Below are 53,098 nucleotides of genomic sequence, written 5' to 3' on the forward strand. Positions count from 1 at the left end.
TACCGCTGCGCGGTTGAGCCGGGAGCTGTCATCGTGATCGCCGCCCGCCCGTCAATACCTCCGGAGCCATTGATCCGATGAGCAAACCGGCCATCTCGGCAACGCCGCTGACCAGGGAAGAGCGCAGCTGGGTGCTCTATGACGTGGCGAACTCCGCCTTCGTGCTGGTCATGATCACCGCGATCATGCCGATCTACTTCAAAGATATTGCCGCCCGGGGCATGCCCGCCGCAGAGTCCACCGCCTACTGGGGATTTGCCAACGCCGCCGCCTCGCTGATCCTGGCCCTGCTCGCCCCGGTCCTCGGCGCCCTGGCTGACAGCCGCGGCCGAAAAAAGGCCTTCTTCTCCTCATTTCTCGGGGCCGGTCTGCTGTTGACAGTCGCCCTGGCCTTTGTCGGCTCCGGCCACTGGCTGCTCTGCCTGACGCTCTTTGTCCTGGCCCGCGTCGGCTGGGCGGGGGCCAACATTTTCTACGATTCCTTCCTCGTCGACGTCACCACGTTGCACCGCATGGATGCCGTCTCTTCCCGCGGCTATGCCTACGGTTACATCGGCAGCGTCATCCCGTTTCTGATCGTCATCGGTCTGATCCTATCGGCCGGCGCTGCCGGCGACACGCTGCCGGCGCCGCAGGCCCGGGTCGGCTTTATCGTCGTCGCCCTGTGGTGGCTGATCTTCTCCTTGCCGGCCCTGCGCGACCTTCGTCAGCGCCACTACGAGCCTATCGCCGACCCGGTGGTCAGCTCCAGTTTCCGCCGGCTGCTGACCACCCTGCGTGACATCCGCAAACACCGGCAGGCCTTTGTCTTTCTGATCGCCTATTTTTTCTTTATCGACGGGGTCGGTACCATTATCAGCATGTCAACCGCCTACGGCCGCGATCTCGGCTTCGGCGTGACCCTGCTGATCGCGGTGCTGCTCGTCATTCAGGTGGTCGCCTTTCCCTTCGCGTTGCTCTTCGGCAGACTGGCCGCACGCTTCGGCACGAAAAACACGCTGCTGGCCGGTATCACCGTCTATTGCCTGATCACCCTGCTCGCCTTTCTGCTGCCTTTTATTGCCGACCCCGCCGGCAAGATCGCCCTGTTCTGGTTGATCGCCCTGCTGGTCGCATCGTCGATGGGCGGTATTCAGGCATTGAGCCGAAGCTATTTCGGCAGGCTCATACCACCGGCAAAGAGCGCCGAATTTTTCGGTTTCTACAACATCTTCGGTAAGTTTGCGGCCATTTCCGGACCGCTGCTGATGGGTCTGATCACTCGGGTGACCGGCGACAGCCGGTGGGGCGTGCTGAGCATCCTGCTGCTGTTTGCTGTCGGCGGCTGGATCCTGAGCAGAATCAAGGAAGATTGATGGTGGGCGATTATGCAGAACTGCGAGCGTCGAGGCAGATCCGTCCGAGGAACCATGCGATCAGGAAATAACCGGCCAGCGCCAGTGCGGCAATCCGCGGATAGACCTGGCCCGGCTGTTCCGAATAAATCAACAGATAGGTGACCAGCACCGGTACCTTGTCCAGATGGGCGACGGAAAAAACGACCAGGACCAGTCGTCTCATCAGGTCCGGTTTCTCCGGGCTCGTCCCCTTGCTCGCCCGATAGAGCAGCAGCAGGGCCACAGCCGTTCCTGCCAGAAACACACAGACACCGGTCAAAACCATCAACTCAATGGTCCCGGCCTGCAGTGTGCGGCGCATCTCGTCGGAAGGAAACCAGAACAGGACTGGCAGGAAGATACTGCAGAGGTAGATGAGCAAACCGAACCCGAACTGCTGCCAATGTTTCACCTCGAGCGGCTCCTCGGTGGCCGGCCGGCCCCGCTTCACCAGCAGCCAGACGATAACCGGCACAAGGCCGACACCAATCAGGAAAAACGGCCAGGACTCACCGGGGCCGGCGACGGAGAAGGTCACCGTCGGGTCATTGGGCGGCAGCAGGAAGAGAATGCCGAAAAAGAAGGCGGCAAGCATCCCGAAGCCGACCAGCAGGCCGCTCATCACCCGCAGCAATCCGGCGCCGTAGCACACTCCCGCCACCAGCGAGGTAAATGCCGCCAGCAATATCCTGACTACCATCTCCGTCCCCCGAACGTTGTTCCGTCTTTCCGACGGCTGCCTCCGACGCTCACCGCATTCCCTCCGGCAGCATAGCCGACCTGCGGCAGACTCGTTTGCATATTGACATTATTGCTCAAGCATCTAATATGTCCAGGTCATGTTAACCATTGTATACCATTTCAACAAGATATGATTCTCAGTCTGCTGCTCGCCATCGCCGGCGCCATCGTCACCGCTATTCAGGTGGTCTTGCTCCATCTGCAGGGCTCCGGCATCTGTCTCGACGAAGGATGCCGGATCGTCGACAGCATGACCACCGTGGAACCGCTCTATTTCAACCTGGCCGGTCTGGGGTTTTTCCTGATCGTCGCCTTCGGACTGGTCCAGGCCCGGCGCGGATCGGACACCTGGCGGGGTTTCGTCAGCCTGCTGCTGCTGGCCGCCCTGGCCGCCGAGGCGGTGCTGTTATCGTTTCAGATGGATATAGCCCAGATCTACTGTTCCTATTGTCTGGCCATCCTCTCTCTGATCGCCCTGTGCAACCTCTTTCTCGGCCTGAAACAGCTGGCCAAAGGGATCATCATCTTCTCCTCGGTCATGCTGGCTTTTGCCAGTCTGGACTTCGGCGCCGCAGGCGACCGTTCGATTTCTCTCGACAACGGGACCATGGCGCGTTTTGAACCGGGAGCAGACAGTGAGCACCAGTATGTCCTGTTCTTTTCCTCCACCTGCAATCATTGCGAGACGATCATCGAAGAGATGGAGACGAGTTCGCGCTGTGCCATTGCCTTCAACCCGGTGGATACCATTACCACCTTCACCTTTCCCGGCGTGCACTTCACCAGCGGTTACCGCCCGCAGATCAACCGTGATTTCCTGAAAAAACTCGACATCACCGAGGTACCAGTGCTGCTCAGCAGGGAAGCGGAACGGATCACCATCGTCAGAGGGGAAAACGCCATCAGGGATTTTCTGCGAAAACAGTGCGCCGCTGCTGAACCGCTGCAGCCTCCGCCGACCCGGATCGGTCAATCGACGCTGTCCGACCTACCGTTGCCTCCTCAGGACGACGGCTGCTCCATCCTGTCCGATTGCGAGCCGCAGCAAAGCGCTCCGCTCACCCCGGATCAATCGCCGGCCGGTCAGTGAACGAGGAACTGACCCGCTGCAACTGGTGCGGCGACGACCCGCTCTACCGTGCCTACCACGATTTCGAGTGGGGCGTTCCCCGGCATGATGACCGCATCCTTTTTGAAATGCTCGTCCTGGAAGGTGCCCAGGCTGGTTTGAACTGGTTGACTATCTTGAAAAAACGGGACCATTACCGGCGGGCCTTCCACGGTTTTGCTATCGAAGCCGTCAGCCGCTTCGGCCAGGTGGAAATTGAAGCGTTGTTGCGCGACGAGGGGATCGTGCGCAACCGGCGAAAAATCGAGTCCGCAGTAAAAAATGGCCGCGCCGTACTGGCAATACAAGAGGAATTCGGCAGCCTGGATAGTTTTCTCTGGCAATTCGTCGATTACCGTCCGCAACAGAATCGATACCACACTATCGACGAGATCCCGAACCAGACCGAAACTTCTCGAAAGCTGTCCCTGGCGTTGCAGAAACGGGGCTGCAGCTTCGTCGGTCCGACAATCTGCTATGCCTTCATGCAGGCCGTCGGTATGGTCAACGACCACACACTGAACTGTTTCCGTTACGAGCAGGTCCGACAACTCGCCGATTGAAGGACCAGGCCGGAAAAAGCTGTCGCCTCTTCCGGCCTGACTTCCATACCGGTTACTCGTAGGTTATACACTCGGCCGGACAGGACGCGACCGCTTCATCGACGCAATCGTCCCCAGTTTCTTGCCCTTCAATGACGTACGCCTTGCCGGCATCGTCATCAAACGCGAAGACACTCGGGCAGGTCTCGACACAAGCCTCGCAGCCAATGCATTCTTCCTGATCGATAACTACTGTTTTTGCCATGGTACTTCCTCCTCGAAGATGAATATGATGAGAGTCCTGCAACGGGCACCACGTCCACCGCAGGACCGTCTGTCAGCCTACCGATCAGATCGGCGGGGCAATGGTCACAACAATCCGCATCCTCTCCACGGCGCGCACACCGTGCGGTTCCCGGATTTGAGATACAAGAATATCACCTTGTTTCGCCGGCAGTTCGACGCCGTTGTCCCCCAGGAAAAAGCCGCTGCCGTCAATCACCTGGATCGACAGCTCACCATCGAGGTCGTGGGAGTGAATGGGAAAGGTCACTCCGGCGTCCAGGTTGAAATTGATAATCTTGAAATGCGGCGAGTCCTCGACCAGAAAAAACCGTTTCATGGCTCCAGGCGTAAACTCGTTCGTCTCGTCGAGTTGTATTACTTTCATGCACACCTCCTCTCGTGGTTCCGGCAAACCACCTGCCGTCCGCTGTCCGGGCCATTGCAAGCGCTTCGCCTCTTTGATTGTGTTGAGGATACCATGAACAGGTTCGGGAATCCTTGACTTTGGTCAAAATTGACGAGACCGGCAACACACCAGCAAAATAATAACCATTTCCATGAAGTTTGCCGCTGCAAAATGTGCATGCGCACAAAAAACGCCTCTCCGCGTCGCCAGGATTGACCGTTTACCGGCCGCAATGGCGCCTTCCGCCTGACGGTAACGCTTGCCCGCGGTTCATGCAGGGGCGAGGCACGCTGCCCCGGAGCGCAGCGCCTCGTCTTGAGAAAAACGGTCGGCAGGTGGTACCCTCATCGGCTCCCTGCCCGCACCGGTTCATCCTGCTTCACTGCTGAAAGCGCTCGGCAAACGGTGCATAGCCCTCATCTTCGAGACGTGCCGCCGGAATAAACCGCAGCGCCGCCGAATTGATGCAATAGCGCAGCCCGGTCGGCGGCGGACCGTCGTCAAAAACGTGGCCAAGATGCGAATCGCCATTTTTGCTGCGCACCTCGGTGCGCACGGTAAACAACTGGCGATCTTTCTTTTCAAGGATATTTTCGGCAACCAGCGGTCGGGTAAAACTGGGCCAACCGGTGCCCGAATCATACTTGTCCTGGGAACTGAACAGTGGTTCGCCGGAAACGATATCGACATAGATCCCGGCCTGTTTGTTGTCCCAATAGTCATTCTTGAAAGGCGGCTCGGTCCCGTCCTGCTGGGTGACCCGATACTGTAGCGGGGACAGCCGCTCTTTCAGCGCCTTGTCTTTCATGTCCTGCTTCCCTTTCTGTTCTCCCCAGACCCGATCGAGAAAATCATCACGGCCGGAACGCGACCGGTAAAATTTGTAACGAAGGGGGTTTTCCTTGTAATAGTCCTGGTGATACTGTTCGGCGGCGTAAAACGGTTTCGCCGGCATGATCGGGGTCACGATCGGCTTGTCGAAAATGCCCCTTGAACCAAGCGCCCGCCGGGACTCTTCGGCCAGCCGGCGCTGCCGCTCGTCATGGTAAAAAATCGCCGTGGTATAGCCATGTCCCCGGTCAACGAACTGCCCACCGGCATCCGTTGGGTCTACCTGCCGCCAATAAACATCAAGCAATTCTTCATAGCCGATCTTTTGCGGATCGTAGCTGACCTCGACAACCTCAAGATGACCGCCCCGCGCGTAATTCTCGTAGGTGGGGTTTTCAGTGTGGCCACCGCTGTAACCGGACGTCACCGAGACCACCCCGTCGAGTCGTTCGAAGGGGCCCTCCATGCACCAGAAACAGCCGCCGGCAAAGGTCGCCGTGGCCAGATCCCGGTTTTGCCCGACGGCTGGCTGCTGGCCGGGTTGCTGGACTGCCATCGTGTTCACTGCCACGATGCCGACGACGCTGAGCACGACACAAAAGATAAATAAACCAAAAAGTTTCATTGCTGACCTCCTCTTGTTTACCGGGGCCCCGATGTCGCCACCGGGGCCCCGGTTTACCGATGTCAGTGCATCATTTTTTTGTCGCCCTGTGCCCCACTTTCTATCTCCTTGTTCATGTCGTCCGCAGCCCCTTGACGCATCTCTTCGGAATCCATCTTTTTTTCCATCTCACCGGGCATCGGCTCAGGCATCCCGGAGGCCATCTCTTCTTTCATCATCTCCGTGTTTTTCTCAACCATGGCTTCCGGCATGGCGCCCTCACTCGGCATCATCGTTCCACCGGCTTCCTTCATACCGGTATCAGCCGTCAGGCCGTTGCCCGGCCCTGCCAGCAGCATGCCCATAACAAAAACCACAATCAGGGTGAACATCTGTGTCTGTTTCATCGTCCTGCCTCCTTATAACTGGTTTCGCGTATCAGCAAGAGGGCCAATCCCTCTTGTTGATACGCTAGCCAGCGGCCTTAAAGGACGATTAATGAAGAGGTAAAGATTGAATAAAGGTCCCCTAAAGAAGTAAAGACCGGGATTCAGCAGGGCATGACCAGCCAGATGTGGGTTTCGCCGGGAGCGCTTTCGGCACCGACTCGACCGCCGTGCGCTTCGATCAACTCCCGGGTAATGGCCAGGCCGATACCGGCACCACCGCGACCTCTCGACCGCGAACGATCGGCGCGAAAAAATCGCTCGAAGATATAAGGGAGATCCTCGGCAGCAATGCCCGGACCACTGTTGGCGAAGTCCACTTTGAATCCTTCGTGAACCCGGTCGATGGTGATCGTCACCCGGCCATCGGCTGGTGTATAGTTCCAGCAGTTCTCGGTGAGATTGAGCAGGGCCTGGGACAGCTTGTCACGATCGGCCATGACCGAACGTTCTTCAGGACTGAACCCCGTCTCGACCCTGATGTTTTTTTCCCGAAAATTGAGCTGATGCAGAGCGAGCACCTGCTCGACCAGCGCAGTCAGATTGACCTGTTCCTTCTTCAAATAGGCCCGTGCGGCATCGGCCCTGGCGAGCCGCTGCAGGTCGTCCACCAGATGCACCAGCCGCAGATTCTCCTGCTGCAGCATCCGAAACGTTGCCGCCGTCGGTGGGATAACCCCGTCGTTAAGGCCCTCCAGATAACCGCGCAGATTGGTGAGCGGTGTCCGCAGTTCATGAGCCACATCGGCGACCATGGTCTTGCGCAACCGTTCGATCCCCTCGAGGCTGTCGGCCATCCGATTGAAGGCAAGACCGAGCTGGCCGACCTCATCGGTGGTGGTTACCTCGGCCCGCGCCGAATAGTCGCCGGCAGCGACCTCCCGGGTCACCGCAGTCATCTGGGACAGGGGCCGGAGTACCCGGGAGGTCAATAGATAGCTGAGCACAAAGGCCAGCGCCAGCGCCGCTAATCCGGCCCATATCAGGTAAAAATGGATCGACGAGAGAAACATCCGGTGGATTTCGTCCGGGGAGACATCATAGACTTCCATCAACGCCATAAAATACTTGGCTGCAAGTTTATCGATCGCCAACCAGACAATCAGAAAGCTGACTCCGATGACCGGAAAAATATTGGTCAACAGGAGTTTCCACAGCAACCGGTTCTTCATCCGCTCATTCCTCGTCCCGGTCGGCAAAGCGATATCCGAAACCACGTACAGTCTCGATCAACTGCGGTTTCGCGGGATCGGTTTCAATCTTCTGCCGCAGGTTGCCGATGTGAACATCAATGACTCGTTCAATCACGCTTTCGCCGTGTTCGTAAAAACGGTCGAGCAGGGTAGCACGGGAAAACACCCGCCCGGGAGCCGACATCAGGGTAAACAACAACTTATACTCCGAGGCGGTCAGGTTGACCGGCTGGCCGTTCCGGGTTACCCGACATTTGTCCGGATCCAGGACCACTCCACCCTGGGACAAAATTCTGTTTTGCCGGGCGTTTGACGGCGCGGTCCGGCGCAAAATGGCCTTGACCCGCGCTACCAGTTCCCGGGGACTAAACGGTTTGACCAGATAATCGTCGGCACCGAGTGACAGCCCGAGCACCCGATCAAGCTCCTCCTCTCTGGCGGTCAACATCAAGATCGGCACGTTGGACGTTTTGCGCAACTCGCGGCAAACTTCCCACCCATCGATTTTGGGCAGCATCACGTCAAGGATAATGAAACCGGGGGAGCGTCGACGGGCCACCGCCAGCGCCTGCTCACCGTCATAAGCGGCCAGCGTTACAAAACCCTCTCTTTCAAGATAGGTGGCAACCAGTGCCGAGGTGTTGGGATCGTCCTCGACGATGAGGATCGGCTCGCTCATATCGACCATGACCGGTTCTTCCTCCGGCAGTTGTTCGAGTTAACGGTTCCGGGCCGGCGAGAGCTCCGCATCGGCGCTGACCGACGACCTGCCGGCCGGGTCGAGTCGGCCGACTGCGGCGAGTCGGTACGATGTCGAAAACCCGATCACACCTCTTGTCTCAGGAAAACCGCAGATTTTAGGACGGTTGGGCAGGGTCGGCCGGGAACCACGGATAAAAGATTGAAATCAGCAGGCGTCCATTGGATACTTTCCGGTAACCTGTCCGGAGGATTCCTGCTTTTTCTCCGGTATACTATGACAACGATCACGTACCGAGACAAATGTTCTTTTGTCCACCACCACCCCGCAGTTTTCTTCCGGAGGCGTCATGATCGATCTCACTGAACGTATTATCGTCGTTACCGGCGGCGCCCAGGGCATCGGCCGGGGTATTGTCGAAACCCTGCTGGCAGCCGGCGCCTCGGTGGTCATCGCCGATCACGACCAGGAGGCGGGTGAGGAACTGCTTGAGGTACTGGCACAGCCGGATCGTCTGCTGCTGGTGCCGACGGACGTGCGCCTGGAACCGCAGATTGAACGGTGCCTGGCCGAGGCCATCAAGCGGTTCGGCGCCATCGACGGCCTGGTTAACAACGCCGGTATTGCTTCCCCGGGACGCACCCCGGTTACCGAATTGAGCTTGAACCAGTGGGAGCTGATGATCACTACCAACCTGACGAGCAGTTTCCTGACCGCCAAGCATGCCGCCCCCCATCTCAGCCAACGGCAGGGCGCCATAGTCAATATTTCCTCGACCCGGGCACTGCAGTCGGAGGCCAACACCGAGGCCTATTCCGCCGCCAAAGGCGGCCTCGTGTCACTGACCCATGCTCTGGCGATCAGCCTCGGCAGCCGGATTCGCGTCAACGCCATTCTCCCCGGCTGGATCGATGTCGGTCCCTACCGGAAAAAAGCAGTACGGTGCGAACCGGTCACCGATCCGGAGGAACACCGGCAACACCCGGCAGGCAGAATCGGCACACCTCGCGATGTAGGCGCACTGACCGCTTTCCTCCTGTCCGCCGACGCCGGTTTCATCACCGGCCAGGCCTTCGTCGTCGACGGCGGCATGACCAGGAAAATGATCTACCGCGATTAATTTCTCGGGACCGATCATCGATCGGTCCCGGTTCGGGGCGGGCCCGTTGGAAGCCGCCGCACGCCGATAATCTGTTGCGTGAATGGCCTGGCTACTAAAGGATCGGCCGGAATCTCCCGATACAGCTACAACTGCCGGTGTCGTTGGTGACCCGGCTCCTGCCGGGAAAACGGGGGAAGGGGAACCTGCGTCTTCATGAAATTCTGCGCCGTCTGTGAAAAACCGCTTGATTTTCAGGAGTTTCTCGATGGAGACGTGTGCACGTCCTGCCGGCAGCAACAGCAACGCACGGCTGCAAAACCGGCCGAACGGGAACTCGATATCGAGACGCTGCTCGATACCACGCTGAGTCTCTCCGGCGACAAGGTGGAATTGCGCTCACCGGAAGGCTGGGTGCTGTGGACAGCCGGCGCCGGCCAGCAGCAGCGCTTGCGTGCCATCCTGGCCGGGGCTCAGAGAATTCTGGAAATTCGGCGCAAACGCAGCAGGAATAAGCCATGACGGCAGGCAACGACAGCCGGACACAACCGAACCATCACGGATAACGATCATGTCGATTATCATCTCCATCGGATCGGGCAAGGGCGGAACCGGAAAGTCGACCATCGCCGCCAACCTTGCCTGTGTGCTGGCCCGCAGTGGCCGACGCGTCTGCCTGGCCGACCTGGATCTCGGCGGCGCCGATATCCACATTCAATTCGGCCTGTTCGAGCCGCCTCGGACGCTTACCGACTTTATCACCAGACGGTGCGACTCCCTCAACGAGGTTCTGCAAACGCTCGATACCGTCCACGGACTGCAACTGCTGGTCGGTACCGGCGACACCCTGCAGACCGCCAATATGAACTACCAGCAGAAACAACGATTGCTGCGCGGTCTGCAGACCATCGACTGCGACATTCTGATCCTAGACACCGGCGCCGGCGCCAACTATCACGTGCTCGACTTTTTCATGGCCGCCGATATCCAGGTCTGCATCACCTGCCCGGAAGCAACGGCGATCTTGGATTTTTACCGGTTTCTGCAATTAGCCACCATTCGCAAAGCGTTGTCGAGTTTTCTGTCCGGCAGCGAGGTTGGCACGGCGCTGCGGGAGCACTCGTTCGAGACTCTCGATCAGGTCTTTACTCTGGCCGAAGAGACCCAGCCGGGCGCTCGGCTCAAGGCACGGGAGGCGCTGGAATTTTTCAATCCGCTGTTGATCATCAACCGGGTCGGCAACAACGCCCGCCTGAACCAGATGAAACTGCGCACATTGGTCGCCAAATACCTCGGCGTCAATCTACCCGATCTGGGCGAAATCCCCGAGGACCAGTCAGTCGGACGGGCGCTGCGCTCATTTCTGCCGGTTTGCGAATACGCGCCCGACTCCCCGTCGGCACAGGCGATAGCAAAGATCGGCACCCGGCTGGGCAAAGTGGTCGACCTCTATGAGACCAAGCGACGTGCTGCGGCCGATAACCCGGCTGAATCCGGCTGAGCCGTCCGCGGCTATCCCTTTCGGACCGGCAGGCGCCGGCGCTGCAGGATAAAGAGGTTGCCGAGCAAAATCAAGCCGACTCCGGCAGCGGCGACGATCGACCAGCGATAATCCTCCCAGATCGTCGAAATAGTCAGCGCGACGATCGGAAAAAGCAGTGTTGAATAGGCGGCTCGATCGGCACCGATCGAACCGATCAGGGACAGGTAACAACCGAAGGCAATCACCGAACCGAATAGGGCAAGGTAGACGAGTGAACCGACATAGGCCGGCGACGGGTCGAAGGTAAACGGTGTCGACGTGGCCAGCGCGGCGAGCACCATCACCAGCGCACCATAGCCCATACCAAAGGCGTTGGTCTGAATAATCGGCAGCGAATTCATCTGGTTTCTGGCCGACACGATATTGCCGAGCGAGGCGAACAATGTGGCCACGACGCAAATCAAGGCGCCGCGGAACCCCTCGTCGGCCAGGGAAAAAGCGGCAATCTCATGATGGAAGACGAGCACGATGCCGGCCAGGCCCAGGGCTGCACCGATCACCACCCGTGAATCGATCGGCGTTTTCAGAAATAGCGCCCCGTTCAGAATGTTCATCACCACGATCGTTGAGAAAATAACTGCCGCCAGACCGCTGGCGATATAGAGTTCGGCGATATAGAAAAGCAGATAGTTGCAGCCGAAAAGCAGCACCCCCTGCAAGAAGATGAAGCCGTGATCCCGCAGGGAAAAACGCATCGGCAGGCGTCTGATCCGGCACCAGGCCAGCAGGATGAGCGCTGCCAGCAGAAAGCGGTACGCCACCGAAACGATCGGGGCGACACTGCCAAGCTGCAGTTTAATACCGATCCAGGTCGATCCCCAGATCAAGACGGTGGCCAGATAAAAGAGCAGGTTACGCATCGGCATGAGGGAAAATCCTTCAGCGGACAGCCTTGCTGTCGCGGGCGAGGAGACGGAGCGCAAGCAGGACGAACGGAAAACCGTGAAGCATGAGATCAAAGATGTCGACCGGCCTGGTCAGCGTGCCGCCGGCCAGCATTTTAAGCTTTTGCCAGAGATGCGGTTCGGGAACGAACGGCGCCAGGCCGAGTGTCAAACAGAGGATGACGAGCAGCGAGATCGGCAGACGTTTCATGACCGGATCATACCTGAACTCAGAGGCCGACAGGATCGCTATCGGCCAGTTCGGCAATTTGTTCGGCGTGCCGACGCTCCTCTGCGATAATGACTTCCAGGTGCGACTTGACCTCAACATCTTCGATCATGCTGTGCAGGAATTCGTAGAAAAGCGCGGTATCTTCTTCGAAGATACGCGACTGTTCGAGCGAATCCTCGACGTCACGCACCTGCCGCAACTCCTGCTGGTCCAGCGAAAAGGTCTGGTTGGCAACCATCTCCTGAAGCAATCGTCGGCCCATCTGCTCCAGTTCCAACTCGTCGCCGCTCAGGTGCCTGTTTGAGCGAATCGAGGAGAACCACTCGGCATGCTCCCGCTCATCGTCGGCCATTCGCGTGAACAACGCGGCGATTTCCGGCTGATCGGCAGCGGCGGCGGCCCGGCGGTAGGCCTGTTCGCCGTTTTTTTCTATCTGAATGGCAATTTCTCGAATATCGTCAATGGTAAACATGGCTCTCTTCCTTCCCTGATGTCCGGCAGGCGATGATTCTGCTCCCAGTCGGGGTGCACATGGTCGGTCACACCTATCGTTTCACGATTCCGTACACGGACCACCTATCTACCAATGATTGTACACCATGACAATAGGAGATCGATAGCGGGGCCGCCTCATCATCACGCTGTTTGAGGTGTCAGTCCCCGTTTCTCCAGTTCGCCTCGCAGCCAATCCATGGCCCGGTCTACCGATCCATCCGGTCCGCGCACGCCGATCTCGACCAGCCAGCGCCCATCCTGTGGAAAACGTGGCAGGCTCGACACCCTGACATCGCTAAACCGCCGCTGGACATCCGTCAACAGGCCGATCAGCTCGCTCTCTCGGACATCGGCTACCGCCATTGCGGCTAACCGGTGATGTGGCCCGATACTTGTCTTGAAGCGGGTTGCGACGACCCACTCGAGCATCGGCCAGGCCATTTCCGGAAAACCTGGCAGACAAAAAATGGTACCGAGAGAAAACCCGGGAATGTTATTGAACGGATTGGGGATCAGATCGGCTCCCACCGGCAGTTCGGCCATCAGGACCCGGTTCGGATAGGCCTCGCGGCCGAACTGATTCTCAATCATCCGTAGCGCTTCGGGGTGGCGGACGAGAGCCCGTTCATGCGCTGCCGCCATCGCCTGGCGTGTCAGGTCATCGGGGGTGGCGCCGATGCCGCCAAAACAGAAGCAGACCTCACCCCTGGCCCGGATCGCCCGGAACGTCTCGATCAACAGTGCTTCGTTGTCACCGACGTAGTTGACCCAGCTCAGATCGACACCGATAGCGGAAAAATAGGCCAACGCCCACGGGAAATGTTTGTCGGTCCGTCGACCAAGCAAAAGTTCGTCGCCGATGATCAGTAGACCGACACCGGTCAATGCGTGTTCACCCTTCACGCCACAACCTCCTTTTTCCATTTGCCGCCAGCACGAAAATACTCTGCCACCTTTGGCGGGCTTGGTCAAGAACCACCGCCGAGCGCCCCCGTGTCGAACTCAAGTATTGAAATATGTGCCCCGATGCAGGTATATCGGAAGGCATGAAACACCCCGGGGAAGAGATCCGGGCCTGTGCGGGATCTCTTCTCATTTCGTCAACACTCCAGTGTGAATAACTCGTTATGAATATCGCCATCAACGGTTTCGGCAGGATCGGACGCTGCATCCTGCGAGCCCTCTACGAATCCGGCCGGTCTGTAGAGATGAAGATCGTCGGCATCAATGAACGCTACGGGATCGAGTCATGCGCCCATCTGACCCGCTTCGACTCAACCCACGGCACTTTCAGCCGGGAGGTCGCCATCGATGGCGACTTCCTGGTCATCGACGGCGACCGGATTCGCATTCTCAACCAGCCCGACCTCAGCCGCCTGCCCTGGGAGGAGCTGGCCGTCGATGTGGTACTCGAGTGCAGCGGCAGCTTTGTCGAACGGGAGATTGCCGCCCGTCACCTGACCGCCGGAGCCGGCAGGGTCATCTTCTCCTGTCCGGCCCGGCCCGACGTCGACGCGACCATCGTCTACGGTCTCAACCACCAGATTCTCGGGCCCCAGCACCGGATCATCGCCAACGCCTCCTGCACCACCAACTGCATCAGCCACCTGATCAGGATCATTGACGAACAGTTTGGCATCGACAGCGGCGTCATTACCACCGTGCACTCAATGATGAACGACCAGCCCGTTATCGACGCCTACCACAATCCGGACCTGCGCAAGAGCCGGAGTTCGAGCAACTCGATCATTCCGGTCACCACCGAACTGGCCCGCGGTATCGACCGGGTCTTTCCCGAACTGGCCGGACGCTTCACCGCCGTGGCCTTTCGCGTGCCGGTGCTCAACGTGTCAACGATGCAACTCACTGCACTGGTCAAACAAACCCCATCGGTGGCCGCGATCAATGCCCTGTTCAGTAAAGCGGCACGCCAGGATTTAGCGGGCATCCTCGGCTATACCGAGTTGCCCCTCGTTTCCTGCGATTTCAACCACGACCCGCACTCGGCGGTGGTGGACGGTAGCCATACGAGCATCAGCGGCGGCCGCATGGTCAACCTGCTGGCCTGGTTCGACAACGAGTGGGGCTACGCCAACCGGATGCTCGACACCGCGGCAGCGCTCCAACAGGCAGCGGACTAACTTACGTCAACCGCAGCAGGGTGCGGGCGGTCCGGCTGGTCGTTGCCGCCACCAACCGCGGTTCCTGGTCTCGCAATCGGGCCAGGCAGTGTAAAATCTCGGGCAGAAATTCCGGACTGTTGCGCTCGTGTCGATGATGGGCGGGGGGAATGTCGGGGGCGTCGGTCTCGAGCACCAGCGCGCTGAGCGGCAGGTCGGCGACCACTCCCCGCACCCGGTTAGCTCGCTGATAGGTGATGGTGCCGCCGACCCCGATGACGAAACCGAGATCGATATAGCATTGGGCCTGCTGCCGACTACCGCTGAAGGCGTGAACAATGCCGCCACGACCAAAACGCAGCCGCCGCAGGACCGCCAACACCTGGTCATGGGCCTTACGGGCATGAATCAATACCGGCAGGCTGGCCTGACGGGCAATGCGCAGTTGTGCCTCGAACAACTCGAGTTGCCGGCGCCGCAGCGTCTCGCTCGGCTGCTCCCAAAAATCAAGACCAATCTCGCCGACCGCTACCACCTCGCCGGCCTCTATTCGCCGACTCAATTCTTCCACATCTCCAGGGCCGTGTCGCTGCAGGTAGAGCGGGTGCAGGCCGAGGGCCGGACGGCAGCCGCTTTCCAGCCGGCACACCTCGAGCAGGCGCGGCCAGCCGGCCCGATCGACGGCGGGCAGGATCAATTCACAGACACCTGCTGCCGCCGCCCGCTGTCGGACCAGGTGATAATCATCAACAAACTCCGCGACGTCGAGGTGACAATGGGTATCGATCAGCTCCGCGAGCGCGGCCGATTCGCGGCACGACGAGCCGAACCGGTTCAAGGAGCACCAAATCGCTCGCGGTGAATGGCCTCCGGCCGGAAACGATCGGCCGTCTTGAAGCTCCCGTCGCTCGGCCAGCCCACCGGAACAATGGCAAAGGGAACAACCCGTTCGGGAATGGCAAAGGTCTCCCGGCACTGCGCCATTCGTTCCTGGCGCGGGTAGACTCCGGTCCAGACGGTGCCGAGGCCTTCAGACCGAGCGGCAAGCAGGATATTCTGCACCGCAGCGCTACAGTCTTGCACCCAGAAATCGGGCCATTTTTTGCCTTCCGGATCGCCGCAGACAATGATAGCCACCTCCACCTGGGTGATCATCTTGCAGTAGGGATGAAATGAAGGCACCGCGTCGAGAAGCTGCCGATCGCGGACCACGATGAACTGCCAGGGCTGCTGGTTGCCGGCCGACGGGGCGAGCATGGCCACCCGCAGCAACCGCTCGATCAACGCATCGGAAACCGGTCCGGGACGATAGCTGCGGACGCTACGCCGGGTGGTCAACACTTCATAGGTATCCATGTTGTTTCTCCTGTACTGCTGGGTGAAATCAAGTATAATGGTGAATAATCAACGATATGCACCGACAACCATAATCATTGCCGAGACATGCGCAAAGCACCTCTGTCACGAAAAGAATGGCTGGTCCTGCTGGCCACGCTGCTGCTCTTCATCGTGGTACTGTCGGCAACGGGACTCTATTTCCGCAACAAAAACGCCAAACCGACCGATCCGATCGAGCAGTTGACCATCGTCGAAGGAGTGATCGCCCCGGCTGACGGAGGGCGGGAAGAACCGGAAAAACCGTCGACAACGCTCGGTTCGTCAACTTTTTTCCTCAAACCGAGCGCCACCGAATTGATCGCCGCGCTGCGCGAGTCCGGACCGCTCGACAGCGAACTGCCGGCCGAAGAAGATCCCCCGTTGCAAGTCGTCTGGCCCGGCTATTTCTTCTCGCTGCAGGAGGATAAAACCGGCCTTGGCATCGTCCACCTCGATGTCGATGAAAACGGCTTCGGCACGATCCTGCGCTGCCTGGTCAGTTTGAGCGACTATCCGGAATTGCGCACGCTGGAGCAAGGCCGGAAAATCTGGGTGGCGGGCCGGGTGGTCGGCATCGATCCGGCCGGCGCCGGTATCATCACCATCGACGTGCAATACATCCGTTTTGACGACGAACTGGAGCAAAGACTGGTCCCTGGAGACACGCCGTAGACGCCCCTCCCTTGTCCCCGAGAACAAGGCAGCCGGCCCGTCTAACTCATCGCCTCGACATCGACCCGTGCTTCGTGAAACAGCGCGCCGCCGCCGACGTCCGAGCATTGTTGCGACACCAGGTCGTTGATCGCACCAGCCCGCTCCGTCACCTGCCAATAGATCCCCTCGGCAACGACCAGTCCGGGCTGGGTGGCCTCGGTGACCACCGCCCGCCGTTCGATGCGGCCGCGAAAATTATGAACAGCCACCGTCGCACCGTCAACGACCCCACGCTGCTGTGCGTCCAGCGGATGGATCAGCACGGTGCCGCTCTCCTGCCGATAGCGTTCACCGAAGGTGGAATTGAGAAGTCGATCGATGGGTGGAGTGATCAGTTGCAGCGGGAAACGGCTGACCAGGTCGGGATGGTCGAACTCACTGCCGGCGAGCAGGCAGGCATGGGGCGGCAGGGCCGGATCGTCATCATTGACAAACCGATAGCTAGTTCCGGTCCGGGTAAATCCCGAACCACGCTGTCGACCGCGCACAGACTCGACGGTGCAGCCGTCCCGGAAGTCATCGGGCAGCGCACCTCCCTCCAGTTCGTCGATGGTTTCCAGGAAGGACCGGATACGCTCGTCCACACTCTGCTTAAATACCGGGTCGTCGTAGCCCATTTTCCGGGCCAGGGTCTGAAAGAGGTCGAAATTGCTGATCGTCTCGCCGGCCGGCTGAACCACTTGATCGGCAATGCCGAGAAAAAAATGGCCGTAGGAGCGATAGACGTCGCGGTTTTCCAGGAAGGTGGTGGCCGGAAGCAACAGATCGGCATAACGGGCGGTGGGGGTCATCACCTGCTCATGCACCACGGTGAACAGATCGTCGCGGGCCAGCCCCCGCCGTACCGTGGTCCCGTCCGGAGCGACGCTGGCCGGATTGGCGTTGTAGACGATCAGACCGTGAATCGGCGGAGCGGCGGCAGTCAGCGCCCGGCCGAGATGGATCATATTGACGGTGCGCGGCTCGCCGCGGAGCAGCTCCGGGTGTTGCAGGGCGGCCGGATCACCGCCGAAGGCTCCGGAGAAGAGCAGCACCCCGCGGCCCGGCTGACCATCGTAGAGCCCGAGCGCGGCGGCCAGAGCGGTAATAGCCCGAACCGCCATGCCGCCTCGACTGTTTCTGGTCAGGCCGACCCCGATCCTAAAAAACGTCCGTGGCTGCTCGGCCAGCAGGCCGGCCAGCCGCTCCATGTCGCGGCGCCCGAGGCCGCTCTGCTCTTCGAAGTACTCCAGCGGCACCGACTGCAGATAATCGGCCAGTCGCCGAAAACCGCTGGTCTGTTCGTCGATGAACTGCTGGTCAAGCCGCTTCTGCTCGATCAGGATGCGCAAGATCCCCAGGGCCAGGCCACTGTCACCCCCCGGTTTAACCGGCAGGTACTCGTCGGCATGACGGGCCGTATCGGTACGATAGGGGTCGATGACCAACAATTTTGCGCCGGCCTTGCGGGCCCGGCTGACATAGGACCAAAAGTGCATGTTGGTCACCCGGATATTGATCCCCCAGGCGACTATCAGCGAGGACTCGGCGGCAATCTCCGGCGGACTGCCGCCGACCGAACCGCAGCCGAGCTTCCATGCACCGCTCGCCGCCACCGAGCAGATGGTCTGCCGGATTCGGGTGCAGCCGAGACGGTGAAAAAAAGGAAAACCGGCAAAGCGGTTGACCATGCCCATGTTGCCGGCATAACAAAACGGCATGATCGCCTCGGGACCATGGTTCGCGGTGATGTGCTGCAAACCTTCGACCAGGCGTTGCCAGGCCTCGTCCCAGCCGATCCGGGCAAATCGGCCCTCCCCTTTGGCGCCGACCCGCACCTGGGGGTAGAGAAGGCGTTCCTGCCCGGAGAGGCGCTCTGGAAAGCGGCGCATCTTGCGACAAATGACGCCGCGGGTATACGGATGATCCGAATCGCCGGCCAGCGAGACCACCCGGTTATCTTTCACTGTGGCCAGCATCGCGCAGCTGTCGGGACAGTCGAGTGGGCAGACGGTTTTCTTGACGGTTTGCATATAATTCGGTTTGATAGAGAATCGGTGGACGATGGTGTCCGGTTAACCGTCCATTAGGGAGCGGTTTTCGGTCAAACAGAGTCCAGTATAATTCGGAGCGCTCTGCCAAACGATGAAAATTCGTGTCCGGCAGTGGTAAAACCGTCGATTCTGCCGCCGGCGGTTGACCAGCAATCCTTTAGCGGTGCTGAAGAAACTTAATTTATTACCTTTTACCTCGCCACCGCAGCACCGGTGGCATCCTGAGCGTACCCTATGGAACAGATGTTCGACCTCACCTTCTTTCTGCAGCCGGCCAACCTGATCTACGGTGTCTTTATCTTTGCCGCCCGGGTCATCGATGTCTCGCTCGGCACCCTGCGAACGATCGCCATCGTCCATGGCAGAACCACCATGGCGTTCTGGCTCGGTTTCTTTGAATCGGCCATCTGGCTGGCCGTCGTCTCGACCATCGTCCAGACCGTGGCCGCCCAGCCCCTCTATGGGGTGATTTACGCCTTCGGCTTTGCCACCGGGAACACGGTGGGTATCAAGATCGAACGACGCATCGCACTGGGCAATCTGATTCTGCGCGTCATCAGCAGGAGCAACTCGAAAAACCTGGTCGAAACACTGCGCAATCAAGGTTACCGGGTAACAACCTTCATGGGCGAAGGGAAATCGGGGCCGGTCACCGAACTCTATATCGTCTGCCGGCGCCGGGACCTGAAGAGCTTGCTCGGCAAGATCGTCGCCATTGACCATGAAGCCTTCTACGTCACCGAGCAGGCAGGCTCGGTCAGCAACGTCTTCCGGCCGATCATGCAGCCCGTCACCGGCTGGCGGGCCATCCTGAAAAAGAAATAACCACGGATCTCCACCCATGACCACCGCATCCCCCCTCGCCGCCATCGTGCTGGCCGCCGGCAAAGGCACGCGCATGAAGTCACCCCGGGCCAAGGTCCTTCACGAGGTCTTCTTTCGGCCGATGCTCCATCACGTGCTTGATGCCATCGGGCCCCTGCATCCCGAACCAACGATCGTTATCGTCGGTCACCAACGCGAACAGGTGGAACGCGCGGTCGCATCCTACCCGGTGGTCTGCGCGCCCCAACTCGAGCAGCTCGGAACCGGTCACGCGGTGCTCTGCGCCGAGACGTTTCTTTCCGGCTTTGTCGGGACGGTGCTCATCGTCTGCGGCGATTCACCGCTGCTGCTGACTAACCACCTCGAGGAGATGCTCGCCCACCACCGGGCGGCCGGAGGGCCATTGACCATCATGACCACCAGGCTGAGCGAGCCAACCAACTACGGCCGGATCATCAGCGACGGGAGCGGCCGGGTCACCGCGATCGTCGAGGAAAAGGACGCCACCGCCGAGCAGCGCTTGATCACCGAGATAAACGCCGGCCTCTACTGCGTCGAATCGTCATTGCTCTTCAGCGCGCTGCGCCGGGTAACCAGCGACAACAGCCAGCAGGAACGCTACCTCACCGATATTGTCGCCATCGCTGTTGCCGACGGCATTAACGTGACGAAGTATGAACACCCGCACCCCGCTCACGTACTCGGTGTCAATTCTCGGGTTGAGTTGGCGCAGGCCCACCGGGAAATAGGGCGGCGGCGCAATACCGAACTGCTGGCGGCCGGGGTCACCATGCACGACCCGGGCTCTGTCACCGTCGCGCCGACGGCAATCGTTGGCGCCGACTGTCTGCTGACCGAACGGCTTACCGTCTGCGGCCAAACCAGCCTCGGCGACGGCTGCCTGATCGAGCCCGGCGTCTACCTCGAGAACGCCGACATCGGCGCGGGCAGCCGTATCGGCGCCGGCAGCGTCCTGCGGGATTGCGCAATCGCACCCGGAACCGAAGTTGCGCCCCTGCAGTACATCTCCGGAAGGGGCAACAAACGTTGATTGCCGGCCCGGCGATTTGTCATTGGCAGTAGTCGACGATCATCTTATACTGCCCTACGACGGGAGGTCATGACGAACGATGGAAATTCGCGCCACAACCGGCCGGGCTGGTTGGGTGTTTTATTGAAGGAAAGTGCAAGGCAGGTTGAAACCCGTCTTGCCGTTGGATAGTGCGGGAGACAGGTTTAAACCCTTAACTCCGTTAGATAGTGAGCGGGGGACAGGTAACAGCCCGTCACGCCGTTGGTTTTACTTGGAGAGACAGCTCATGAGCGATATTAAAAAAATGTATTCGACTATTCTCGGCGACCACTTCCCGCTGGAGATGACCATCTCCTTCGGGGAGCAGCGGTTGGTCTACCGGAAGCGCACCTGGAATATCCCCCAGGAAAACGGACGCTACGAGGAACGGGGTATTCGCTACGGCGAAAACCCGGACCAGGAAGCGGCCCTTTATGAACTGGTCAACGGCAACCTGATTCTCGGCGACTGCTCTTTCATCGAGCCCGGCAACGGGCTCGTTTCGGCCATTACCGCCGAAGACATGCTGCAGGTCGGCAAACACCCGGGGAAAATCAACCTGACCGATATCGACAACGGTCTCAATATCATCAAATACCTGATGGCGCGGCCGGCGGCGGTCATCCTCAAGCATAACAACCCCTGCGGCGCGTCCTGCGGCGCCTCTCTCGCCGAGGCATTCGACCGAGCCAACCGGGCCGACCGGATCGCCGCCTTCGGTGGCGCCGTCGTCCTCAACCGCACCTGCGACCGCGATACCGCCGAACTGCTGGCCAACAACTACCTGGAAGTGGTCTGCGCCCCAGACTTTGCCGACGGCAGCCTGGAGATCATCAGCCGGCGCAAGAACCTGCGGGTCATCAAGATGGCCCGAATCGACCGGCTGGCCGAGTTCGAGCGCTACCGCTTCGTCGATTTCAAGAGCCTTATCGACGGCGGCATCATCGTCCAGCAATCGGCTGTCAACGCCATCCGCACGGCGATGGACCTGAAGCCGGCCACCGCCGAGTGGCAGGGCAAGACCTATCGCTGCGACCGCCAGCCGACCGAGCGTGAAATCGACGACATGCTCTTCGGCTGGGCGATTGAACACGGCGTCACGTCCAATTCGGTGCTCTATGTCAAAGACGGTTGCACCGTCGGTATCGGCACCGGTGAGCAGGACCGGGTCGGGGTTGCGGAGATCGCGGTGCACAAGGCCTATATCAAGTATGCCGATATGATCTGTTTCGACCGCCTCCGGTTGTCCTATGCCGATCTCGAACTGGCTGTCGCCCGCGGCGAGCGGCCGGGCGAAGAGAAAGAGGCGATCGATGAACAGGTGCGCGCCGACCGTGCCGGTCTGCCCGACTCGGTGATGATCTCCGACGCCTTTTTTCCGTTCCGGGACGGTGCCGATGTCGGCATCCGCCAGGGCATCAGCGCCATCCTGCAGGCCGGCGGCTCGATGCGCGATTTCGAGACCATCGAGGCCTGCAATCAGGCCGAACCGAAGGTGGCGATGATGTTCACCGGACAGCGTTCGTTCAAACACTGAGCTTGCCAGCGGGGAAAACCGATGCAGACCACCTTCAGCGAAGCGCTCCATAGCAATCGGAACCGGCTGATCCGCCGTACCAAGGATGCCATCTCCACGGAACTTGACGGGGAAACGGTCATTCTCAATATCGATACCGGGATTTACAGCGGTCTCGATCAGGTCGGCACGACCATCTGGAACACGTTGGCGGAGCCCGCCACCTTTTTCAATCTGAAGGAGCGCATCATGGCCGATTACGAGGTCTCGGAACAGCGATGCAGCGACGATCTCTGTGCATTTCTCGATGAATTACTGAAAAACCGCCTGATCACCCTCGATGACGGCGAGACTGCGTAAGTTCGTGCGGCTGCCGGCCGGGGAAAAACGCTGTTTCTGCCGGGCCGTCGGCCTGCTCGCCTACTATCGCCTGGCCCTGCTGGTCATCCCACTGCAGCGATTGCTCCGCAACCGCTCACGGCAACCGGCAGCGATACCGGCAACCATGCACGTTGACGCCGGGCGGCTGGCCGGATTGATCAGGTCGGCCGCAACGGTAGTCCCGGGAACCACCTGTCTTGTCAATTCGCTGGCCGGACAGCGACTGTTTGCCGGCTACGGTTACCCGGCCAAACTCCATGTCGGCGTTGCCAAGGACCGCCGAGACGGCTTCCAGGCTCACGCCTGGCTGACCCTGGCCGACGAGATCGTCGTCGGCGAGTTGCCAGATATGGCAAAATACCGGGAATTACCCGACTTGGATAGTGCCCTCTCCAACCGACCAACCACGGCAGCCGTCAAGAAATGAAGCCAGGCAAACAAGGGCTGACCAGGATCATCGCTGCCGCCGGTTATTCACTGAACGGCCTGAAAACCTGTTTTGTCAACGAGGCGGCCTTCCGGCAGGAAGTGCTGCTCTTTGTCATGCTGCTGCCGATCTTGTTCCTGTTGCCGGTGAGCGGGGTGATGAAGATCGTCTTGTTGCTGGCCAACACGCTGGTACTCATCGTCGAGTTGCTGAACTCGGCCGTCGAGGCAATTGTCGACAAAACCTCACCGGAATTCAACGACCTGGCAAAACGGGCCAAGGATATGGCCAGTGCCGCGGTGCTGCTCAGCTTGCTGGTCGCCGGCAGCGCCTGGACGGTAGCAATCGCCGCTCTTTTGCTCTAAACGGAATCGACCGCAACTTCGACCCAACCACCGCCAATCGACGATTGCAGGCACGCCTCGGCGACCCGCACCGCGTAGAGCCCGTCCTCTCCGGGCACCGGGTTCGGACCACGGTTTTCCAGAAACCGTTGCCAGTCCTGCAGCAAGGGGACAATGGTCGGTGTCGGTGAGAAGCAGTCGCTGACCGGCTTGCCATCGCCACTCTCCCGACCCACCTGCCCGAGGATCTGGTCTCCATGCAGCAATCCTGCAGAACAGACCAACTCGTAGCGGCCGCTGCGGACCGGACTGAGTTTGCTGATCTCTACCAGTCCCGTAACTCCGTCTTCCATTTCCACCCGGATCAGGGCCAGATCTTCGAGCTGTTTCGTCAGCACGCTGCGACAACTCGCCGCCACCCTGGTGATTTTCAGGCCGGTGATAACGTGCAACGCATCGAAGACATGGACCGCGATGTGCAAAGTAACTCCGGCCCCGGCCGCCGCCGGCTCATCGAGCCAGGGCAGGGTCGACGGCTCGAGCCGCTGATTGGCATAGACGGTGTACAGGCGGCCCATCGCCGGCAAATACTCCCGGAGCCGCTTGATCACCGGGTTGTAGCGAAGGGTCTGGCCGACCGTCAAGGCCACGCCCCGACGGTGTAGCCGCCGAACCATGGCTGCTGCACCGTCACCGTTGATTGCCAACGGCTTTTCGACCAGCAGCGGTTTGTTGTAGTCCCCGCAACAGTCGGCAATTGCCTGGTTCTCCGCAGGTGGAACGGCGCATATGACCGCATCGACCTCCCGGCAAGCGATCAACTCCCGCCAATCCGCAAACCAGCGGCACTGCCAGGAACGGGCCTGCTCTCGGCCGCTCGGTGAACGCCTGGCAATGGCGGTCAACTCCAACGAAGGACAATCGTTGACGATATGTCCGGCATATCTGCTGCCATGCCGTCCGGTTCCGATGATGCCGATCTTCATAGCGCGCCATCTACCAATTGCTCGATACCGACCAGCTCAACCTGATCAAGCAGCTCCCGGCCGCAGGTGGCAAGGGCGGCCAGGGTTTCCGGATAGGGGTGGCCGATGCCGACACCGCTGCCCTGCCAGCGGCCGATAATCACCAGGAGTTCTATCTGGCGACAGATGGCCTCCCGCTCCTGCCGGTTATCGAGGAAGACGTCCCGTTTTGCCGCCGGTACCCCGAGTTTCCTGGCCGCGGCATACCCCTGGCTGGCAGCGGTGGTCATGCTGTCGACGAAAAACAGTTGCCGGCGGGCGAGCAGCTCAGCCAGCTCGGACATGGCAGACTCGTCGGCACTGTAGCGCGAACCCATGTGATTGTTGACACCGACCGCGTGGGGAACCTGGCGCAGGTTGTCATCGAACAGCTGCCGGCGCTCGGTTGCAGGCTGCGATAAAAGCAGCACTCCCGGACCGGGATCGTAGTCCGAACTGCGTGCCTCAAGCGGCAAATGGAGCAGAACGGTGCGGCCAAGCCGGTAGGCAACGTTCTCCAACTCCCGGGTATGAGGCGCATGGGGCAGGAAGGAAAAGGACAGGTTCAGATCGAGGTGCAGCAGGTCTCTATCGATATCGCGATGATAACCCATATCATCGATGATAATGGCAATTTTCGGCGGATGTACCAGTTCCGGCACCTCCGCCGGCTCTTCGGGATGAACGGCCGGCAGGTCCGGTTCCTCGAAGATCACTGCCGGACGCGGCCTGTCCGGGGACGCCGCAGCCACCGGCACGTGAAAGAAAATCATATAACCGGCAACGCCGAGGGACGCGACAAGCAACAGCAACAGCAACCCGTACGTCAACAGGCGCCGTGCAGTCACCCGGGGCGCAGTCGTGCGGCGGCTGCGAACCCGCGTTGCCCGTGCCGGCTTTTGCGTTGCCCGTGCCGGCTTTTGCGTTGTCCGTGCCGGCTTTTGCGTTGTCCGTGCCGGCTTTTTCTTTTGTTTGCTGGATGTTTTTTTATCCATATCAATATCTTGTAACGAAACCAACCGGCGCTGGCCGGTTATCAGCACGACACCGTCCTGTCAACTCCCAGACGTTTCGCCATGGTACCGATAGCCGCGCGGTACGCCGGTCGATATCCCGTTTCATGGCGAAACGATGTTCATCACTTCCGGCGGCCGATTACATACTGAACGAGTTGTACGAGAATATGCAGCGACTGATCATCGACAGATCGCCTGAACGGCTCCAGAGCCGTCACCGCATTGGCAGCAAGCTGTTCGGCCTGGCGGCGAGCCAACTGATAGCCACCGAACTGTTCGATAAAACGAGTCACCACAGCAAAGCTTTCGCCCCGCCGCCCCTCGTCCTGTATAAGGGCCGCGACCTCTGCCCGTTCCTTCTCCCCGGCCTGTTGCAATGCGAGTATTAGCGGCAGGGTAACCTTGCCCTCGGCCAAGTCGTTGCCGACAGCCTTGCCGGTATGGTGGCTGTCCCCCTGATAATCGAGCAGGTCGTCAATGACCTGGAAGGCAGAGCCGAGATTGAGACCATAGGCTCTCAGTGCCGATCGGTATCGATCGTCACCACCTGCAAACATTACGCCGATCTGACAAGCGGCACCAATGAGCAGCGCCGTCTTGCCGCGGATGATCGAGTAATAATCATCTTCGCTCAGATCGGCCCGGCAACACTGATCCATCTGTAAAAACTCTCCGTTGACCATGCCGCGGGTCGCTTCGGCAAAGACAGCCAACGCGTCCACACCGCCATGGTGACCGACCATGGCCATCGCCTGGGCGTGCAGAAAATCACCGGCTAGGATCGCACCGTCGCGGCCGTAACGCTTGACAACCGACATTCTGCCCCGTCGCGTGTCGGCGTGGTCGATCACATCATCGTGGAACAGAGTGGCCGCATGCAGATATTCAAAAGCGGCGGCCAGCCGATAAAGCTGCTCGTCATCTCGTCCGCAGAGCCGGGAGCAGAGCACCGTCAACAGGGGACGCACCCGTTTACCGCCGCTGAACAAACCGTACTCGAGAATCTCCGCCAGCAGCGGCGCGACCCCGACCGTCTCGGCCAGGTCCCTCCGCATCTCAGCGTCTATCCGGTCCGCTTCGTATCTGATGACATCTTTGAGGTCCATAGCTCACCTAATCCTGATCCGCGGCAGGCGCCGCCAAGCCGGCAAAGAACCGGGCAACCGATTCGGTATCTCGAACAATCGGCGCCGGCGGCAGACTATCAAGAAAGACTTTACCGTAACGTTTCTTGAACAACCGGGTATCGAGCAACGCGATCAGGCCGGCATCACGCGACGAACGCATCAACCTGCCGACTCCCTGGCGAAGCGTCAGCACCGCCCGCGGCACCTGAAAGTCGAAAAACGGGTTGCCGCCTTCATGGTCGACCGCCTGCATCCGGGCCTGCACCACCGGATCACTGGGAACCTCGAACGGCAGTTTGTCGATCAGCACGGCGCTGAGTGATTCCCCGGGAATATCGACGCCCTCCCAAAAACTGGCCACTGCCAGCAATACCGATGCCTTCTCCTGGCGAAAGCGGCTGAGCAGAGTGCTCCGCGCCGCCGTTCCCTGGACGAGGAGCGGGTAATCGAGCCGACCGGTCAGGGCGGCGGCAACCGCATCCATCCCTTTAAAGCTGGTAAACAGGACTAGCGCCCGACCTTTACTAATCGCCAGTAGTTCGAAAACCTTGTCTACCAGAGCAGCCTCATAGCCGGGTTGGGCAGGTTCGGGAAAAGCGTTGTCCGGAATATAGATCAAGGCCTGCTCGCGGTAGGGAAACGGTGATTTCAATTGGAGTGTCATGGCCGTTTCCGTCAATCCGAGCTGCCGGCAGAAATAATCGAACCGGTTACTGGTCGCCAGCGTGGCCGAGGTCAAAATGCAATTCGGCACCGTTGCATAGAGGGTTCGTTGCAGGTCATCGGCGACATGGACCGGCGTTGCCGAGAGCGAAATCGAGCGTTCCCGCCGCTCATACCAATAGACATGCGAAGCCGAGTGTCCTTCAGGATCGAGCGGAGCGACGACCAGCAGGTTACGGCGCAATTCATCACACCGCTCGGTCAGCGCTGCCCAGACATCTGCTCCGCAGGCAGCCAGCTGATCCGCGCATCGCTGCAAGGCATCGACCACCGACTGAACCTGCTGCGCCCAGTCGTCCTGGGCCCGGACGAAGCCGAGCAGATCGAAACGGCCGCGCTTGGCCGGGAACAGCCCGGCAAACAAATCGACGCGCTGTTTCAGCCCCCGGGCCATGGCCACGATCCTGTCGCCGTCCTCCGGACTCAGGTCGCTTTCTGCCTGGCGAACAATATCACCGGCCAGATCATAGACCTGATATTGACCGAAGGCAGTACCGAAAAAGGTGGTCGCCACCTGCTCCAGATGATGGGCCTCGTCGAAAACAACCGCCTCATGGCGCGGCAGCAACTCGCCATAGCCCTGCTGACGCAGCACCAGATCGGAAAAATAGAGGTGATGGTTGACAACCAGCAGCCGGGCCGCACCGGCCTTTTTTCGCAGCCGGGAAATGAAGCAGGAGGCATATTCCGGGCAGTCGCTGCCGAAGCATTGGTGCGACAGAGCGGAAATTTTCGGCCACAGCGGCGAGCGATCGGTCAGCCACGCCAGTTCGGCTCGATCACCGGTCTCAGTACTCTCGAGCCACTGTTCGATCCGGGAGTCATCCTCTTCGTTGACCAGGGAGAGTTGCGGCGACGAGCGGTGCTGATACCAGCGGTAGAGGCAGAGGTAGTTTTGGCGCCCTTTGACGCACAAGGCATCGATCTCGGTGCCGAGCACAGCCGACAGCAAAGGAATTTCCTTGTCGATCAGCTGATCCTGCAAATTGATGGTCGCCGTCGATACGACGACCCGTTTCCCGGAGAGCACCGCCGGAGCGAGGTAAGCCAAGCTCTTGCCGACACCAGTCTCGGCCTCGACAACCAAGATTCGACAGAAATCGGGCTGACCGGCCGTTCCGTGGTGGGGCGTCTGCAGCAGCTCATCAACCGCCCGGGCCATCCGCACCTGATCGGGTCGCGGCTCATAGCCGGCTAGACGGGCTGCCAACGGCCCGTCTTTAGAGAAAAATGCCTGCACCGATTGTTCCATGTCCTGGCTGAGAGAAAAATCGTTTCCGGGACACGGCGACAGGCCTGCCCGATATCATCGAGCCTTCAGGTTATACGATTTTTATTTATATTTTTCAACCAAACCGGTACACTGGTGACAGGTGCTGAACCGGAGCTGTCACCGCCTGAAGGCGATTTCCCCCCGATCGGTACGTTTCTGCAAAACGGTTTCATCTGAAAAACCGCTTATCAACCCCGACCCTACACACGGGCATGGTCGAACTGCTTTCTTCCGCAGAATTGGATGCCGGAACGTCCGCTGAAAAACTGATCAAAGGCAACGAAGTCATCGTCATCGTCGACGATTCGCCGGAAATCTCGATTCTGCTCCAGGCCTACCTGAAAAACAGACATCTGTCCTCCCGCCCGGCCCATACCGCTAACGAATTGTTCCAGCTGCTCCGGGAAGAGGAGGTGGCCCTGGTATTGCTCGATATCGGCCTCCCCGATCGGGACGGTGACGAAATCCTCGCCGAGCTGGTGCGAAATTTCCCGGACCTCGGCATCATCATGGTCACCGGCAGCACCGACCTACAAACCGCACTGCGCTGTTTGCGTCTCGGGGCCGACGACTACCTGACCAAGCCGGTCAATATCGAGCAGTTCCATGCAACCGTCAACAAAACCCTGCGCAAGCGCCGGCTGGCCATTGATAACCGGCTTTTTCACCAGGAGTTGCAGCTCACCAACCTGCGGACCCAGTTTCTCCATCATCTCAACCTGAAGATGAACAGCGCCTATCTCAATGCCCGGGAGCTGAAAGGAGTCCTGCAGACTATCCTGATCGGTATCACCTCGGAAGAAGGACTGCGCTTCAATCGGGCCTTTCTCGCACTGTTCGATGAACAGGAAACCATGCTCCAGGGCGAGTTGGCCATCGGACCGGGCAGCAGGGAAGACGCCGCCGAGGTGTGGAACGAAATCAAGCGAAAGAACCTTCGCCTGCAAGACCTGTTTCACACCGTTTCCGCCGAATCTTTCAAGAAAGATACCATCGTCAACGAGATCGCCCGGTCACTGGTCGTCCCCGCCTCCTTTGTCCAGCACCCGTTGATCCATGCCTGTCGCAGCCGCAGCTCGATCCTGGTGAGCCAAGGCCAGGCGGCGATAGAGATACCCTCGGAGCTTATCGAAACCCTCGGCGAGGACACCTTTGTCATCGTCCCGCTGTTTTCTCCGAGCAAGGCGCTGGGCGTAATCATCGCCGACAATTTCGTCACCCGGCAACCAATCAACCAGGTCGACGTCGAAGCGCTGGAAACCTTCGCCGGCCAGGCCAGCCTCGCCGTCGAACACTCCCGACTCTACACCGACATGCAGCAAAAGATCGACGAACTCGAACTGGTCACTCAGGAACTGGAAAAAAGCAAGGATCTGCTCATCGAGGCGGAACGCTATTCGGCCCTTGGCTATATGTCGGCCCAGTTGATGCATGCCCTGCGCAACCCGATCACCTCGATCGGCGGTACCGCTCGCCTGCTCAGCAAACGAATCACCGACCAGGAAAACAGGAAATTCCTCGATGTCCTGACCAGAGAGACGAGCAAACTTGAAGCAACCCTGAACGACTTGTTCAGCTTCGTCAGCAAAAGCGAACTCAAAAAAACTGCTCAGCACCTCCATCCGCTCATTCGCCGGAGCGTGATGATCTTTTACGGGGCGATGAAAAAAAGCGGCATCAGCTATGAGATCGAGCTCACCGGCGAAGACCCGGTCCTTTTCATCGACAGCGACAAAATCCGGCAGGTACTGCTGCACCTGATCAAAAACAGCATTGAGGCGATGCCGGACGGAGGCGTGTTGCAGGTTCACTCCTGGCAGGAAGACGGCTCGGCACTGGTATCCATAAGGGATTCCGGCGTCGGCATCTCGGTGGGCGAGCTGAGCCGGGTCACCGATCCGTTTTACACCACCAAGACCTATGGTACCGGCATGGGCCTGACCCTGGTCGAGCAAATCCTGGCTCAGCACGATGCCGACTTCTCCCTGACTCCCGTCAAACCGCACGGCATGACCGCCCTGATCAGGTTCAGGCCGACAGCGTCACCGTCGGAGCCGGATTAACGCTCACGCTGCCAGGAAATCACCACCGCCGCCAGCGAAACGGCCGCTGCGCAGAGAAACGTGGCCCGCAACGCCGCAACAAACTGGTCGCTTTGTCCCGAAACAAAATGTCGCACTTCTGCGCCACCGGTGAACCATGAAAACCAAGCCGCAAAAACGATCCCGGCAAACGCGGCTCCGAAAAGCATGCCGAGGTTGCGCGACGTAGCCAGCAGACCGGCGGTGACGCCGGCATCGTCGTCACCGATCCGAGACAGTAGCGAGGCGGTATTCGGCGCCAGGAACATCGATTGGCCCATACCGAGTAATACCAGCCGACCGCAGATGGCGATCAATGACGACGCACCATCGATCGTCGCCAGCGACAGCAGCGCCACGAAGCTGATGGCCAGGCCGGCGGTGGTCAGGATCCTGCCGCCGAGACGGTCGAAGAGCATGCCGGACGTCGGCGATACGACAAACAGACTGAGCGGCACCGCCATCATTACCAATCCGATCAGATTGGCCGGCAGCCCTCGCACCAGGTCGAGATAAAACGGCAGCAGGACGAGCACGACAAACAGTGACGCAAAGGATACCGCAGCGGTGATCAGGCCGATATGGTAATAACTCTTCCCAAACAGATGCAACGGCAGGATAGCCGATTTCCGGGTTCGCTCCGCCCAGATGAACGAGGCTGTCGCCAGCCCCAGCCACAGCGCCCCGCCCACTCGGAAAAACCAGCCAAAAGAGGGAAGGAAGTGCGCATAGAGGATACAAGACAACACCACAACCGCCCATAACAGCGCCCCCCGACCATCGACCTGGCGTTTGTTGCGGGCGCCGTTACCCACCTTCGATATCCTGAACAGATAGGTGCCGCCGGCGAGGATGACCAGGCTGATCGGCAGGTTCACGAGAAAGATCATTCGCCAGGAAAACCAGTCGATGAGTAGACCGCTGACCAGCGGACCGCTCATCAGCCCGGCGGACGTTGCGATACCGATCATGCCGAGCCCTTTGCCAAGCTCGCGGCGCGGGAAGGCGTCCCTGATGATTACCGGGCCGGACGCCATCATCATTGCCGCCCCCACCCCCTCGACCAGCCTCGCACTGATCAACAGCCAAAGGTTAGGTGCCACGGCGCACACCAGCGAACCGGTGCCGAAAACACCGATACCGAGTAGATAGACCGTCCCGATACCCAGCCGGTCTGCAGCCACACCCCAGAACAGCAGGCTGACGGTAATCGTCAACAAATAGATCAACACCACCCACTGGACCTGAATCAACGGCGCTGAAAAAGAGCGCATGATGGACGGCAGTGCGACGTTGACCATGCTGCTATCCATGGTGCTCAAGAACACCCCGGCCCCGACAAGCAGAAATATTCGCCACTTGGCCATGCCCGTCTCTTCCGCGGTGCTCGCCTCTTCGCCTAACATGGCCAGCCCAACACCGGTCGGCGCTTGTGAATCGTATCGGCCAATGTTTGTTTCATTTCTCCGCCGCTTCCTGCCCCTGAAAAGCATCCCCGACGGCGACTATGCCGAAGGACAGATATCGAGTATCCATTTCGATACCAGCCATCTGGATTTGCTTGATAAAAAAATGAACAGCGACGTTCTGCAAGACAAATTCGTTTGCACTGGTATTCGTCTGTCACCAACGGCTTACCCTATCCGCCCGTCTTTCTCGAGGTCAAGCGAAAAATCGGCAGTTCTCGGCGAAAAGCCAGACAACAACTCGACTGATTCGGTGACTGGATCGGGACTAGACGGTCTACGGCAAGCCGCACCATCACCTCTTCGAACTACTGGATACCTTCATCGATGAGCGGCCCGCTTTCATTCTCCAGGAACGGCAGACCATTTTATCCCTGAACGATTCCATACCCTACAGGATCGCCTTCCTTGAAAACGTGGAAATCCTCATCGACGGTTCCGGTATCACGATAACTACCAGGGAATCAGGCCCGAAGGGCTGCGGACAGGACGTCCGCGGCCTGAGGCAGGGCCGGCCAATCCGGGGGGGCGATTTTCATAGACAAAAGTCTCTTGGCGTGACGCTCAGGATAAACCATCACTCCTCAGGACGTTGATCTTCCGCGACCAGATGAATACCAGTATGCCAGAAGATACCGGGACTTCGTGTTGCTCAGATACCCTGCCCCGGCCGATATAACAACGTTGGTTCCCAGAAACGATGGAGGATATCCGCATGAAGATAAGTCGGTTCAGGGCAGCCCTTTTGGCTCCCACGGCATTGCTGCTACTGCTGTCAGCCTGTCAAATGACTTCCAGCCCCCCCTTCCAGGATAGATATTACGATGCTCAGGAAGCGATTCCTCTGAAAGCCGGGACGGTACAAGAAAGCACCTGGCAGACGTTTGATGTAGTGATCGATTATCGCTATCAGGCAACCGCCGACACCATTGAAGTAAATGGCGCAGCAGCTCTCGGCCGGCACTATCAGGATCTCTACGAGCGGCTCACTAAGCTCGATGTTTATCTCTTCCTGCTTGACGATACAGCCAGGGTTCTGCAATCAAGAAAGATCGCTCAGGCACTGGCCAGCGAAACTGACACGGTACTCACTTTTTCGGAGACGATAGCGCTGCCGCCCGGCGCCAACCACCTGGCCTTCGGCTATGAAGGTCGGGTGCAGGCCAGTGATCCGGAACCCAACAGCGGCAGCGACTGGTTCTACAAACTGCCGCTGGCTCGAACACCGTAAATGCTCAGCAGCATCGATTTCCACAAAAGCCAATAGAAAAGGCCCGCTGCACGAGGCAGCGGGCCTTTGAGATACACCAACTAACTGCTATTTTGTTCAGATAATGCTTAGAAGCTGACGAAGAGGCCAACACCTGCCTGGAAACCGTCGCCGTCTACGTCATCACCGTCAACCGACAGGTACTGAACCTGAGCGTGCAGGCTGGTGTTATCCATGATCGCGTAGCTACCACCGGCGGCGATCGCAAGGGCGTCGGCATCGATGATATTGTCATCTTCTACGGTCAGGTAACCAACGGATGCACCGAGGTTCAGAGCGTCGCTGACTTTTGCAAATACTTTCAAGGTACCACCGATCAAACCAGCACCGGCTCCAGTCCAGTCAAACGGACGGCCCAGATCGATCTGCTCGTTGCTCAGCTTGGTGCCGACTTCCCAGACCGGATCCCAGCCGTCGAAGTCGTTGCCCAGCCAGGAGTACTGTACTTCGTCATCATCGGCGGCCATTGCATACCAGATCAACGGCTGGATGGTGATGGTATCGGTGATGGCCAGGTCGGCCCCGAAGTAACCCTGCAGACCCATGGCATCAACATCTTCGGCGGCATCGCCGGTGAAGAAGTTGATCTCACCGACCAGTGTGGCCATGCCCAGCGGAGCAGCTACGGATGCACCGAAGGCGTAGACGTCTTCGTCGGTCTCGCCGCCGTTGTAACCGGCGCCGAAGAACTCGGTTTTTACTTCACCAAAGGTCGGAGCGACCGATACGGCGTACAGGAAGGCGTCGTCGCCATCGGAGGCCGGTACGGCCGGGGTGGTGTCGGTGGCTGCTACGGCCGGGGTATAGCCGTCGTCATCGAGCAGGACGAATGCTTTGACCGGAACGGAACCCTTGAACTGTACCTGAATACCGTTATCCTGGGAGTTGACTACCTGGCTCGGGCTGACGCCGGCGTAGATCAAACCGGCCTGCATATTGAACATGCCTTTAGTCAGGTCAAGATAGGCGCGATCCCACTGCATAGAGCTGCCATCGGCGGGAAGCCGACCGGAACCGAAACCGGCATAGCGACCCCAACGGGCCTCGGTGGCATCCAGGCGGAATACGGCGTAAACGCCTTCAGCTGCCTTGATTTTGCCCATCATGCGCAGACGCTGATCGACATAGCTCTCATCACGGCCGCCAATACCCTCATCATCGTCTACGGTCCAACCGCGGACCCGCATCTCACCACTCAGGCTCAAGCGTTCCTCGGCGATAGCCGGAACGGCTGCAAGACCAACCAGAACCGGCACCGCTACAAGTGCTTTCATCATCTTCTTCATTGTTTTGCCTCCAAAACGGGGTTCTCATTTCGCTCGCCACTCATCCCAGCAAGCTCTGCAAATCTTCTCTGTCTCCTTTCCCGGAGAGCCGGCCGCTATACCGAAATGCGTTCGGTCGATGACGACCAGCGGGAGCCCGGAAAATATTAACTAATCTATATACCGGGGGTGGTGGCGTGTCAAGTTTTTTTTACCTCGGGTAAAAATTTTTATACCGGCCCTTCCGGTCAGTATTTTCCTATTAGAAACAATGGGTAGCACGGATCTATCGGCAATCGGCTGAGAAAAGTAGAGAGGAGGAAAGCAGCCGCAACGATACGCATCACTGCGGCGCAACACGCATTTCGTAAGCAAGGATCCGGCTGTTATCCCCTCCGGGTAAGAATCGACGCCAGAGGGCCTTGTCCGGCAATTGTGCGACATAGAGCCGACTGATAGCATCGACGGTCGACGATGTCGCCGTTTCCGACGAACCGGCGAAGACATAGTCCGCAACATAACCGGCGATATGACTGGTTCGCCACAACTCCGTCAGGCCCGCACCCCGCCAGCCGAGACAGGCGACGGAACCGCCGTCATAACTCCGGATATTGGGCAGATATTTGCTGACGGGATCGACCTCGTTGGTGACGATGATCAACTCGGCCACTCCGTCTCCGGTGATATCTTTGACATCGAGACGTCCGGGGATGTAAACGAGCCGGCGCATGCCCTCCTCGTCGGTGCTGTTCATTGCCGTACCATCGGCTGTTTCGGTTAAAATCGGTCCGAAATGGCGAAGGCTGCCGCCATAGGTGGCAGAGCTGACCCAGACCAGACTGCGCGTCTCGTCATAGACCAGCAACCGGTGACGTTCATCGATGACGGCCGTCTCGTTGCTGCCGTCCCCGTTAAAATCGGCAACGGCAAAATCAAAGAGATTGGTATCGGCGGGCAGGGGCAACCGCTCGGTCGATGTCAGCTGACCGCTTTGCCGATCCATAGACAACCGGAATACACCCGGTGCCAGATAACGCAGACCTTCATCCCGGCTCGCCTGCTGACCGGCCAGGATCTCTCCGCGGCCCGGCCAGGGGATCGGCCGAATATACCAGTCGAGATTTTGCTGCAGCGGCTGCAATGTCGCCGACCCGTCCCAGCCGAGAATGGCTGAGGCCGCTTTCCAGCCGTTATTGGCCGAGACGAAAAGATGCGGCAGATCGCTCTGATCCGGCGTGCCGATATTGATGACGTGAATCTTGATGACCGGCGGAAAATCATAGGAGGCCACCTGCTGAAAACGTTCATCGGAAAAATGAAAGACACGGATCTGGCTGCGGGAAGCGACCACCAGATCGTCAATACCGTCACCGTCCAGATCGCCGCTGGTCATCGTCTCGACATCGATCGGCAACGGTGAGCTGCGGCGAACACCGCGGGACTGGAAGCGATCCTCAGCGTCGCCGGTCAAGGCGCTGCCGCTATAGAGTCCTTTTTTGAAAGAACGCTCCGGGTGCGGCGTCTGGAAGGCGCCGAAGCCATCGTCCGCCGGCGCACCAGATTGCTGGCTGACTTCGGCCGTTTCCTGCCGGGGCTGCAGGTGTTCAGCCACGGTTTCGGCCAGTTGGGCAACGGCCGGCACGATGGTATCGATATCGGTGGCCGTAAACCCGAGCGGCTGCTGCTCGTCACCAACCTGCAGCGGGACCAGGACTAGGTTCACCCGCATTCCTTGCTGAAGGGCAACGATCTCACCGGTCGCCAACCAGTCAACGGGGATCAACTGTGCGGCCTGCTGCCGCTCATCCCGTTCGAGTAGCGCCCGCACTTCCCCGGCCTGACGTTCCGGGATCGCCCGGTTAGAGATATTGACATCATCCCGGTTTGCCAGACGCGCTATGAGCATCTGCCGGATCGCCTCCTCGAGATAGGCGTATGATCCCGCCTGCTCAGCGGAAAAGGGCAGCAACGCCAGGGTCGGTACCGCTTTCTCCTGCTGCGCCTGGGCGACCGAGAATCCCGACAAGAGGAGAACCACGCCAAACAAACCGGGGAGTAAAAAACGCATAAGCCACCTGCGAGGAAAAGAGATTAACGAGCACACCCTTCGTATCGTCACGCCTGTCCGCACCTGCCAGAAGATCCATGATGTGCCGGAAGATCTGTGATGTTAATGCATCTCCGGCAAGACTGCAACAATGCCCAACATCTCGGGCCAAACAATTATTGCTTGACTTTTGCAGGGGGAAACTCCATAAGTATAATGTGTATAAATTTTTGTACCGGTCGTAAAACCTTCGAAACGCACTTGTCGTCGAATGAACACAACAAGATACAGACAAAGCGCCCGTCATCTCACGCTTATCGTTGCGCTGGCCGTTGGCTTGCTGCTCTGCAGCATCCCGGCAATGGCGAACGGAGAAGCGTTGGCCGGCGAACCCGCCTACAAAATCACCGGGTATCGCTTTGATTACGACGCCGTTTCCGAATCAGAGCAAGGCCTGTTCCTCGAAACGTCGCGCTTCAAACCGCTGATGATCACCAATGCCGCCACCGACCTGTTCGGCAGTGGCCCCTTTACCGGACCATTAACCCCATCCTCCGGCAAATCGATTCCCCCGCATGGGTTTGCCATTGCCGCCGAGTACCTGGCCACACCCGATCTCGCGTTTCACGGAGCGATCGGTGTCGCGCAAGGCAACTGGGATGCGGATGCGGCTCTGCAAACCGAATCGAGCTGGGAAGCAAACATCGGCGTCGTCTATCGTCTCTTCAACTCCCTGTCCTATCAGGTACACTTCGGCTACATGGACACCGGCGATCTGTTCAAACAAGCCGATGCCTATTCTGAGGTCGAATCCATTATCATGATCAGTAACCAGCTGACCCTGAGTTTTTAACCTCCTGCCACCCCGTCACCACGTCCTGCAGCCGTCTTGCATCATTGCTTTGATGCGCACAAGGAGATTTAACGGCACCTCGTCTCAGTTTTTCCATGCCGACTGACCGGCGGCGCTTCAACGGTCCTGCTGGCGCAGTGTCTTCAGCACGAGTTGCAGATCCGTCCAGGCGGCCTGCTTCATTTCCGGATTCTGCAACAAAAAGCTCGGATGATAGGTTGCAACCAATGGCAGACCCTCTCCGGACGCCAGGCGACAACCGCTCACCCGCCCGCGCAGCACTGAAAGTGGACGCTCGATGCCGGTCATGATACGGGCGGCTATCGTCCCCATAGCCAAGACGACAACCGGGGTGAGCATCTCAATCTGCCGTTTCGTGTAGGCAGCGCAGACGATCGCCTGCTCCTCGGCCGGCTGAACGGTATCCGGCACACCACATTTGATGATATTGGTGACAAAGACATCATCAGCGCTCAAACCAATGGCGGCTGTCATGCGCTCGAGCATCCGGTCTTCTTCGATGCCGAACAACGTTCCGGCAGGCACGCTTTGCGCTTTGGCAATGCACAGCCACTCCCCGACTATCAGCACTTTTGGCCGAAGCGCCCCGCGGCCAGGGGTCGCGACGACACGTTCCTGATGCAATGGACAATTCCGGCAGCCGTTGATTTCAGCTGTGATGTGGCGCAAGTCGGGTCTAGCTTGCCGCGCGGCCACTGCCTCGGCACCGCTCGGAAGTCCCGGTGCTTGTGCCGCAGGTACGGCTTTCGGTAACGGCGACGATGTTGCGGCAAGCGACGCAAGCTCGTGCAGGGCTTTCTCCGCTGTTTTTTTGCAGCGATAGCCCACCAGTCCGCAACTCCGATGATACTGTACAAGTGCGTATAAATGTCTGAGCATGTGGCCGCGGGTCATGACAGTCTACTCGTTATGGGAACTTTGAAAAATTGTCATTTCGCCCAATCTCATCGTTGCGCAATCAAATTTTATCATCGGAATATTATATACATGCCTGTGGTAAAATTTTCATGCACGCCTCGATCTTGAACAAAATTCCGTATTTTTCAAGCTCCCCGTATGGCGTTGTTGTTCGTTGAAGTTGCAGCGCTTCACCAATAGTACCCACCTCCGGGGCAGCAGCAAAGACTTTTCCGCTGTGCTGCCGGTTGAGCGCTTCGCGATGAAGCGCTGCATCCCCGATCTGTAACTTTCTCGCATCGAGCATGAAAAAAGCACAGCACTCTCTCCCTCTTTGTGGTATAAGTGGCGATATTGAGCATATACCCTGAACCGCTACTTTCATCTTTTCGCAGGTTGCCGCCATGGAAAAAACAGAATTCAGCAGTATCCGCCGAAAGCTCGGAAAGACCCAGAAACAATTAGCGGCACTGCTCGGCATGTCGCTCAAAACCATTCACAGCTACGAGCAGGGATGGCGGTCCATACCCGCTCACATCGAACGTCAATTGTACTTTCTGCTCATCAAACAGCGGGGTAGAAATAAGCCGTTGATCCCCTGCTGGGAACAAAAAATGTGTCCGGACAAGGAAGCTTGCCCGGCCTGGGAGTTCCAGAGTGGCGACCTATGCTGGTTTCTGTGCGGCACCCTGTGCGAGTGTACGAGCGATTCATCCTATCGGGACAAAATCAATATCTGTCGCGATTGTTCAATATTTCAGCGTTTGATCGAATAATCATAAACCACCGACCATGCCGGAGGACACGCCGGCATAGATAATCAATTCGTCACCCCATCCGGCTGACAGGATCTTTTCTTTTCCCGATAAGGCTCTAGGGGAGCTTGAAAAATTCGGAATTTCGTTCAGGATTGAGGCACGCAAGAAAATTTTACCGCAGGCATATAGTTAATATTCCGAGGATAAAATTTGATTGCGTAACGATGAGGTTGGACGAAATGGCAATTTTTCAAGGTTCCCTTTATTTTTTGGGCCACTGTATTACACTATTTGCTATAATAGCTATGCTCCCTTTTCCAGACAAACAATAGAGTTGATCATGCCAATCTACGAATTTATCTGTACTTCCTGCGGACACCAGTTTGAAACGCTCCGCTCTGCGAAAGACCCCTCCGCCATTCTCTGCACGAAGTGTCAAAGCGATGCGGTTAAAAAGATCTTGTCGTCCGGAAGCTTCAAGGTCGGTGCCGGCGGCTCCGCATCCCTGCCCTCAGCGCCGCCGGTTGCCTCGTGCGGCCGGTCCGGGTTCTCCTGAGCGAGTTGAGCAGCGGCCCCGGTGGGGCCACCCGGATAGGTTGAAGCCAAAGGTGCTCGCCGAAATGATTGAACCGGTCAAGCGGCAAATTGTTGATGACCGGGATGGCAAATATTTTTGTGCCTGATATCAGAGCCATTTACAAAACAATCTTTTCGTCCAAATTCTGCGTTATGCTCAAATTTTTATCCTCGGAATATCATGTATATGCCTGCGGTAAAATTTTTCGCAGGCCTTGATTTTGAACGAAAATCTAAGTTTTACAAAAGGCTCATCAGTTCGAGGAATCGTCGCTGCCCGAGCGGGAAAAATCGAACATTTGTTCGTTTTTCTTGAGCAATCCGTATTTCTCCCGGGCGATCCGTTCCAGGTAGTCGGGATCGTTCTTCAGTCGGTCGATCTCGGTCCGCAACGCCTCGTTGCTCTTGATCAACTCTTCCGTCTGCCTCTCCAGGCGAACCGTCTCCTGGCGCAGTTTCAACAGGCCAAAAACACCGGTACCGGGGGCAAAGAGCAGCCACAGCAGCGTCCCGCAAACGATCAGCAGGGAAATCTTCAACAGCCGGTTTTGCTGGAGCGGCGTCAGCTTCTTTTTTGGTTTCTTTCTCGTTTGCATATCACTATAGTCTCTTCCTGGACCACCGGAGGACGGTACGACCGTCTCTTCCCCTGCCAAAACGGCCAATACGCTCAGAAGGAGCAGTCATTATGGTCGCTATCCGGATCGTACTTGTCAGCGCCTGCCTGACCGGTCTACGCACCCGTTACGATGGACGGAGCAAAACGAGCACTGCCTGTTTGCAACGACTCGAAGGGGCGATTTGGCTGCCTGTCTGCCCCGAACAACTGGGCGGCCTGGCCACACCGCGTTGCGCCGCTAACCTGATCGGCGGTAATGGCGCCGACGTACTCAGAGGCCGCGCGACGGTGATCTGCACCGACGGCATTGACGTAACCCACCAATTCATCACCGGCGCCGAGCAGGTACTGGCCATCGCCCGCAGCCAACCGGTCTCGTCCATCTTTCTGAAGACCCGAAGTCCGTCATGCGGCATCAGCACCCTCGGCGTTACCGCTGCTCTCTTGGCCGAAAACGGCTTCGTCCTGGAAGAATTTGAGTAACCATCTCTTCTTCCACGTCACTGTCGCCGAAATCAAGAGACCGGCGCAGGAGCGACGAGGACGAACCGGATGCTATGGAATCCTCATGAGCAGCAGAATGATAATCCCCACTTCATAGAGAAAGTAGAGCGGCCCTCCCATCAGCATCATATTGACGATATCCGGAGTCGGGGTCAGCAAGGCAGCCAGGATGGCCATCAGCAATATCGCGTAACGGCGGTTCTTGGCGAAGAAGCGACGGGTAACCAAGCCGATCCGGGCGGTAAACACCATCAGTACCGGCAACTCAAAAACAACGCCGAACACGAGGATGAAGACGGTGACAAAATTGACGAACCGGCCGATAGAGATGACCGGTTTGAGTTCCTCGGAGCCGAAACCGAGAAGAAAATTAATGCCAAACGGCAACGTGACGAAATAGCAGAAAACCGTTCCGGCATAAAACAACAGGCAGGTAAAAAAACTGAACAACAGCAACTGGCCGCGAGTCACCTTGAAGGGTTTACCGATCGCCCGCAGAAAAATAGTAATGATCCATGGCATCAAGATATAGAGGGCGCCGAACAGGGCCAGCTTGACATGGGCGAGAAACGGTCCGGGCACGCTGAAAAAATAAAGCTTTTCGGCAAGATGAGACTGGACGAGTTCAAGGAGTCGGGGTGTGAGGAAAAAGACCAATGCGGTACCGCCGATAATGGTGAGAAACAGGCTGCGGATCGACTTCCGCACTTCATTGATGAACATGACCAGCGCCGGTGGTGATTGCATCGTCCCTGTTTATCCCATGCACCTACTGTTGATCTCGGCAAGATCGGAACTGCCTTGCCCTTCCCGTGTCCCCGGTGAAAATATCAGATGCACCGGGGAAAAGCAATTTGATAGAGGTTGCACTCGCCGGCAAGCCGTGCTAAACAAAGCTCTCGAATGCGCAGCCCCCCGTTTTGTGATTACTTCTCGGTACATCGACGTACCTGTCGGTCCGCTGGCCGGCGGGTGGGTAGCGCCTGCATCCAGACAATCCGCCGTCGGCCTCGACCGCCGGTGCTCAACTGAACCTTCGGCACGATACCATGCATGAGTTACGATTCATCCGCGAGAACATCGATCTGGTCAAGGCCAAAACTGCACAGCGCGGAGCAGACACCGAGCCACTCGACCGCTTTATGGAACTGGACGCCAACCGCCTGACGGCCCTGGCCGAGGTCGAACGCCTGAAAAACAGGAGAAACACGGTGTCCCGGGAAATCGCCGTCCTGAAGAAAAGCGGCGACGACCAGCAGGCAGTGCCGCTCATCGAAGAAATGAAAGCGGCCAACAACCGGATCAAGGTACTCGATGACGAACTGGTCACCATTCAGGACAGCCTCCAGGAAATCGTGCTGTCGATCCCCAATCTCTGTGACGATTCGGTTCCCCCGGGCCACGACGACAGTGACAATCTGGAGATTAAGATCTGGGGCACAAAACCGTCCTTTTCCTTTACTCCCAAGTCGCACTGGGAGATCGGCGTCGACCTGGGCATTCTTGACTTCGAGCGGGCCGCCAAAATTTCCGGGGCTCGCTTTGCCGTGCTGTCCGGCTTTGCCGCGCGATTGGAACGGGCCCTGATTAACTTCATGCTCGACCTGCACACCACGAAACACGGCTATACCGAGGTCATGCCGCCGGTGCTGGTCAATACGGCAACGATGACGGCGACCGGGCAACTGCCGAAATTCGAGGAAGACCTTTTCAAGATCATGGACTGGGACCTCTACCTGATCCCGACCGCCGAGGTGCCGGTAACCAACCTCCACCGCGACGAGACGCTGGAAGAGGGGCAGCTGCCGGTCAAATACACCTCTTATACTCCCTGTTTCCGCTCCGAGGCCGGCTCATACGGCCGCGACACCAGAGGGCTGATCAGGCAGCACCAGTTCAACAAGGTGGAACTGGTCAAATTCACTACCCCGGAAACCTCGTTTGCCGAACTAGAGTCGCTGCTGGCCGACGCCGAAAAAGTCCTGCAGCTGCTCGGCCTGCACTATCGGGTGGTTACCCTCTGTTCCGGCGATCTGGGCTTTTCGTCAACGAAGACCTACGATATCGAAGTCTGGCTGCCCGGTCAGGAAGCCTACCGGGAAATCTCATCCTGCTCCAATTTCCTCGACTTCCAGGCCCGGCGCGGCGCCATTCGCTACCGGCCGGCGGGACAGAAAAAAAGCAGGCTGGTCCATACCCTGAACGGCTCGGGCCTGGCTGTCGGTCGCACCATGGTGGCGATCTTCGAAAACTACCAGCAGCAGGACGGCACCATCGCCATACCGGAAGCGCTCCAACCCTATTTGGCGACGTCAGGTTGACCGTCCCGGCAACCTGACACCCTGCCGACAGTGCCGGTGTTCAAAGCCTGATCCGCAGCTCGATCTCCTGGATCGTCTCGTTGACCTTCAGGCTGTTGATATAACCGCAGACCACCCCGGCCAGCGACTCCTGAATAAACGGCTTCATGATCACCTTGCGGCCGTTGACCAGCAGTGCCGCTTTTTCCGGCCCCCGCCCATCGACCCGCAAAAACCGCTTTTCCAGAAACAGGGCTATTTCTTCCGCCTCGTCGAGACGAAATACATAGTCGGCAACGATTTCCAGATCGGTGGCGACGGCGATCACGCCGTGCACCTCACGCCGCAGCATCTGTTCCGGGTTGCGCACCACTTCGATCTTGGCAATCTGACGGGCCTGCTTGAACCCTTCAGCAATAACGATGTCGACATCGGGAAGATAGCGGTGCACCAGCGCGGTCAAGGGCAGATTGCACGGTCCTGCCGACAGTACCGTCTGGTCCGGCGCCACCAACATCACCGCATCCGCCCCTGCCTGGCGATGGCGATCGGTGTCGGTCCCCGGGGTATCGAAGACGATTCCCGATTCGCAGCTCGACTTGACCACGCCGACCCGATAACCCAACTGTTTCAGAGAAAAGACGACATGGGCGGCAAGCGACGTCTTGCCGCTGTCATGCCAGCCGATAAATGAAACGATCGCTGTCATCGCTGCTCCCTTTTCGTTTTTTTATATGAAAACCGGCGGGGCTGGTTTTAACCTGTCCCCCGCTCACTTTCAAAAAATCGGTCTCCCGGATTACCCCCATCTGTCGAAGGCTGCATCGTATACCATAAACGAGCCGTCCCGAAAAACGCCATATCTTTCGACCGGCCGGATAAGGTAGCATCGAGGAAAATCAATCCGTGTAATTCGGCTGGACAATTCGGGCAAAGCTGCTACATATAGCGGTGCCGGCACACTTCAACGATCTGTTGCCGCCGGAAACGTATCGCCGTTGAACCTTTCTCAATCAGCTTCACCCATTGGACACGATGACCACAGCCGCTTCGATCACCCAGCCGACCACGATCATTACTCCGGACAATCGCGTTGACGCACAGGAAGAGATCGCCATCGAGACCCCATACACCATCACCCTCAACGAGGTGACCATCGGCGCTTCGATGGTGCTGCCGGTCGGCCTGGCCGAATTCGGCGTCGGTTTTCTCTTTGGTCAGGGATATCTGCAGCGGCCGGAAGAAATCAAAGAGGTCCTCGTCTGTCCGGAAGGCAAAATCTCGGTCTATGCCGATGTCGAAACCACCGAACCGAAAGAGGTAATCATCACCTCCGGCTGCGGCGGGACGGGGAAAATTCCGCGGGAGATGCTTGACGGCTTCATCGAACCACCGTTCGAGTACACCCTTTCTTTCAAAGATATCAAGGCGTTCATCCGCCAGGTACTACAGGCATCGCCGCTCGGTCCGCAAACGCACTGCGTCCACGGCTGCGGCCTCTGGGCCGACGGCCGATTGCAGGCTTTTTACGAGGATGTCGGTCGGCACAACGCGGTCGACAAAGTCCTCGGTGCCATTCTGCTCGGCATGGCCTCGCCGCGGGCCGCCGTTTACACCACCGGCCGATTGACCTCTGACATGGTCCTCAAGTGCGCCCGGATGCGCATTCCCATCGTCATGTCGCGTACGGCGCCGTCCTCGCTCGGTCTGGCCATCGCCGCCCGGGCCGGTATGACGCTGGCCGCGTATGCCCGGCCGGAACGCCTCAACGTCTTCCACGGCGCCCAGCGGATTGTCGACTGAGACGATCAGCCCGGCGGCTCCGCGCCATGGGCTTCACAGCCCAGTTCGATCAAGCGCTCGAGCAGTGCACCGTAGCTGAAACCAGCCGCCCCGGCCGCCTGGGGCAGTAGGCTGGTCCGGGTCATACCGGGGATGGTGTTGGTTTCCAGCAAATAGATGGTATTGTCGGCAGCGACGATCATATCACTGCGGGAATAGCCGGCAAGCTGCAGGACCTGGTGAGCACGCACTCCGTACTGCTGAGCCGTTCGGGTCAGTTCATCATCGAGTTCGGCGGGACAGATCTCTCGCGAGGCCCCCGGCAGGTATTTGGCGTTATAGTCGAAATATTCATGTTCGGCGCCGGGAATGATCTCGATCACCGGCAACGCCACCGGATCCCTATTGCCAAGGACAGAAACGGTGATTTCCCGACCGGCGATGTAGCCCTCAAGCATGACCCGATCATCGTTTAGCAGGGCCCGCTCGACCCCGGTCATCACCTGTTCCCGGCTCCGGGCGATAGTCAGGCCGAGACTCGAGCCGTCACGTACCGGCTTGACGACCAGCGGCAACCCGAGTTCGGCGATGATCTCGTCGCAGCGGTTCTGGACCGGGCCACCGACAACGATCCACGGGGCGACCGGCAGACCGGCCTGCCGGTAGAGCACCTTGGCCAGATTCTTGTCCATGGCCAGAGCGCTGCCGAGAATACCGGAACCCTGGTAAGGAATGCCAAGCAGGTCGAGCATCCCCTGGACCGATCCATCCTCACCGTATTGGCCATGCAGCAAAATAAAGGCGAAATCGATCTGGCCACATTCCCGGGCCAGCTGCTCGAGGTCGGAGGCCGGATCATACCGCCTGATCGAAAACCTGCTCGCATCGAGTGCCTCCTCGAACACCCGAGCCCCACTCAGAGACACCTCTCGCTCGCCCGACCGGCCTCCGGCGAGCAGTGCAACACACATCTTTTTCCGATCGGCCACAACATCACCTCTGCTCAGGAATTTCTCAGATGATCCGTCCACCACCACCCTGTTTGCGCTGGCAACACGATCGTATCTGGAGTATGGTTAGCCGCCACTACAGCGGCAGCAGTTACTGCCGCGAATCAACGAAACCTTGTTTCACCCTAAAACGAAATGACCATGTCCGCAATACCTTCCCCGGTCCTTGCCGAGATTTCCTCGATGGTCGGCGCAGACCAGCTGACCACCCGACCGGAAGATCTGCACTGCTACAGCTACGACGGCACCGCCGCCCCGCATCTGCCGGCGGCAGTGGTCTTCCCAGAGAATGTTGAACAGGTCGGCAAGATCATGCAGCTGGCCTCACGCTACGGTTTCCCCGTGGTCCCGCGGGGGGCCGGTTCCGGAATGACCGGCGGCGCCGTTGCCCTGCGCGGCGGCCTGATCATGGCCATGGCCCGGATGAGCAAGATCATAGAGGTGGACGAGGCCAACCAGATTGCCATCGTCGAGCCTGGCGTGGTTACCGGTGATCTGCAGCGTACCGTCCGGCGACATGGCCTGTTCTATCCGCCCGATCCGGCCAGCCTGAACTATTGCACCATAGGCGGCAACGCCGCCGAGTGTGCCGGCGGTCCGTCGGCAGTCAAGTACGGCGTCACCAAAGACTACATCATCGGTCTCGAGGTGGTTCTGGCCAGCGGCGACATCATCACCACCGGCGCCCGAACAGAAAAGAGTGTTACCGGGTATGATCTGACCAGGTTGTTCGTCGGTTCAGAGGGCACCCTTGGGATCATCACCAAACTGGTGCTCCGTCTATTGCCGTTGCCCCCTTACAAAGAGACCTTCCTGCTCACCTCGACTTCGCTGAAACGGACCACCGAACTGGTTTCGGAAATACTCAACGCCCATATCAAACCATGCACCTTGGAATATCTCGATCGTTCGACCATCAACGTGGTCGCCGATTTTCTCAGTAGTCCGCCGCCTGCCGGCACCGAGGCCCTGTTGATCGTCGAAATAGACGGTGAACAGCCGGTGGTTGCCGAACAGACGAGGCGCCTGCGCGAACTGCTCGCCGGCCAGAGTGAATTCACGCTGCGTCAGGCCGGCAACGACAAAGAGATAGAGGAGATCTGGCAGGCCCGCCGGGCCATTTCACCGTCGGTCCTGAAACTGCGCCCTAACAAGATCAGTGAAGACGTAGCGGTGCCGCGCTCCCGGATCCCCGAGCTGGTCGCCTTTATCGAACAGCTGTCCCGGGACCTGGATCTGATCATGCTCACCTTCGGTCACGCCGGTGACGGCAACATCCACGTCAACATCATGCTTGATCGCTCCGACCCCGACCAGGCCGAACGCGGCAAACAGGCTAAGGCGGCACTGTTCCGGCAAGCGATTGCACTGGGCGGCACCTTGTCCGGCGAGCACGGCATCGGCTTTTCCAAGGCCCCGTATCTGCCGTATGAATTCAACGACGCGACCATCGCGCTGATGCAGCGGATCAAGGGGTTGTTCGACCCGAAAAACATTCTCAATCCAGGGAAAATCTTTCCCCCACCGGAGATCTGATCCGGGCGATCCGACAGAGATCCTGAAAAACAGTTTGACAGCGACGGCACATCGTTTTATATAGAGAGATTGTCGCTGATAAAATGAGCCCACTCACCGGGCTTCATTCTTATCAGGTGCGGAAACAAAATGACAGCGACCAACCGGTGATTTACCATCATCGTTCAGCAAACGCCCACGGAGATACACATGATAGAAGTCGATGTTCGAGGTGACCTCGAGTTTGCCATCAGGCAGTTGAAAAAAAAGCTTCAGATTGACGGCATCAAACGCGAATTGAAACGCCGCGAGTATTATGAGAAGCCGAGCGTCAAAAAGCGACGCAAGCAGGCGGAAGCACGCCGCAAGCTGAGGAAGTTCAATCGCATGAGAAAATCATTGTAGTCCGTTTTCGCTGTTACCGGCCCCGTGCAACGTGCCCGGGGCCCTTCCGGTTGGTCTTCATCGGTTCACCGCAATCATGAAACAACCGACCCTCTCCGATCAGTCCGCTCCACTGCTGGAACTCTTCCTGCGTCACCTCACCGCCGAACGACGACTTGCCGACAACACCATTGTTGCATATCACAGCGATATCAAAAGCTTTCTCGTTTTTGTCGAGCAACGTGGTCACCATCGGCTCGACGACGTCGCGCTCAATGACATCCATGCCTTCCTGCAGGCCTGCCGCAACCGGGCCATTGGTAATCGCAGCAACGCCCGCAGGGTTTCGACCCTGAACGGTTTTTTCAGCTATCTTGCCGCTCACCGGCATACCGCCAACAACCCTTTTGCCACCGTCGACCTGCCGAAAAGCGGAACCTCCCTGCCCAAGGCCATGTCCCTGGCCGATGTCAACAAACTGCTCACCCCGCCGGCACAGACCAGCCCGCTGTATCTACGTAACCACACAATGCTGCTGCTGCTCTACGCCACCGGCCTACGCGTCTCGGAACTGGTCGGCCTGGAGTTGAACAGCTGCAATATGAACGGCGGTTTTCTTCGCGTTCGCGGCAAAGGCAACAAGGAGCGGCTGGTGCCGTTCGGCAGACGCACCGCCGAAGCTCTCGCATCCTACCTCGATGACGTCCGCCCCCTGATCCTGAAAGGCCGCCGCAGCTCCGCATTGTTTGTCACCGGTCGAGCCCGGCCGATGAGCCGGGTACGGTTCTGGCAAATTATCGGGGAGATCGCCAGGTCAGCCGGTATTCATAAAACCATTTCGCCGCACATGCTGCGCCATTCGTTCGCCACCCACCTGCTGGCCAACGGCGCCGACCTCCGGGCCGTGCAGATGATGCTCGGCCATGCCGATATTGCAACCACCCAGATCTACACCCAGATCGACCAGAACCGCCTGAAATCAGTCCATCGTTCCTTTCATCCGCGTGGCTGACGAGACGGGATTTGCTTTCGCCGTCCGCAGTCGCTATAGTATCGATTCATTTCAGGACTTTTTAGCAGATCAACCGGATCAGTTATACACGCGGTAAGTTCCGCCTACTCCCGAGTACTAACGTCGGCCGCGCCCGAACTGATCAACCATAGAGGAGCTTGAAAGATTCGGGATTTCGTTCAAAATCGAGGCGCGCAAGAAAGTTTTACCGCAGGCATGGATGATATTCCGAGGATAAAATTTGATTGCGCAACGATAAGATTGAACGAAATGACAATTTTTCAAGTTTCCCCATAGTCTGCCGGGATCAGCGTCCATGCGCGTTATAACCACCCATACGAACACCGATTTCGACGGCATGGCCTCGATGATCGCCGCCCAGAAACTCTACCCGGATGGCGTGCTCGTCTTTCCCGGTTCCCAGGAAAAAGCGGTACGCGATTTCATCGCCCAGACCCTGCTCTATCGCTACCAATTCCTCAAAGCGAAGCAGATCGAGCCAAGCCGAGTCACTTCCCTGGTGGTCGTCGACACCCGGTCATCCCAGCGCCTTGGCTCACTCGATGCTTGTCTGCAAAACACCGATCTTGAGCTGATCGTTTTCGATCATCACCCAAAAGCAGACGGCGACCTGCTCGGAACCTCCGAGGTTATTCGTGATGTCGGCTCGACCATGACCCTGCTTGCCGAAATCCTGCAGCAACAGGGGATCGAAATCAGCAGCGAAGAGGCAACAATTTTCACGCTCGGGATCTATGAGGATACCGGTTCTTTGACCTACACGACCACCACTCCAGACGATCTCCGGGCCGCCGCCTGGTTGCTGGAATGCGGGGCAAAGCTCGACGTTGTGACGCAATTCATCAGCCACGACCTGACCTCACATCAGATCGGCTATCTCAACGACTTGATGAAAAATGCCAAGCGGGTGACCGTTCAGGATTTGGAAATCGTTATTGCCACGCTGTCGTTACCCATCTACGTCGATGATTTCTCGTTGATCGTGCAGCGGCTGGTAAATATGGAGAACCTCGATGTGCTCTTTGCCATCGTGGCGATGGCCGGTCGTACTTACCTGATCGGCCGGAGCCGCATCCCCGACGTCAACGTCGGGGCGATCGCCCGCGATTTCGGCGGCGGCGGACATGCGTCGGCGTCATCCGCGACCCTAGCGGATATCGGGCCGATCGAGGCCTATGATCAACTGATCCGCAGTCTGCAACGCCACGTTCGACCACAGGCCATCGCCCGGGAGATGATGACCTCACCGGCCATCTCCGTCGTCGATGATGCCACCCTCTACGAGGCCCAGGCGTTGATGACCCGTTACAATATCAACGCGATGCCGGTCGTTCCCCGCCGTTCGGCTCGGCAGGAAGGTAGCGAGCCGATTATCTGCGGCATCATCTCCCGGCAAATGGTCGAGCGGGCGGTCAGTCACGAACTGGGCAACCAGCCGGTCCAGGATTATATGGCCAGCGATATCGAAGTACTGTCGCTCAATGCGACGCTGGCGGACATCCAGGAGATCATCATCGAACATCGGCAGCGGCTCATTCCGATCGTCCATGACCGGGACATCAAAGGCATCATTACCAGGACCGATCTGCTCAACCGCCTCGTCAACGAACCGGCCAATCTGCCGAAAAACCTGCTCCATGAAGCGGAACACCCATCGCTTGAGCGCAGCAGAAACCTGAGCCACCTGATGTCCGGCTGTTTGAGCAGCCCGATCGTTGAACTGTTGCAAACCATCGGCACTATCGCCGACCAGTTCCTGTTCAACGCCTTTGTCGTCGGCGGCTTTGTCCGGGATCTGCTGCTGCGCAAAGCGAACATCGATCTTGATATCGTCGTTGAGGGTGACGGTATCGCCTTTGCCAGAAAGCTCGGCCAGCACCTTGGCGGCCGTGTCAGGGAACATGAACGGTTCGGCACCGCCACCATCATCCTGCCGCAGGACCTGAAAATCGATATCGCCACCGCCCGCCTGGAATATTACGAATACCCGGCGGCACTGCCGACCGTTGAGCTGTCCTCGATCAAACTCGACCTGTATCGTCGCGATTTCACTATCAACGCGATGGCCATTCAGCTCAACCCGGAACATTTCGGCCGTCTCGTCGATTTCTTCAACAGCCAGAACGACCTGAAACAGATGGCCATCAAGGTGCTCCACAACCTCAGCTTCGTCGATGACCCTACCCGGATCTTCCGTGCGGTACGCTTTGAAAAACGGATGGACTTTACCATCGCCAGACACACCGAGCGATTGATCCGTAACGCGGTGAAGATGAACCTCTTCGGCAAAGCCGACGATCCGCGCTTTTTTACCGAACTCAAACTATTGCTCAATGAAGAAAATGCCTCACCGGCGCTGGAACGGCTGGCCGAACTCGGACTGTTTCCGTTTCTCTGGCCGGACCTCAAACCGCATCTGTCCATCGATCGGCGCTTTCGCCATTGCCTGGTCCAGACCCAACGTTCAATCGCCTGGTTCAAGCTGCTCTATCTCACCGACCGATATGAACCCTGGATCATCTACCTGCTGACCATCATGAGCCGGTCGTCAATGACCGTACTGGCCAATTTCTGCGACCGTTTCCAACTGCCCCAGCGAAACCGGACCATGCTGCTGAGCGAAAAACAACTGGCCGACAATGCCAGCCATCACTTGTCAGCCCGCAGCGAACTGAAAAACAGTGATATTTTCGTCGCCTTCAGGGAATTGCATATCGAGGGGCTGCTCTATCTGATGGCGGTGGCACGGAAAACCGAGGTTAAAAAAGCCGTCTCCGCCTACGTGACAACACTACGCCACCAGGCACCGCTGCTCAATGGCGACGATCTCAAGCAACTCGGTTACCGGCCCGGACCACCCTTCAAAAAAATGCTCGAAGCGCTCCTGCTGGCCCGACTCGACGGTCTGACCAGTACCCGCGACGATGAAATCGCCTTTCTCAACGATTATTTTCCGCTCAGCGACGGGCACTAACCTCCTTCCCGTCGTGGCAGGACGGACCGAAACAAGACCAGGACCATGACCCTTTTCGAACAGCTCCTCATTCAACTACCGCCGCTGCTGCTGGCCTTGACCCTGCATGAATACGCCCATGGCTATATCGCCTATCGCTTCGGCGATCCGACGGCGTTGCAGGCCGGCAGACTGTCGCTCAACCCGCTGAAGCACCTCGACCCGCTCGGTACCATCGCTTTCTTCTTCATCAAGATCGGCTGGGCGAAACCGGTACCGGTCAACGCCGCCTATTTCGCCAATCCCCGCCGGGACATGCTCTGGGTCGCGCTGGCCGGCCCGTTAACCAACCTGCTGCTGGCAATTATCAGCGCCGTGCTGCTGCGCCTGGTGTTGGTCGGCGGGACTCTGCTGCCGAAGCTGCCGCTGATAGAGGCGGTGCTTGTACCGTTTTCCCTGATGCTGGCGACCAGCATCTGGATCAATCTGGTCCTCTGTATTTTCAACTTCCTGCCGATCCCGCCGCTGGATGGCGGCAGGATCATGACCGGGCTGCTGCCCGAACGGATGGCCGCCCGTTTCGCCTTGGTCGAGCGTTACGGTTTTATCCTGATTCTGGTGCTTGCCTTTACCGGTGTGCTGTCTGCTGTTATCCTGCCGGTCATCAGATTCACCAACAATCTGTTGCTCACCTGAACGGCCGGAACGAAAAACGCCCCGTCCCCATGATCGGGGACGGGGCGTCACGACATCGACTGGGCTGATGGTCGTCCTGTCGCTAGAACTTATAGCTCAACCCGGCCGAAACGAGGATCGCCGAGGCGTTCTCGAACTCGCCGACAATCGCGCCGTTGTTGACCTTTCGCGAGTCTTTCAGGTCGTAGAGAAAGCCGAGTCCCAGCTCCATCTGCTCGCTCAGTTTTATCCGTCCGCCGATCGAGAACAGCATCGCATCCGAATCGGGCAGCTCGAAGCTCAGCGTCTCCTCCGGCACCGGATTCTCATCGATGGCGAAACCGACCATGCCGGTAAACGTCTCGTTGAACACGTACGTCGCACTGATCCGGAAGGCATCGGTATCATCCCAGTTCTTCGCTACCGGCGGGCCGAATATCTGGGCCAGCACCGGGTGACGCAGCGGCGTCGAATACTGGATGTCCAACTCCTCGTACTCCGACCAGAAGGTCCGGTCCCAGGCCAGCTCGACCGTCAGGTTCTCCCAGGTATAGGCACCGGCTATCGTCAATACCGCCGGCGCCGGCAGCGTCACGTTGCCGGTCGACTCGAAGACATACGGGGCCGGATAGTTGGTGTTCAGCGTCGCGTC

Annotated in this window: 56 protein-coding genes (1 of these 56 running past the window's edge); 28 read left to right on the forward strand and 28 right to left on the reverse strand. The window is 58.5% G+C overall.

Annotated elements, in window-relative coordinates:
- A protein-coding gene (locus tag BUC26_RS13830; RefSeq protein WP_073377017.1) for a DUF342 domain-containing protein crosses the window boundary here: on the forward strand, positions 1–17 show its end. It extends 1,714 nt beyond the left edge of the window; the window shows 17 of its 1,731 coding nt (coding positions 1,715–1,731); its start codon lies off the left edge, out of view; it ends in the stop codon at positions 15–17.
- A gap of 60 nt (positions 18–77) precedes the next feature.
- Entirely contained in the window at positions 78–1,355 is a 1,278-nt protein-coding gene (locus BUC26_RS13835; protein ID WP_073377019.1) for an MFS transporter, read from the forward strand.
- A gap of 10 nt (positions 1,356–1,365) precedes the next feature.
- Here the strand turns inward: BUC26_RS13835 and BUC26_RS13840 are convergent, their stop codons facing one another.
- Positions 1,366–2,076 carry a hypothetical protein gene (locus tag BUC26_RS13840; protein WP_073377020.1) on the reverse strand — a complete coding sequence of 237 codons (711 nt, stop codon included), beginning with the start codon at positions 2,074–2,076 and terminating at the stop codon, positions 1,366–1,368.
- A 171-nt stretch (positions 2,077–2,247) separates the two neighbouring features.
- On the opposite strand from BUC26_RS13840, the gene BUC26_RS13845 reads away from it, so the two are divergent.
- Together BUC26_RS13845 and BUC26_RS13850 are read left to right on the forward strand one after the other, a co-directional pair.
- A complete protein-coding gene (locus BUC26_RS13845) occupies positions 2,248–3,207 on the forward strand; it encodes a hypothetical protein (protein WP_073377022.1) in 960 nt (319 codons plus the stop codon).
- Positions 3,204–3,788, forward strand: a complete 585-nt coding sequence (locus BUC26_RS13850; RefSeq protein WP_073377024.1) for a DNA-3-methyladenine glycosylase I — start codon at positions 3,204–3,206, stop codon at positions 3,786–3,788. The genes BUC26_RS13845 and BUC26_RS13850 overlap by 4 nt, the downstream gene beginning before the upstream one ends.
- Positions 3,789–3,840: 52 nt before the next feature.
- Here the strand turns inward: BUC26_RS13850 and BUC26_RS13855 are convergent, their stop codons facing one another.
- The 6 genes from BUC26_RS13855 to BUC26_RS13880 form a co-directional block, all read right to left on the reverse strand.
- Positions 3,841–4,032, reverse strand: a complete 192-nt coding sequence (locus BUC26_RS13855; protein ID WP_073377025.1) for a ferredoxin — start codon at positions 4,030–4,032, stop codon at positions 3,841–3,843.
- Between the two features lie 84 nt (positions 4,033–4,116).
- On the reverse strand, positions 4,117–4,437 hold the full coding sequence (locus tag BUC26_RS13860) for a cupin domain-containing protein (protein WP_073377027.1): 321 nt from the start codon (positions 4,435–4,437) through the stop codon (positions 4,117–4,119).
- 400 nt (positions 4,438–4,837) lie between these two features.
- Positions 4,838–5,914, reverse strand: a complete 1,077-nt coding sequence (gene msrB / locus BUC26_RS13865; RefSeq protein WP_073377029.1) for a peptide-methionine (R)-S-oxide reductase MsrB — start codon at positions 5,912–5,914, stop codon at positions 4,838–4,840.
- A gap of 62 nt (positions 5,915–5,976) precedes the next feature.
- Positions 5,977–6,300 (reverse strand): hypothetical protein, encoded by a 324-nt coding sequence (locus tag BUC26_RS13870; protein WP_073377031.1) that lies wholly within the window; start codon positions 6,298–6,300, stop codon positions 5,977–5,979.
- A gap of 143 nt (positions 6,301–6,443) precedes the next feature.
- Positions 6,444–7,511 (reverse strand): sensor histidine kinase, encoded by a 1,068-nt coding sequence (locus BUC26_RS13875; protein ID WP_073377033.1) that lies wholly within the window; start codon positions 7,509–7,511, stop codon positions 6,444–6,446.
- A 4-nt stretch (positions 7,512–7,515) separates the two neighbouring features.
- On the reverse strand, positions 7,516–8,220 hold the full coding sequence (locus BUC26_RS13880; RefSeq protein ID WP_073377034.1) for a response regulator: 705 nt from the start codon (positions 8,218–8,220) through the stop codon (positions 7,516–7,518).
- A 361-nt stretch (positions 8,221–8,581) separates the two neighbouring features.
- Here BUC26_RS13880 and BUC26_RS13885 point away from each other — a divergent pair, with 361 nt between their 5' ends.
- The 3 genes from BUC26_RS13885 to BUC26_RS13895 all read left to right on the forward strand — a co-directional run bounded on the left by BUC26_RS13885 (position 8,582) and on the right by BUC26_RS13895 (position 10,832).
- Positions 8,582–9,352 carry a glucose 1-dehydrogenase gene (locus tag BUC26_RS13885; protein ID WP_073377036.1) on the forward strand — a complete coding sequence of 257 codons (771 nt, stop codon included), beginning with the start codon at positions 8,582–8,584 and terminating at the stop codon, positions 9,350–9,352.
- Between the two features lie 195 nt (positions 9,353–9,547).
- Complete coding sequence (locus BUC26_RS13890; RefSeq protein ID WP_073377038.1) at positions 9,548–9,853, forward strand: hypothetical protein; 306 nt, start codon at positions 9,548–9,550, stop codon at positions 9,851–9,853.
- Between the two features lie 49 nt (positions 9,854–9,902).
- Positions 9,903–10,832: a MinD/ParA family ATP-binding protein gene (locus BUC26_RS13895; protein WP_073377040.1), complete on the forward strand. Its 930-nt coding sequence runs from the start codon at positions 9,903–9,905 to the stop codon at positions 10,830–10,832.
- Positions 10,833–10,843: 11 nt separating this feature from the next.
- Here the strand turns inward: BUC26_RS13895 and BUC26_RS13900 are convergent, their stop codons facing one another.
- From BUC26_RS13900 to BUC26_RS13915, 4 genes are all read right to left on the reverse strand, one after another.
- The gene (locus tag BUC26_RS13900; protein ID WP_073377042.1) at positions 10,844–11,740 is read right to left on the reverse strand and encodes a DMT family transporter; all 897 of its coding nucleotides are present in this window, start codon (positions 11,738–11,740) and stop codon (positions 10,844–10,846) included.
- A gap of 13 nt (positions 11,741–11,753) precedes the next feature.
- Positions 11,754–11,969: an RND transporter gene (locus BUC26_RS13905; protein WP_073377044.1), complete on the reverse strand. Its 216-nt coding sequence runs from the start codon at positions 11,967–11,969 to the stop codon at positions 11,754–11,756.
- A gap of 19 nt (positions 11,970–11,988) precedes the next feature.
- Positions 11,989–12,462, reverse strand: coding sequence for a ferritin family protein (locus BUC26_RS13910; RefSeq protein ID WP_073377045.1), 474 nt, complete (start codon positions 12,460–12,462; stop codon positions 11,989–11,991).
- Positions 12,463–12,626: 164 nt separating this feature from the next.
- Positions 12,627–13,388 (reverse strand): competence/damage-inducible protein A, encoded by a 762-nt coding sequence (locus tag BUC26_RS13915; protein WP_161949861.1) that lies wholly within the window; start codon positions 13,386–13,388, stop codon positions 12,627–12,629.
- A gap of 224 nt (positions 13,389–13,612) precedes the next feature.
- Between BUC26_RS13915 and BUC26_RS13920 the strand changes: the two genes are divergently transcribed.
- Positions 13,613–14,626 carry a type I glyceraldehyde-3-phosphate dehydrogenase gene (locus tag BUC26_RS13920; RefSeq protein WP_073377049.1) on the forward strand — a complete coding sequence of 338 codons (1,014 nt, stop codon included), beginning with the start codon at positions 13,613–13,615 and terminating at the stop codon, positions 14,624–14,626.
- 1 nt (position 14,627) lies between these two features.
- Here BUC26_RS13920 and BUC26_RS13925 read toward each other — a convergent pair whose 3' ends face one another.
- Both BUC26_RS13925 and BUC26_RS13930 read right to left on the reverse strand, forming a co-directional pair.
- Complete coding sequence (locus BUC26_RS13925; protein WP_208609798.1) at positions 14,628–15,443, reverse strand: TatD family hydrolase; 816 nt, start codon at positions 15,441–15,443, stop codon at positions 14,628–14,630.
- The gene (locus tag BUC26_RS13930; protein WP_073377051.1) at positions 15,440–15,961 is read right to left on the reverse strand and encodes a nitroreductase family protein; all 522 of its coding nucleotides are present in this window, start codon (positions 15,959–15,961) and stop codon (positions 15,440–15,442) included. The genes BUC26_RS13925 and BUC26_RS13930 overlap by 4 nt, the downstream gene beginning before the upstream one ends.
- A gap of 87 nt (positions 15,962–16,048) precedes the next feature.
- On the opposite strand from BUC26_RS13930, the gene BUC26_RS13935 reads away from it, so the two are divergent.
- Positions 16,049–16,654, forward strand: a complete 606-nt coding sequence (locus BUC26_RS13935) for a hypothetical protein (RefSeq protein ID WP_073377052.1) — start codon at positions 16,049–16,051, stop codon at positions 16,652–16,654.
- A gap of 41 nt (positions 16,655–16,695) precedes the next feature.
- Here the strand turns inward: BUC26_RS13935 and BUC26_RS13940 are convergent, their stop codons facing one another.
- A complete protein-coding gene (locus BUC26_RS13940) occupies positions 16,696–18,708 on the reverse strand; it encodes a molybdopterin-containing oxidoreductase family protein (protein ID WP_073377054.1) in 2,013 nt (670 codons plus the stop codon).
- Between the two features lie 255 nt (positions 18,709–18,963).
- Between BUC26_RS13940 and BUC26_RS13945 the strand changes: the two genes are divergently transcribed.
- From BUC26_RS13945 to BUC26_RS13970, 6 genes are all read left to right on the forward strand, one after another.
- On the forward strand, positions 18,964–19,554 hold the full coding sequence (locus BUC26_RS13945; protein ID WP_244155854.1) for a DUF2179 domain-containing protein: 591 nt from the start codon (positions 18,964–18,966) through the stop codon (positions 19,552–19,554).
- 16 nt (positions 19,555–19,570) lie between these two features.
- Positions 19,571–20,605 carry a sugar phosphate nucleotidyltransferase gene (locus BUC26_RS13950; protein ID WP_073377056.1) on the forward strand — a complete coding sequence of 345 codons (1,035 nt, stop codon included), beginning with the start codon at positions 19,571–19,573 and terminating at the stop codon, positions 20,603–20,605.
- Positions 20,606–20,873: 268 nt separating this feature from the next.
- Positions 20,874–22,163 carry an IMP cyclohydrolase gene (locus tag BUC26_RS13955; protein WP_073377058.1) on the forward strand — a complete coding sequence of 430 codons (1,290 nt, stop codon included), beginning with the start codon at positions 20,874–20,876 and terminating at the stop codon, positions 22,161–22,163.
- 21 nt (positions 22,164–22,184) lie between these two features.
- Positions 22,185–22,502 (forward strand): PqqD family peptide modification chaperone, encoded by a 318-nt coding sequence (locus tag BUC26_RS13960; RefSeq protein WP_073377059.1) that lies wholly within the window; start codon positions 22,185–22,187, stop codon positions 22,500–22,502.
- Entirely contained in the window at positions 22,483–22,950 is a 468-nt protein-coding gene (locus BUC26_RS13965) for a lasso peptide biosynthesis B2 protein (protein WP_073377061.1), read from the forward strand. Before BUC26_RS13960 ends, BUC26_RS13965 begins: the two co-directional genes overlap by 20 nt.
- The gene (locus BUC26_RS13970; protein WP_073377062.1) at positions 22,947–23,315 is read left to right on the forward strand and encodes a diacylglycerol kinase; all 369 of its coding nucleotides are present in this window, start codon (positions 22,947–22,949) and stop codon (positions 23,313–23,315) included. The genes BUC26_RS13965 and BUC26_RS13970 overlap by 4 nt, the downstream gene beginning before the upstream one ends.
- Here BUC26_RS13970 and BUC26_RS13975 read toward each other — a convergent pair.
- From BUC26_RS13975 to yoaA, 4 genes are all read right to left on the reverse strand, one after another.
- Complete coding sequence (locus BUC26_RS13975) at positions 23,312–24,280, reverse strand: Gfo/Idh/MocA family protein (RefSeq protein ID WP_073377064.1); 969 nt, start codon at positions 24,278–24,280, stop codon at positions 23,312–23,314. The two genes, BUC26_RS13970 and BUC26_RS13975, sit on opposite strands and share 4 nt — an antisense overlap.
- Positions 24,277–25,293 carry a divergent polysaccharide deacetylase family protein gene (locus tag BUC26_RS13980; protein ID WP_143166012.1) on the reverse strand — a complete coding sequence of 339 codons (1,017 nt, stop codon included), beginning with the start codon at positions 25,291–25,293 and terminating at the stop codon, positions 24,277–24,279. The genes BUC26_RS13975 and BUC26_RS13980 overlap by 4 nt, the downstream gene beginning before the upstream one ends.
- A 143-nt stretch (positions 25,294–25,436) precedes the next feature.
- Positions 25,437–26,420 (reverse strand): polyprenyl synthetase family protein, encoded by a 984-nt coding sequence (locus BUC26_RS13985; protein WP_073377067.1) that lies wholly within the window; start codon positions 26,418–26,420, stop codon positions 25,437–25,439.
- A 7-nt stretch (positions 26,421–26,427) separates the two neighbouring features.
- Positions 26,428–28,416, reverse strand: a complete 1,989-nt coding sequence (gene yoaA, locus BUC26_RS13990) for a DNA repair helicase YoaA (protein ID WP_073377069.1) — start codon at positions 28,414–28,416, stop codon at positions 26,428–26,430.
- A gap of 233 nt (positions 28,417–28,649) precedes the next feature.
- Between yoaA and BUC26_RS13995 the strand changes: the two genes are divergently transcribed.
- Positions 28,650–30,500: a response regulator gene (locus tag BUC26_RS13995; RefSeq protein ID WP_073377070.1), complete on the forward strand. Its 1,851-nt coding sequence runs from the start codon at positions 28,650–28,652 to the stop codon at positions 30,498–30,500.
- Here BUC26_RS13995 and BUC26_RS14000 read toward each other — a convergent pair.
- Positions 30,497–31,924, reverse strand: a complete 1,428-nt coding sequence (locus tag BUC26_RS14000; RefSeq protein ID WP_073377072.1) for an MFS transporter — start codon at positions 31,922–31,924, stop codon at positions 30,497–30,499. The genes BUC26_RS13995 and BUC26_RS14000 overlap by 4 nt on opposite strands.
- Before the next feature lie 775 nt (positions 31,925–32,699).
- Here BUC26_RS14000 and BUC26_RS14005 point away from each other — a divergent pair.
- Positions 32,700–33,215 (forward strand): hypothetical protein, encoded by a 516-nt coding sequence (locus tag BUC26_RS14005; RefSeq protein ID WP_073377074.1) that lies wholly within the window; start codon positions 32,700–32,702, stop codon positions 33,213–33,215.
- Between the two features lie 107 nt (positions 33,216–33,322).
- On the opposite strand, the gene BUC26_RS14010 is transcribed toward BUC26_RS14005, so the two are convergent.
- The gene (locus tag BUC26_RS14010; protein ID WP_073377076.1) at positions 33,323–34,540 is read right to left on the reverse strand and encodes an alginate export family protein; all 1,218 of its coding nucleotides are present in this window, start codon (positions 34,538–34,540) and stop codon (positions 33,323–33,325) included.
- Between the two features lie 322 nt (positions 34,541–34,862).
- Positions 34,863–36,587: an FG-GAP-like repeat-containing protein gene (locus BUC26_RS14015; protein ID WP_073377078.1), complete on the reverse strand. Its 1,725-nt coding sequence runs from the start codon at positions 36,585–36,587 to the stop codon at positions 34,863–34,865.
- Positions 36,588–36,837: 250 nt separating this feature from the next.
- Here BUC26_RS14015 and BUC26_RS14020 point away from each other — a divergent pair, with 250 nt between their 5' ends.
- On the forward strand, positions 36,838–37,419 hold the full coding sequence (locus BUC26_RS14020) for a hypothetical protein (RefSeq protein ID WP_143166013.1): 582 nt from the start codon (positions 36,838–36,840) through the stop codon (positions 37,417–37,419).
- Positions 37,420–37,536: 117 nt separating this feature from the next.
- On the opposite strand, the gene BUC26_RS14025 is transcribed toward BUC26_RS14020, so the two are convergent.
- Positions 37,537–38,334, reverse strand: a complete 798-nt coding sequence (locus tag BUC26_RS14025; protein WP_084540676.1) for a uracil-DNA glycosylase — start codon at positions 38,332–38,334, stop codon at positions 37,537–37,539.
- An 85-nt stretch (positions 38,335–38,419) separates the two neighbouring features.
- Positions 38,420–38,644: a hypothetical protein gene (locus BUC26_RS14030; protein ID WP_073377083.1), complete on the reverse strand. Its 225-nt coding sequence runs from the start codon at positions 38,642–38,644 to the stop codon at positions 38,420–38,422.
- A 97-nt stretch (positions 38,645–38,741) separates the two neighbouring features.
- Between BUC26_RS14030 and BUC26_RS14035 the strand changes: the two genes are divergently transcribed.
- Positions 38,742–39,113 (forward strand): helix-turn-helix domain-containing protein, encoded by a 372-nt coding sequence (locus tag BUC26_RS14035; RefSeq protein WP_073377085.1) that lies wholly within the window; start codon positions 38,742–38,744, stop codon positions 39,111–39,113.
- A gap of 322 nt (positions 39,114–39,435) precedes the next feature.
- Positions 39,436–39,651 carry an FmdB family zinc ribbon protein gene (locus tag BUC26_RS24540; protein ID WP_073377087.1) on the forward strand — a complete coding sequence of 72 codons (216 nt, stop codon included), beginning with the start codon at positions 39,436–39,438 and terminating at the stop codon, positions 39,649–39,651.
- 274 nt (positions 39,652–39,925) lie between these two features.
- Here BUC26_RS24540 and BUC26_RS14045 read toward each other — a convergent pair whose 3' ends face one another.
- Positions 39,926–40,267: an FtsB family cell division protein gene (locus tag BUC26_RS14045; protein WP_084540677.1), complete on the reverse strand. Its 342-nt coding sequence runs from the start codon at positions 40,265–40,267 to the stop codon at positions 39,926–39,928.
- Positions 40,268–40,374: 107 nt separating this feature from the next.
- Here BUC26_RS14045 and BUC26_RS14050 point away from each other — a divergent pair, with 107 nt between their 5' ends.
- Positions 40,375–40,773, forward strand: a complete 399-nt coding sequence (locus tag BUC26_RS14050) for a 2-thiouracil desulfurase family protein (RefSeq protein WP_425267082.1) — start codon at positions 40,375–40,377, stop codon at positions 40,771–40,773.
- A 72-nt stretch (positions 40,774–40,845) separates the two neighbouring features.
- Here BUC26_RS14050 and tatC read toward each other — a convergent pair whose 3' ends face one another.
- Positions 40,846–41,541 carry a twin-arginine translocase subunit TatC gene (gene tatC / locus BUC26_RS14055; protein WP_073377091.1) on the reverse strand — a complete coding sequence of 232 codons (696 nt, stop codon included), beginning with the start codon at positions 41,539–41,541 and terminating at the stop codon, positions 40,846–40,848.
- 302 nt (positions 41,542–41,843) lie between these two features.
- Here tatC and serS point away from each other — a divergent pair, with 302 nt between their 5' ends.
- Positions 41,844–43,115 carry a serine--tRNA ligase gene (serS, locus tag BUC26_RS14060; RefSeq protein ID WP_073377093.1) on the forward strand — a complete coding sequence of 424 codons (1,272 nt, stop codon included), beginning with the start codon at positions 41,844–41,846 and terminating at the stop codon, positions 43,113–43,115.
- 40 nt (positions 43,116–43,155) lie between these two features.
- Here serS and mobB read toward each other — a convergent pair whose 3' ends face one another.
- Positions 43,156–43,803 (reverse strand): molybdopterin-guanine dinucleotide biosynthesis protein B, encoded by a 648-nt coding sequence (mobB, locus tag BUC26_RS14065; RefSeq protein WP_073377095.1) that lies wholly within the window; start codon positions 43,801–43,803, stop codon positions 43,156–43,158.
- A gap of 326 nt (positions 43,804–44,129) precedes the next feature.
- On the opposite strand from mobB, the gene fdhD reads away from it, so the two are divergent.
- Positions 44,130–44,897: a formate dehydrogenase accessory sulfurtransferase FdhD gene (fdhD, locus tag BUC26_RS14070; RefSeq protein WP_073377096.1), complete on the forward strand. Its 768-nt coding sequence runs from the start codon at positions 44,130–44,132 to the stop codon at positions 44,895–44,897.
- Positions 44,898–44,902: 5 nt separating this feature from the next.
- Here fdhD and BUC26_RS14075 read toward each other — a convergent pair whose 3' ends face one another.
- Positions 44,903–45,865, reverse strand: coding sequence for a D-alanine--D-alanine ligase family protein (locus BUC26_RS14075; RefSeq protein ID WP_244155855.1), 963 nt, complete (start codon positions 45,863–45,865; stop codon positions 44,903–44,905).
- Between the two features lie 162 nt (positions 45,866–46,027).
- Between BUC26_RS14075 and BUC26_RS14080 the strand changes: the two genes are divergently transcribed.
- The 5 genes from BUC26_RS14080 to BUC26_RS14100 all read left to right on the forward strand — a co-directional run bounded on the left by BUC26_RS14080 (position 46,028) and on the right by BUC26_RS14100 (position 52,467).
- Positions 46,028–47,422 carry an FAD-binding oxidoreductase gene (locus BUC26_RS14080; protein ID WP_073377098.1) on the forward strand — a complete coding sequence of 465 codons (1,395 nt, stop codon included), beginning with the start codon at positions 46,028–46,030 and terminating at the stop codon, positions 47,420–47,422.
- Between the two features lie 192 nt (positions 47,423–47,614).
- Positions 47,615–47,806 (forward strand): 30S ribosomal protein S21, encoded by a 192-nt coding sequence (gene rpsU, locus BUC26_RS14085; protein ID WP_425267083.1) that lies wholly within the window; start codon positions 47,615–47,617, stop codon positions 47,804–47,806.
- A 76-nt stretch (positions 47,807–47,882) separates the two neighbouring features.
- Positions 47,883–48,797 carry a site-specific tyrosine recombinase XerD gene (gene xerD / locus BUC26_RS14090; protein ID WP_073377102.1) on the forward strand — a complete coding sequence of 305 codons (915 nt, stop codon included), beginning with the start codon at positions 47,883–47,885 and terminating at the stop codon, positions 48,795–48,797.
- Positions 48,798–49,113: 316 nt separating this feature from the next.
- Positions 49,114–51,792 (forward strand): CBS domain-containing protein, encoded by a 2,679-nt coding sequence (locus tag BUC26_RS14095; RefSeq protein WP_073377104.1) that lies wholly within the window; start codon positions 49,114–49,116, stop codon positions 51,790–51,792.
- A 45-nt stretch (positions 51,793–51,837) separates the two neighbouring features.
- Positions 51,838–52,467: a site-2 protease family protein gene (locus tag BUC26_RS14100; protein WP_073377105.1), complete on the forward strand. Its 630-nt coding sequence runs from the start codon at positions 51,838–51,840 to the stop codon at positions 52,465–52,467.
- Positions 52,468–52,549: 82 nt separating this feature from the next.
- Here the strand turns inward: BUC26_RS14100 and BUC26_RS14105 are convergent.
- A partial coding sequence (locus tag BUC26_RS14105; RefSeq protein ID WP_208609799.1) for an OmpP1/FadL family transporter occupies positions 52,550–53,098 on the reverse strand: 549 nt, incomplete at its 5' end.

Source organism: Desulfofustis glycolicus DSM 9705 (genome assembly GCF_900130015.1).
Taxonomy (GTDB): Bacteria; Desulfobacterota; Desulfobulbia; order Desulfobulbales; family Desulfocapsaceae; genus Desulfofustis; species Desulfofustis glycolicus.

Bases quoted from the DNA above. Each gene is read 5' to 3' on its own strand.
- BUC26_RS13965 (WP_073377061.1), top strand. From the start codon at position 22,483: ATGACGGCGAGACTGCGTAAGTTCGTGCGGCTGCCGGCCGGGGAAAAA.
- BUC26_RS13955 (WP_073377058.1), top strand. From the start codon at position 20,874: ATGAGCGATATTAAAAAAATGTATTCGACTATTCTCGGCGACCACTTC.
- BUC26_RS13995 (WP_073377070.1), top strand. From the start codon at position 28,650: ATGGTCGAACTGCTTTCTTCCGCAGAATTGGATGCCGGAACGTCCGCT.
- BUC26_RS14005 (WP_073377074.1), top strand. From the start codon at position 32,700: ATGAAGATAAGTCGGTTCAGGGCAGCCCTTTTGGCTCCCACGGCATTG.
- BUC26_RS13970 (WP_073377062.1), top strand. From the start codon at position 22,947: ATGAAGCCAGGCAAACAAGGGCTGACCAGGATCATCGCTGCCGCCGGT.
- BUC26_RS14100 (WP_073377105.1), top strand. From the start codon at position 51,838: ATGACCCTTTTCGAACAGCTCCTCATTCAACTACCGCCGCTGCTGCTG.
- BUC26_RS14080 (WP_073377098.1), top strand. From the start codon at position 46,028: ATGTCCGCAATACCTTCCCCGGTCCTTGCCGAGATTTCCTCGATGGTC.
- BUC26_RS14025 (WP_084540676.1), bottom strand. From the start codon at position 38,334: ATGACCCGCGGCCACATGCTCAGACATTTATACGCACTTGTACAGTAT.
- BUC26_RS13950 (WP_073377056.1), top strand. From the start codon at position 19,571: ATGACCACCGCATCCCCCCTCGCCGCCATCGTGCTGGCCGCCGGCAAA.
- serS (WP_073377093.1), top strand. From the start codon at position 41,844: ATGCATGAGTTACGATTCATCCGCGAGAACATCGATCTGGTCAAGGCC.
- BUC26_RS14030 (WP_073377083.1), bottom strand. From the start codon at position 38,644: ATGCTCGATGCGAGAAAGTTACAGATCGGGGATGCAGCGCTTCATCGC.
- BUC26_RS13860 (WP_073377027.1), bottom strand. From the start codon at position 4,437: ATGAAAGTAATACAACTCGACGAGACGAACGAGTTTACGCCTGGAGCC.
- xerD (WP_073377102.1), top strand. From the start codon at position 47,883: ATGAAACAACCGACCCTCTCCGATCAGTCCGCTCCACTGCTGGAACTC.
- BUC26_RS13960 (WP_073377059.1), top strand. From the start codon at position 22,185: ATGCAGACCACCTTCAGCGAAGCGCTCCATAGCAATCGGAACCGGCTG.
- BUC26_RS13900 (WP_073377042.1), bottom strand. From the start codon at position 11,740: ATGCCGATGCGTAACCTGCTCTTTTATCTGGCCACCGTCTTGATCTGG.
- BUC26_RS24540 (WP_073377087.1), top strand. From the start codon at position 39,436: ATGCCAATCTACGAATTTATCTGTACTTCCTGCGGACACCAGTTTGAA.
- yoaA (WP_073377069.1), bottom strand. From the start codon at position 28,416: ATGGAACAATCGGTGCAGGCATTTTTCTCTAAAGACGGGCCGTTGGCA.
- BUC26_RS13880 (WP_073377034.1), bottom strand. From the start codon at position 8,220: ATGGTCGATATGAGCGAGCCGATCCTCATCGTCGAGGACGATCCCAAC.
- BUC26_RS13890 (WP_073377038.1), top strand. From the start codon at position 9,548: ATGAAATTCTGCGCCGTCTGTGAAAAACCGCTTGATTTTCAGGAGTTT.
- BUC26_RS14035 (WP_073377085.1), top strand. From the start codon at position 38,742: ATGGAAAAAACAGAATTCAGCAGTATCCGCCGAAAGCTCGGAAAGACC.
- BUC26_RS13945 (WP_244155854.1), top strand. From the start codon at position 18,964: ATGGAACAGATGTTCGACCTCACCTTCTTTCTGCAGCCGGCCAACCTG.
- BUC26_RS13840 (WP_073377020.1), bottom strand. From the start codon at position 2,076: ATGGTAGTCAGGATATTGCTGGCGGCATTTACCTCGCTGGTGGCGGGA.
- BUC26_RS14020 (WP_143166013.1), top strand. From the start codon at position 36,838: ATGAACACAACAAGATACAGACAAAGCGCCCGTCATCTCACGCTTATC.
- BUC26_RS14095 (WP_073377104.1), top strand. From the start codon at position 49,114: ATGCGCGTTATAACCACCCATACGAACACCGATTTCGACGGCATGGCC.
- fdhD (WP_073377096.1), top strand. From the start codon at position 44,130: ATGACCACAGCCGCTTCGATCACCCAGCCGACCACGATCATTACTCCG.
- BUC26_RS14000 (WP_073377072.1), bottom strand. From the start codon at position 31,924: ATGTTAGGCGAAGAGGCGAGCACCGCGGAAGAGACGGGCATGGCCAAG.
- BUC26_RS13895 (WP_073377040.1), top strand. From the start codon at position 9,903: ATGTCGATTATCATCTCCATCGGATCGGGCAAGGGCGGAACCGGAAAG.
- BUC26_RS13910 (WP_073377045.1), bottom strand. From the start codon at position 12,462: ATGTTTACCATTGACGATATTCGAGAAATTGCCATTCAGATAGAAAAA.
- BUC26_RS14045 (WP_084540677.1), bottom strand. From the start codon at position 40,267: ATGCAAACGAGAAAGAAACCAAAAAAGAAGCTGACGCCGCTCCAGCAA.
- BUC26_RS13870 (WP_073377031.1), bottom strand. From the start codon at position 6,300: ATGAAACAGACACAGATGTTCACCCTGATTGTGGTTTTTGTTATGGGC.
- BUC26_RS13875 (WP_073377033.1), bottom strand. From the start codon at position 7,511: ATGAAGAACCGGTTGCTGTGGAAACTCCTGTTGACCAATATTTTTCCG.
- BUC26_RS13985 (WP_073377067.1), bottom strand. From the start codon at position 26,420: ATGGACCTCAAAGATGTCATCAGATACGAAGCGGACCGGATAGACGCT.
- BUC26_RS14010 (WP_073377076.1), bottom strand. From the start codon at position 34,540: ATGAAGAAGATGATGAAAGCACTTGTAGCGGTGCCGGTTCTGGTTGGT.
- msrB (WP_073377029.1), bottom strand. From the start codon at position 5,914: ATGAAACTTTTTGGTTTATTTATCTTTTGTGTCGTGCTCAGCGTCGTC.
- mobB (WP_073377095.1), bottom strand. From the start codon at position 43,803: ATGACAGCGATCGTTTCATTTATCGGCTGGCATGACAGCGGCAAGACG.
- BUC26_RS13845 (WP_073377022.1), top strand. From the start codon at position 2,248: ATGATTCTCAGTCTGCTGCTCGCCATCGCCGGCGCCATCGTCACCGCT.
- BUC26_RS13835 (WP_073377019.1), top strand. From the start codon at position 78: ATGAGCAAACCGGCCATCTCGGCAACGCCGCTGACCAGGGAAGAGCGC.
- BUC26_RS14015 (WP_073377078.1), bottom strand. From the start codon at position 36,587: ATGCGTTTTTTACTCCCCGGTTTGTTTGGCGTGGTTCTCCTCTTGTCG.
- BUC26_RS13885 (WP_073377036.1), top strand. From the start codon at position 8,582: ATGATCGATCTCACTGAACGTATTATCGTCGTTACCGGCGGCGCCCAG.
- BUC26_RS13980 (WP_143166012.1), bottom strand. From the start codon at position 25,293: ATGGATAAAAAAACATCCAGCAAACAAAAGAAAAAGCCGGCACGGACA.
- BUC26_RS13930 (WP_073377051.1), bottom strand. From the start codon at position 15,961: ATGGATACCTATGAAGTGTTGACCACCCGGCGTAGCGTCCGCAGCTAT.
- BUC26_RS13935 (WP_073377052.1), top strand. From the start codon at position 16,049: ATGCGCAAAGCACCTCTGTCACGAAAAGAATGGCTGGTCCTGCTGGCC.
- BUC26_RS13905 (WP_073377044.1), bottom strand. From the start codon at position 11,969: ATGAAACGTCTGCCGATCTCGCTGCTCGTCATCCTCTGTTTGACACTC.
- BUC26_RS13855 (WP_073377025.1), bottom strand. From the start codon at position 4,032: ATGGCAAAAACAGTAGTTATCGATCAGGAAGAATGCATTGGCTGCGAG.
- BUC26_RS13975 (WP_073377064.1), bottom strand. From the start codon at position 24,280: ATGAAGATCGGCATCATCGGAACCGGACGGCATGGCAGCAGATATGCC.
- tatC (WP_073377091.1), bottom strand. From the start codon at position 41,541: ATGCAATCACCACCGGCGCTGGTCATGTTCATCAATGAAGTGCGGAAG.
- BUC26_RS13920 (WP_073377049.1), top strand. From the start codon at position 13,613: ATGAATATCGCCATCAACGGTTTCGGCAGGATCGGACGCTGCATCCTG.
- BUC26_RS13940 (WP_073377054.1), bottom strand. From the start codon at position 18,708: ATGCAAACCGTCAAGAAAACCGTCTGCCCACTCGACTGTCCCGACAGC.